Consider the following 57,671-nt stretch of genomic DNA (forward strand, 5'->3'; position numbering starts at 1 on the left):
TTATGAAGTACTATTTGTCAAAAGAAGATCCTGATTACGTATTAAACTACATAAAAGAACATAAAGGTGATGAAACATGTTCATTACTTATTAGAAAAAACGGTGAAGTAGTAACATCTGTAAATGAAAATAAAAAATTACCATTAGCAAGTACGGCAAAAATCGTAATAGCAGTTGAATTTGCTAAGCAAGTGTCAGAAGGAAAAATAAGTCGAGATGAACAAATTTCATTGCAGGATTTAGAAAAATATTATGTTAAAAACACTGATGGTGGAGCGCATCCTGGTTGGTTAGAAGATGCTAAAGCGAGAGAATTAGTGAAAAGTGGGCAGATCGCTTTAGAAGAAGTTGCAAAAGGGTAACTAACTGTTACGATTTATTTAACCAATTATAACGAAAGTTAAGTAAATATATCAGTAAGCCCTGCTAGTCAAGTGATTGGCTAGTAGTGAGGGTTAACTGCGGGCAATCCCTAAAGCTGATTGAACTACAACGTGGCTAGAAATAGCGAGCGTGAATGTCGCGAAAGCAGAAAAAATCAATCAGATCGTGCAAGGTTAAATCCTAAACACTAGAACAATGGGTCTTCCGCCTCGAATCATCTAAGTCAAAATGGATAAGATGAACGTTCAACGACTATCTCGTATAACTGACGAGAGTACATCACAAGCCTATGGTGGTGGAAAAATCCTCTATCTTTAAGTAGATAAACATATAGTCTGCGCTCATGTGAAAACATGAGAAGTTCATAAGAGAACTGGCTAAGGAATTGCGCCCTTAGTTGAACAAGATAAATTTTATTGAATCTATCAAACTTTATTGAAGTTATCGAACGTACGTGCTATGTTAGGTTCAATGAGGTGAGAATAATAATGAAATTTTCACGAGTTAGTCAAGTATCGGAATTAACAGGTTTGTATCCTAGTAGTCTTAGGAGAATGCTGGTGGAACACGCTACTATTCAGAAGAACCAATCTTTCATTAAAGGAGTTAAATTCTGATGATATTGGCGAAGAAAGTCAGGCTAATTCCAACGTCTGAACAAGAAAAAGTGCTTAGAAACCATGCTGGTGCTGCAAGATTCGCTTATAACTATTGTAAAAGAATGAGTGATAGATACTATAAGCTATTTGGAAAATCTGTTTCACAGTTAGCTTTACAGAAACGATTTACAAAGATCAAGAAGCGAAAGAGATATGCGTGGTTAAATAACATCAACGCACAAGTTCCCAAACAGGCTTCAAAAGATTTTGACAAGGCGAGGAAAAATTCGTTCGAAAAGTACAAAAATGGTTATCACACTTCTTATAAATCCAAAAAAGATTTAAACCAAGGATTTTATGCCAATTATGAAAGACTGATTATAGGAAAGAAAGTAGTTGATATTCAGTCTATTGGAAAAGTGAAAACAAGCCAACAACTACCAAGAAACAAAAAACCATCAAATCCAAGAGTTACCTTTGATGGTCGTCACTGGTGGATTAGTGTAGGGTTCCAAGAAGACTTTGAATCACAAGAACTAACCAATGAGTCGATTGGTGTGGATGTTGGTTTAAAAGAGCTGTTTGTGGCTTCTAATGGTACGAAAGAACGAAATATAAACAAAGATGCTAAGGTTAAAAAACTTTTGAAAAGGAAAAAGTCAGCGCAAAGAGATATGTCTAGGAGATTTAAAAAAGGTGTGAAAATTCAATCTGCCGGATATGAAAAAGCTAAAACTGAGCACCTGCGGTTATCTAGGAAAATTATGAATATCCGAAATAACCATATCCATCAAGCAACAGCTAAATTGGTGAAAACCAAACCAATGAGGATTGTTGTGGAAGACTTAAATATCTCAAACCTGTTAAAAAACAAAAAACTATCGAAAGCATTTTCATTTCAAAAATTAAACTTCTTCTTTCAATGTTTATCATACAAGTGTGAGAAGTACGGCATTGCATATGTAAAAGCTGATAAATGGTTCGCTTCAAGCAAGATTTGCTCATGTTGCGGAGTTAAATACGACCATTCAGTTCAACCAGAAGGACAGTGGAGTTTAAAAATACGTGAGTGGTGTTGTGTTGGGTGCAATAGCCATCACGATAGGGATGTAAATGCTGCGATAAATTTATCAAGATGGGTAAAATAAATGCTTGATAATAGGAGGTAACGATACTGCCTCGTGTGGAGTGTTATACCCCTCGTCCCTTCGGGGTTGCGAGAACACGATGAAGCACTAACTTGTGTGAATTTGATTGAATTGTATAGATTTAGTTAAGTTTATCGTATCGGATGATTCATTATAGTTCTAATGCAAATACAACATATTTGTTAGATAAGCTTGGAATAGAAAGAGTAAATGAAAGTATAAAAGAGTTACAGCTTACTAGTCATGACGAGTTCACTTCGTATACGGCTTCACTATATATGAGAGGGTATGTAGAAAAAGAGCTTCATGAGCCAGAAAATCAATCGTTAGAAACGATACGAAACATGCCAAAGGATGAGTATAATAAACATGTGTTACAAATTCATGAATGGATGAAAGATGAAGAAGAATGGAAAAAACGGGATATCCCATTAAAAGTAGATATGGAATTTCAGCGAATTTGGTCAGATCGATTAGTGGGTGCAAACGCTAAAGATTATATGAGTATAATGGAAAAGATAAATAGTAGAAATTATTTTCCAAAATCAATGCAAGAAGAAATCGAGAATATTTTCAAAGGAACGGTTAATAATAGTAAGTTAGAATACGCTGGTCAAAAAGGTGGCTCTACCGCATTCGTATTGACAAAAAGTTTGTATACTACAGATAAGAAAGGGAATAAGGTAGAAGTTGTAATTATGTTTAACGGTATAGAAGATCAAGTTGCATACCAAAAGCTGAGAAATAATATAGATTATTTTATTCAAGATGCTATAACAGATGAGGAATTCAGAAGAAAGTTATAATGAAATAATTTTATTATGTAAACAAAAAGATGCTTTGTATAAAGCATCTTTTTGTTGGTTTTATAAGAAGTGTACTCAAAGGAATTAACCGATATCTAACCGAATTAATTGAATAGATGCGTTAATGGCAGGAGCACCAGTAACTGTAATAGGGATAACAGGTAAAGCGTTTGTAGTAGCACCAACATTTCGTATTGTTACAGGAGTTCCACCAGGAATGTTGATGACGGCAGATCCGGATAATAATAAATTTCCAGTTGCATCTGTAGATTGTGAATAAGAAGTAGTAGCTTGAGCAACGCCCCCTACAGTGATAGCATAGGTTGCTGTATCTGGTGATGTAACTAGCACTTTGAAAATAACTAAATATGAACCCCCTACTGTAGGATCTACATTGGCGGATACTGTACCAGGTGTATAAAAAACACTTTTTAATGAGCCGTTAGAATCAAATTCAATATCAGCACCAGGTCCAATAGACTGAGCAGTTGTACTATAAATATGACCATATGCTTCGGTACTTGTATCAAATGTTCCGGTAGATCCAGTGTTCCCAGTAGACCCAGTGTTTCCCGTAGGTCCAGTGTCGCCAGCAGGTCCGGTGTCACCGGCAGTCCCAGTGTTTCCGGTAGCCCCAGTATCGCCAGCAGGTCCGGTGTCACCGGCAGTCCCAGTGTTTCCGGTAGCCCCAGTATCGCCAGCAGGTCCGGTGTCACCGGCAGTCCCAGTGTTCCCTGTAGGTCCAGTGTCGCCAGTAGGTCCAGTGTTTCCTATAGGTCCAGTGTCACCGGTAGTCCCAGTGTTCCCAGTGTTCCCAGTAATCCCAGTGTTCCCAGTGTTCCCTGTAGGTCCAGTGTTCCCAGTAATCCCAGTGTTCCCGATAGCCCCAGTGTTGCCAGCAGGTCCGGTGTTTCCAGTAGCCCCAGTGTTGCCAGCAGGTCCGGTGTCACCGGCAGTCCCAGTGTTCCAGTAGCCCCAGTGTTGCCAGCAGGTCCGGTGTTTCCAGTAGCCCCAGTGTTCCCGGTAATCCCAGTGTTCCCGGTAATCCCAGTGCTCCCGGTAGGCCCAGTGTCGCCAGTAGGTCCAGTGTTCCCGGTAATCCCAGTGTTCCCGGTAATCCCAGTGCTCCCGGTAGGCCCAGTGTCGCCAGTAGGTCCAGTGTTCCCGGTAATCCCAGTGTTCCCGGTAATCCCAGTGTTCCCGGTAATCCCAGTGCTCCCGGTAGGCCCAGTGTCGCCAGTAGGTCCAGTGTTCCCGGTAATCCCAGTGTTCCCGGTAATCCCAGTGCTCCCGGTAGGCCCAGTGTCGCCAGTAGGCCCAGTGTTCCCGGTAATCCCAGTGTTTCCGGTAATCCCAGTGTTCCCGGTAATCCCAGTGCTCCCGGTAGGCCCAGTGCTCCCGGTAGGCCCAGTGTTTCCAGTAGCCCCAGTGTCGCCAGTAATACCACCAGGTCCAGTAGATCCAGTGCTACCAGTAGGGCCAGTAGGAAAAGGGAATAAGGAAGGAGGTGGAAATGTAGGTCCAATGTGCTCGGGGTTAAATGAATTTGATAATGGAACTTTATTATTTTTTTTGTTGAAAGACACTGTATTCCCCCCTAATGAAAAGCATAGTACATTATAAACAAAAAGTATGAAAATAATGAGTAATAAAGTTAAGAAGGTTTTACATATAAGTAGGTTGCGATTTGAATGTAAATGATTTTCATGGGAAAGGGTTGAATGTTATGACTACAATATATTTCGTTCGCCACGCTCACTCTACATATACAAAGGAAGAAAGGGAACGCCCCTTATCTGACAAGGGACACATTGATGCAGATAATGTAATACATTTATTAAAAGAGGAACATATTGATGTTGTGATCTCTAGTCCGTATAAAAGGGCGATTCAAACCGTGCAAGGAATTGCGAATACATATAATTTATCAATACAACTGGAAGAAGATTTACGGGAAAGGTTATTAAGTAAAGAGCCAGTAACAGATTTTAACGATGCTATTCAGAAGGTATGGGAAGACTGGACTTTTGCATACGAAGGCGGAGAATCAAATGATGTAGCGCAGAGGCGTGCTGTATTATGTATGCAAAATATATTAGGAAAATATAAAGGGAAGAATATTGTAATAGGCACTCATGGGAATATTATGGTATTACTAATGAATTATTTTGATTCGAAATATGATTTTCAGTTTTGGAAAACACTTCATATGCCCGATGTGTACAAATTAACTTTTGATAATAATCGTTTCATTTCTGCTGAAAGAATAGAGAAAACAGGTCATCGGATAAACTTTTTGTAAAAGTTTATCAAAAAAAGAGGAAAGAGAGAAAGTATTGTAGAAGTATGACTTTGTAACATAAAAAATATTTGTTAAAGGAGGCTGTTTACATGTTTGAGAAAGAGAAAGAAGGGCTTATTGAAGTTCACAACGTATATGAAATCGCACCAGCAGATGGAGCAATTATAGGTATGGCAACGGAAGAAGAAATGGAGATTGCTGCTGAACTAGAGTTACAGTACTATGCCCATTCTCGTTTATTAGAAGCAAATATTCAGTTAGACGGTTCCTCCTATAAAGAGTTACTTCAGGAGTTCCAGGAGTACGAAAGAAAATCAATGAACTTTTGGAGAGCAATACATAAACGTTTAGCTGTGCCGTGGGCATGGGTACTACGTATTGATGTTGCGAACGGTCCTATATATGTAAGCAATGGGAGTTCGTATTATGAAGAAGTCGATGATGAAGAAGACTATGAATAGATAAGTAGGGAAGCAGCTTTAGTTGCTTCCTTTTTTTATTTACAATAAGTGAATGGCTTCAATGATAGCATCTGGACGATCGTTTTCTATCCCGTGACTAGCATGTTCAGCCAAAATGTATTGGCTGTTTATTGAGAGATTTAATTGTTCACGAATAAGTTCTTGCCACATATCTTCAAGTTGTGTAGCTTCTTCTTTTGGCATACCGCCCTCAATTAATTGAGCAATAGAATATTGAGGATCTCTACCGATAACAATTAATGGTATTTCTAATGTTTTATGTTGTTTTTTTATTGAGCGAGCACAATTTTTCCACTCGGACAGTTCAGAAGCTGTCGCTTTATATAATGAAGGAGAGGTCGAAAATTTGATATGCTGTTTTGTTGTATTGAGGAGCATAGATTTTAGTTCATTATAAAGTGCGTCTGCATCCATGTTGGAGTAAGTATGATATTTTTGTAGCCACATATCATCAGAATCAGTTTGATCAGAAACTGGTAAATGAAGCTCATCTAATCGGTGTAAGTTCATGGAAGTAGAATCAACTAAAAGAAGTGCTTGCAGCCTATCTTCATGTAACATTGCAAAATGTTGTGCACATAACCCTCCATAGGAATGGCCGATTAGAATGATTGGCTCGTGAATATGGAGTTTGTTTAGTAACATATGTAGTTCCTTTGTAACTTGCCTTGCTGTACGTGGAGTATTTCCTAGCTCACTTTTTCCGTAACCTGGGCGATGGTATGAAACAACTGTAAAGTGTTGTGAAAGCTCTTCTATAATAGGGAGCCAATCATAAAATGAGCAACTCATTCCTGTTTGAATGACTACAGTTTGTTTACTGTTACCTCTTATATATACTTCTACAGTTTGTCCAAATATCTCTACTGATCTATTAATAGTAATTCCTCCTAAGCTTGAAATATTTTTTGGCAAGTAAAGACGATACACCAGGCACATATGCCTAAGAGTATAGATGTACTAAGTGAAAAGGAGTTTTTTAAACCGATATAAACAATAAATAATAGTAGTGCAGATGCAGGAAATCCATATAATACGCCTAAAGCGAATTGACTTAATTCTTGTTTACTCCCACCTTCGAAAGAAATCCAAAATAAACTAAGTAAACTAATAAGAGGAAGGGCTGCGATAAAGCCACCAAGCGTACTAAAATATTTGGCAAATTCGGTTACACCCCCAATAATGAGGGCGGAGACGATGACCTTAACGAGGAAATGCATATTTTGCCTCCTTAGCTAATAACGAAAAGGCTTTTTCTATTAGTTGTTGCTCTTCTTTTGATAATTGTGATTCTAATATTTTTATCTTTTCTTTATCTAGTAAAGTATGCTTTTCTAATACTTCAATGCCTTCTTTCGTTAAAGTAAGGTTTACAACCCTTTCATCGTGTTTGTTTCTTTCTTTTATAATAAATCCTTTTTGAATAAGGCGCTTTACGTGTTCAGATGCTGTGTTATGAGAGAGACTAAGCTCAGTAGCAACTTTTCCAATTGTTATATCTTTCTCACGAGAAACGATTTGTAAAATACGAATAGCTTGGTGAGAAAGGTTGTCTTCATATTCATATCGTAAGTGATAATAAATACTTTCCCAATGTTGATTAATGTCTTTCATAATGATAAATCCTCCTATTTTTATATCGTATAATAAGATATATTCGTTGATTAAGAAGTAAAATCCTTTTATTTTCATTAAAAATGCTGAAAAAGTTTATTTTTATTGAAATATAAGGTAATCTATGTGTAAAGGTATACATTTAGCAAGAGAGAGGATGATAGCTGTGAATACATTTAAATGGATTAGTCATGAAAAGATGTATGTAGATCAAATACATGTTGAAAAATGTGGTCCTCTTTCAGTCGGCGTATATGGAGGAAATCAAGAGAGTGATGCATATGAAAGAGGAGATGCAGTGCTAGCTTGGTGGGATCCGAAATTAGAATTTGAATTTGTTATGATTTTTGATACACATCATAAAACGAAAAATATACATTATATAATAGAAGCGATTTCAGAAAGAGAAGAAAAACTAAAAGAGTTATTTTCATACCCAATCCATTTAGCTTTTCATCATACACATATGTATTTATTAGCGTTATTTACAGATGAGCTCTTTATCGAGAAATGTGACCAAGATGATGAGGAACTTGCATGTTTAATTTGTTTACGAAAAGGCGAGTTCTTATATTGGCTATCAGTTGGTGATTGCTTCGCGTATTTATTCCATTCAGAGCAAACGAAAAATGGAAAAGGTAGGCTAAATAAGCGTAAGAACTATGAGTATATAGGAAGAAAAAATGTTTTTGCAGCGAATACACCTTGTTTTACATCAGGGGTAAGGGGATTAGAAAAAGGTCAGAATCACATTGTAATGGCAACGGATGGTATTTTAGAGTGTGATAAACTAAAGTTTGATGATGATCAATCTTTAGTAGAAATATTACACGACGGATCTTGTTTACAGATTGAGCCTGTATTAACAAATGTACTTCAGTGGAAAGGTAGAGATTGTGCCACTATTATTGGATGGTCCATCGATACTGAAAATAGACAATGTGCCAATTAATAAATGAAAGAGAGTTCAAGGGTTTTTGTCCTTGAACTCTTTTTTGTTAAGCAATATGAATATGATACGTTTTTAACCATTCATTTACTTGTAGCATATACTCCATAGCACTTCTTGCTTCAAAATTGGTAATCTCTTTGTTACTTTGATCAGCAATTGCAAGTAATATGGAATGGTTAATGAGTGAGAAAACAGGATTGTTTTTATTACTGCACATATCAAGCGTTAAATTGCGGATTGTTTGTAAATAGTGTGGATCCTGTGAAGTAGGGTAAGCGCTTTTTCTTCTATTTCGCACATCATCAGGTAAAGCTGGTTTCAGCGCTCTACGTAAAATTCCCTTTTCGATATTATCAATACTTTTAATATTGAAAGGAACGTTCCATAAATATTCAACTAATCTATAATCGCAAAACGGTACACGAACTTCAAATCCTACAGCCATACTCATACGGTCTTTACGGTCGAGTAAGAACGGAAGGAATCGTGTTAAAAATAAATAAAACATTTGACGTTGTTTCGCTTCTTTTTTACTTTCACCTTCAAGAGTAGGTACTTCAAGAGCAGCTTCATGGAATCGTTTATTAATATACTGCTCAGGATTACATTGAGTTGTTACGTCGTTTAATAATAGAGAAGATGTGTTTTTCCAGTTTGTTAACCACGGAAACTTATCTACATATAATAGTTCTTCTTGATGAAACCAAGGATATCCCCCGAATACTTCATCAGCAGATTCTCCAGATAAAGCTACGGTTGCATCTTTTTTCATTTCGCAAAATAGTAAATAAAGTGAAGTTTCCATTTCGCCAGCACTGGGTAAATCTTTCGCGTGAAGGGGAACGAATAAGTGATTTGCTAACTCTTCAGCATTCACAATAATGTCATGATGCGATGTCCCTACATGTTCAGAAACACGTTTTACCCAAGGAGCATCTAGACCAGTTCGAGCAAATGTCAGTTCGAAATCTTTCGCGCTATTTAAAAAATCGATTGAATATGTGTGAAGTGTTTTGTGTTCCTCTCTAAATTCTTTACCCGCAAGTGCAGTAATACCGCTAGAGTCTAATCCGCCTGATAACATACAGACGAGAGGAACATCGGCAATTAATTGTCTTTTTACTGTATCTTGTAAAATAGATAAAATATGTGATGATGTATCATCAGTAGAATCTGTATGGATCTTACTTTCTAAATTCCAATACTTCTTAACTACTTTTTTATCACGTGTGAATGTTATAGAATGTCCAGCACGAACTTCTTGAATATGTTTAAAGACACCATATCCTGGAGTTCGAAATAAGCCTAATCCAAATATTTCATTTATGCCGTCCGCATCAATTTCAGCAGGAACAGATGGATGAGCTAATAATGCTTTGATTTCAGATCCGAAAATAATACTGTCATTTCTTTCTGTATAAAAGAGTGGCTTTACGCCTAAATGATCACGTGCTAAAAACAGTTGTTGATTCTGATCATCCCATAAGGCGAAAGCGAAAATTCCGTTTAAATGTTGTACGCAGTCTTCTTTCCATTCTAAATAAGCATGTAGTAATACTTCTGTATCTGAATGCGTTTCAAATGCATGACCACATTTTCGAAGCTGTTCTCTCAGCTCACGAAAATTATAAATTTCTCCATTATAAGTAAGAGCATACGTATAATCACCAGTACGAAATGTCTTCGGCTGCGTCCCGCCTTCTGGGTCAATAACAATTAAACGTCGGTGTGCAAAAGCCGCATGAGGTGAAAACCAAAATCCTTCAGCATCAGGACCGCGATGCTGAATACTATTCGCCATCTTTTCTAAAATAACATGTTCATTTGAAAGATCTTTCTTCCAATCTACCCAACCTGTAATTCCACACATACAAATCTCATCTCCTAATTTAAAATTATAAAAGTAGATTAATCAAATGAAATGTACACCAGGTTAAAGAGTGTCTACATAAATAGTGTACTACACTAATTGAATTACAGACTTGAGAAAATTTTCTTCAAGCTTATATTTATATGAGACAATGGCTAAGGAAAAGTATTTCATTACATACAAAAAATAAAAAAGATGAGAGAAAATATTTTTTTAGACGTTATATAGGGTGTAAAAGCTTTTACAAAAAAATAAGGGGAATCGCTACATGAAATCAAATGAGAAAAATTTTATAAAAAGATTACAACGGCAAAAAGAAGATGCGCTAGAATTTGTTGTTGATACATACTTACCACTCATAAAAGGAATCACGCACAAAGTTCTTCTTCCAGTTCAAAATGATGGACTCATAGAGGAATGTGTAAACGATATATTTCTTTCCATTTGGAATAACGCAAATAAGTTTCATGGAGAGCCGAATGATTTTAAAAAATGGATTGCAGCGATTGCAAAGTTTAAGGCGATTGATTATTACCGGAAAGCGACTAGAACAGTAGAAATTATTTCAGATGAGTTTCATATTAGTACAGAAAAATCGGCAGAAGATGAATTAATCGTTATGGAAGATAGGGAAGAGTTATTGAAGCTTATTAATCAATTAGAACCGTTAGATCAAAAAGTATTCATTATGAAATATCTTCTCGGTATGAAGACAGAGGAAATAGGTGACAAATTAGGATTAACTCGGGCAGCAATAGATAATCGTGTGTACCGGGGAAAAAAGAAACTACAACAAAATGCTACGAATATTAGTTTTGGAGGTAGTGCAATATGAAAGACATTTATGAACTATTAAATGATATTGATATAGATGAAAAAGAACTTGAGGAAATTGAGGCTTCTGAAATTGAAAAAGAAAAAGTAAAACGCAATGTAAAACAATCGATACGTACGAAGAAAAAGATGAAAAGTTGGAAAAAAGGTGTTGCTGCTGCATCTATTTTAGTAGGATTATCAGTTGCAACGCTTGGTATCGGGTTTCCTACATATGCTGGAGGATTACCAATTGTAGGTGACATATTCCGATTTTTAGATAATGGTAGAACAGGACTATATGAAAATTATAAAGAGTTTTCGACTGAATTGAATATGACGAGAGAGAGTAATGGGGTTAAGGTTACAATTAATGATGTAATTTCTGATGGCAGAACATTATCTATAACGTATTCACTGGAAAGTGAGCAAGACTTAGGGGATGATCCTATTATATTAGGTGGATTGGATATAATGGACGCTCATGGTAGTTCAGGAAGTGGGAAAATGACTAAAGTTACTGAAAAAAAGTATGTAGGTATGGTAACAACGACGCACCATGATATTAATAAAAAGGACAAAGTAAACTTTAGATGGAATATAGAGGGAATAGAGATGCCAGATAGGAAAAAATCAATACAAGGTAATTGGAATTTCGCATTAGCTGTAAAATCAATGGATAGTAAAGAGAGAACAATTGGTGGAAGTTCGGAAAAAGAAGGTATAAAAGCAAATATGGAAAAGGTCGCAATGTCGCCGGTTTCATTTATTCTTTATTACAATCAAGAAGTTTCTAAGGGTGCGAGGAAAGAATGGGATAGTGTAGATGTTGAATTGACGGTTAAGGATGATTTAGGGAATGATTATTCGGGTGAAGGAAATGGGGGAAGTGGCAACGATCCTTACAATATTCGATGGAGTGCTACATTCCAAAAGTTGAACGAAAATGCAACAAAGCTTATCGTTACACCTCGTGTACACTTGCGAGTTCATACACCTGAAAATCATGGTGGAGTGGAATATGTGAATGGAAAAGAGAAGAAAATTGAAGTGCCGAAAAAAGAAGCGAAGAGTAAAGATATTGTTCTAGATGATATCGTAATTGATTTAAAGAAATAAAAGAGAGGCTGCCTAAAAACATTAGGCAGTCTCTTTTTCGTTAAAAACTAGTTACGAGTAACGCATGCGGATGCTGCGTTTTATACTCATCTTTCCACGGAATATTTAGTTGTTCCCACGATTCGCCGCTATCAGTGGATTGAAAGATGCCATTGTTATTTAAAGTGTAAAACGTATGTGGTTCGGCTGGATTTGTAGCAAACATCGAAATGACTGTACCAATTGCAGATGGTAGACCTTGCTGTACTTGCTGGAACGGAGTATCTTTCGTTTTCCGATAAATATAAGATTCATAAGGAATACGGTGATGAGCAAGGTCGGCACTTGGTGCGGCAGAAACGAGAATTGTATCGCAATCAGCCGGATCGATAGCCATGCTGTATAAATAATGATGCTCAAGTCCGTCACTACATGAGATCCAGCTGTTTCCACTGTTATAACTTTCAAGATATGCGCGATCAGGTCCGCCCATAAATCCGTCACCGCATGATGCATAAAGGCGATTTGGGGCTTCAGGGTGCATGAGTAATTGATGAGCATCGATAGGAGCACCGAATTTTTTATCAATCCATGTATGCCCTTTATCATTACTTTGAATAACAGCACCAGCTTCGATTGAAACATGGAGTGTATTTGGATTGTTTGGATCAACTGTAATCCAGCGTACGTGATGGGTAAAAGGTCTAGGCGGAAAAGCCCACGTATAGGAAGATAATAATGATTTCATATTTTTAAGTTCAGTCCACGTTTCACCACCATTTTCTGAACGGAATAAAGCACTAGGTTCTGTACCTACATAAACGACGCCGTAGCCGTTAACTTGTTCATTTGAGCTTATCGTTATAGAAGTAATAGAAGAGTGTAAAATACCATCCTCTTTAGGGAAATCAAAGTAACGATATGAATCTCCAATTGGTCTCCACGAATCCCCGCCATCGTCACTTAGCCATAAACCTCGTCCAAATGTGCCGCAATAAACACGATTTGTTTGGAATGGATCAACCACAATACAGGTAGGTTGCATATTTTGTAAATGATATGTGGTTTCATAGTTACCATATTGTTCTTTTACTACAACAAGTTCACGCTCCATGCAGAGAAATAGTCGTTTCAATTTTGTAACCCCCTTAAAAATTCTTTCATTAGTAAACAATATGAAAATAAAAAAGAAGTAGTCTTGTTTTTAGTTGAGAAAAAGGACTTGTTTGAAAAGTAGCGAAGTTTGTATACAGAGGAAGCGGGATAAAGTGAAACTTTAATCAGTGGGATATTGTTCATCTTCTACGGATTAGTAGCATTCACTATCGGGCGTTAATGGGGGATAAAGATAGGGAATGTGTTTCATACTAACATACAGATATTGCACTTAAAGGAGCATTTGTATGGGACACTCACATGATCACGGTCATTCAAAAAATAAAAAAGCGTTATTAATTGCCTTCTTATTAACAACAAGCTTTATGATTGCTGAAGTTATTGGCGGATTTGTAACAAATAGCTTAGCACTATTGTCTGACGCAGGGCATATGTTAAGTGATGCAGTATCCTTAGCTTTAAGTTTACTTGCGTTCAAGCTTGGGGAAAAAACGGCAACGGCCGCGAAAACATATGGGTATAAGCGAGTCGAAATGTTAGCGGCATTATGTAATGGTGTCGTTCTTATTGTCATTTCAGTATATATTTTTATTGAAGCAATTCGTCGTTTTAAGGAACCAGTTGAAATCGCTAGTAATGGAATGCTCATTATTGCTGTGCTTGGTCTGCTTATTAATATTGTATCAGCTTGGATATTAATGAGAGGCGGAGATGTGAAAGGTAATTTAAATTTAAGAAGTGCGTTCTTACATGTACTAGGCGATTTATTAGGTTCAGTTGGAGCGATTATTGCTGCGTTACTTATTAAATTTTTTGGATGGACTGCTGCAGATGCGGTTGCTAGTATTCTTGTGTCTATTTTAGTCATTATAAGTGGATGGCGTGTAACACGTGATACAGTTCATATATTAATGGAAGGTGCACCGCAGCACATAGATGCTGAAGAGGTGAAAAATACATTATTAAATATTACTATTGTAAAAGAAGTTCATGATTTACATATATGGTCTGTAACATCAGATTTTCAAGTATTAACTTGCCATCTTATTATTGAAGGTAATGAAACGCAAAGCGTATTGAAAGAAGCAACGGATGTATTAAAGGGGAAATTTCATGTAGAACATGTCACCATTCAAGTTGAAATAGAGGGTGAATTTAACCATAATGAGACAACTTGCAAAGTATGAAAGAAAAAGGGTATGAAAAAGTGTCATAACATTTTTCGCGTGGCATACATATATATAATGTGGCCACAAATACTTTGTAAGGTAAATATTTCATAAGATTACTTTACTTATTAAGAATCATCTTTTATAATCAAAAGTGGTAATTGATAAAGATTATCATTTTCAATGATCGTAGAAAGGAGTTTTTTAAAAGATGAGTAGTCAACTCCGTTTTGCTGTTGAAAATCGTAAGAGACATTTAATTGATGAGTTAATTGGAGCAGGGGTGTTTAAGATTCGCGACCGACAATTATACGAGCTATCTTTAGAGGAATTGGAAAAAGAGTACGAGCATATTGAAGATTACGCAAATATTCAGGCATAGCATATAGATTATTAAAGAAGGAGCTGGTTACACTTTTGTGTAACCAGCTTTATTATTTCATAGAAATTATTTTTTGTATTTCTTTCATTGGACGGAGCCAGTTTTGAGACATCATTTGTTCCATTCGTTTTTCATCCTGTTTTTGTAGTGCTTGAATTATAGAGTGATGTTCTTTAATAGATTGACTTGCAGGCACGAAGTTTTGGAAAAATAAATATTCAAGGCGTAAAATGTGAAGTTGCATATTTTCTAGAAAAGGTTCAATATATCGGTTTTTAGCAATAGAAGTAATTGTATTGTGAAATCGTATATCTAGTTCTAAAGCTTTTTTTGAATCTTTTTCATGTATAGATTGTTGAAAAGCATCATTTATCTCGGAAAGTAGTTTAATATCAGCGTCTGTAACTTTTTGCAGTGCTTGCTTTCCTATAATTGAGTGAAGACCAGCTATCGTCTCATAAATGATAGATACGTCGTCTAACTTAATAGGCGCGATTTTCGTTTTTTGCCCAGGTACCATTTCAACTAATCCAGAAAGCTCTAAAATTTGTAAAGCTTCTCTAACAGGTGTTCTGCTTACTCCTAGTGCTTCTGCCAATTCCCCATCATTTATTTTTTCATCAGGTCGTAAAACACCTTCTATAATCCAATCTTGCAGTTGATTTAAAACGAGTGACTTTGCTGAAACTCTTCCTGGTTTTTTATAATTTTGAGGGACAGGCATAGTGAATTCAATCCTTTCATTGTATATGTTTCTTTTTCGTATTAACAAGCTTTAATTTTGGTTTTCCTTTATCCGGTTTTTGGCTTAATATGAGCACCATTACAATTACACAAAAAGCACCTAATAACTGAAAAGATTGAAACGGTACGTGCAAAATAAGCACAGAAGAAATAATAGCTGCGAGTGGTTCTGTACAGCCAAATAATGTTGTTTCTTTAGGCGTAAGGTATCTTATGCTATCTAAGTATAAATAAAATGCGATGAGTGTCCCGAAAATGACGACAAATGTAACGAGCGGGAGGGTACTTAGTTTTACATATTTCATAGTTGATAATAAAATGAATTCGTTTGTGGAAATAAAGTGTAAAATCGTTACGCCAATCCCCCCAATGATCATCCCCCATCCAACGATAACGGATGAAGACCACTTTTCTAACAATTCTTTTGAATACAAACTATAAAATGCAAGAGATAGTCCAGATAAAACGCCCCAAATGATAGCAGGTGTAGATACAGCTAAGTTATGAACAGAACCGTTTGTTAATAGGAGAAAAGTCCCTACTAATGAGAGGGTAATTGAAATATAATCAATTTTTGATGGACGAACGCTCCATTTGAAAAGTAAGTATACAGTGATAAATATAGGGGCTAAATATTGTAACAAAGTTGCAACAGCAGCGTTTCCTTCTTTAATAGAAGCGAAGTACGTGTACTGTACAGCAAGCATGCCTAAAAGACCGAACAAAATTATCTTATTTGCATCAGACTTTTGTTTCCAAATTCCAAATATTTCTTTTTTGTTCGCTCCGAATGATGACATAATGAGCAAAATAGCACCGGATATAAGCAAACGGATTGTAACTAACCATTCAGTAGAAACGTTTTCATATTGAAAAAGTTGTTGCGCAGCTGTTCCGGATAAGCCCCATAAACAAGCACCGATTACAACCATAATAATTCCTTTTAAACGATTTGAATCCATAAAATATATAAGTCCTCCTTTTTAAAAAAATATATTGAATACAATATGCAATATATCACAGAATGGAATATCAATAAACTGAAATTTCTAATTTGAAATAAAATTGTTTATCCCGCATTAACGGGCAGTAAGACTCCCACCTTGAAATTCGGCGAATGCGAGGAAGTTAGGTGGGAGTCGTGCTGCTCGTAAAAGTCCAATTGGTGAGGCTAATAATCAGTGGAGGATGGAAAAACCCCCACTGATTAAATTTTCATTTTATTAAGAACGATCATCTTTTTATGAAATATAATCATAATCGCGACGCCAAAAAAATAAAGATAAGAGTAATTTGGTTTGTTAAAAATATGTGTATAAGGAGATACGTGATGAACTGGGTTACTCATAAACCATCGTTTGAATTTGAAAATTTTAGTCCTATTATTCGGTCACAATCTGCGTGGAGTGGGCATTTAGATTTCGCATATGATTTAGTAAGATTTGAAGAACCAGCAACTTTAGTTGAGTTAGGTACGCATTTAGGTGCTTCATTTTTTAGTTTTTGCCAGGGGGTAAAAGATGGTGGGTTAGCCACAAAATGTTTTGCTGTAGATACTTGGGCTGGAGATGGGCATACAGGTCCATATGGAGAAGGGGTTTTTCAAATAGTAGAAAAAGTGGTGAGGGATAACTACCTGAATATAGGGAATTTAATTCGGTCTACTTTTGATGATGCTCTGGATGAGTTTCAAGATGAAACGATAAATCTTTTGCATATTGATGGCTATCATACGTATGAAGCTGTTTCTCATGATTATAAAACATGGTTACCTAAAGTTGCGAAAAACGGTATTGTATTATTTCATGATATTGAAGTTAAAAACGGTGATTTCGGTGTGTATAAGTTTTGGGATGAGGTCAAGGTGAAATACCCTCATTTTCAGTTTGGGCATTCATATGGACTCGGAGTTTTATTTCCGAAAGGTTGTAGCGATAAGTTTTCGGAAATACTTAAAAATAAAGAAGAGATACAAAATATGTATAAATAAAAGAGGGGCATGCATCGATTAAATGATGTATGCTCTTTTTTTATGTGGAAATATATTATTACATATGAGGTGAAAGCGGTAGTAAAAAGTTTTGTTGAGGCAAATATTAAAAAGGTTATTATGGGTTAATAATTAGTGGGGATGGATAAAACCCTCATTGATTAAAGTTTTATTTCATTAGGTGTTTTTATCTAAATAAATAAAAATACAACATTTTTTATATTTTTCATTGCGAAAAGCGCAATCTACTTTTACAATAGAAAGGGTTGTGAATATATTATACTGAAAAAATAAATCGAAATAATATGAAAATTTTGTTTTGTCTTCACTAATTGTATACTACATACACGTAAGACTACATACATCATGTTATCGACTTGTAAGGAGAGAAAAAAATGAAAAGTGTAAGATTACCATCGATGCTAGAAATTATTATTCTTTTATGCCTATTTCTTGCTGTCGTCTTTTCCTTCCAAACGATTTTTGATCTCCCAATTCAATTAGCGCTATTTATTTCATGGTTTTTAGTTATTGCGCTTGGATTAAGATTAGGATTTCGTTATCAAGAATTGCAAGATGCAATTACGAAAGGGATTTCTAATGGATTAGAAGCAATTCTTATTTTAGTTGCAGTTGGGGCTTTAATTGGAACGTGGATTGCTGGTGGGGTTGTACCTACATTAATTTATTATGGATTAGAATTCATTCACCCTAGCATATTCTTATTGGCAACTTTAATTATTTGTTCAATCACTTCTATCGCGACAGGAACATCATGGGGAACAGTTGGAACTGCAGGTATTGCTATGATGGCGATAGGTGAAGGGCTTGGATTACCACTTCCGCTTGTTGCGGGTGCAGTCCTTTCAGGAGCTTATTTCGGAGACAAATTATCACCACTTTCTGATAGCACAGTTCTTGCAGCTTCTATGGCGAAAGTAGATGTTATTGCTCACGTTCGAGCTATGCTCGTATTAGACGTTCCAGCTTATATTATTACCAGCATTATGTTTACTGTTGCTGGATGGATGTATGGCGGGGATAATGTAGATTTAAATAGAGTTGAGTTTTTAAAAGAATCTTTATTAAAGCACTTTGATATTAAAATATGGATGCTTGTTCCAGCGGTAATTGTTATTGTGCTATTGGCGATGAAGAAACCATCTATGCCAACAATTGCTATGGGAGCTTTAATTGGTGCAATTTGGGCAACACTTTTCCAAGGAATGAACTTTGGAGAGGCAATTGGAACAGCATATAACGGATTCTCAATTCAATCTGGTGTCGAGTTTGTCGATAAGTTATTAAACCGTGGTGGAATTAATGGTATGCTTGGTTCAGTAGCTGTTATTATTTTCGGCTTAGGTTTTGGTGGATTACTTGAAAAGTTAGGTGTTCTAAAGGTAATCGTATCGAAATTTGAGAAGAAATTAAATTCTGCAGGTAATGTAACATTGTCTACATTAATCGTTGCGTTTTTAGCTAATATATTTGGTTGTGCGATGTACGTATCACTTATTTTAACACCAAAAATTATGGAAGAAAGCTATGATAAATTAAAAATAGATCGCCGCGTATTAGCACGTAACTCAGAAGTAGGTGGAACTTTGACTTCTGGTATGGTTCCATGGTCTGATAATGGTATTTTTATGGCTGGTATTTTAGGTGTATCAACATTATCATACGTTCCATTTATGTGGCTAAGCTTCGTATCACTCATTTTAGCAGTTATTTATGGATATACAGGCAAGTTCATTTGGTATGTAGATGATGCGGATAAAGGAAAGCAAGCATCATAAAAAAATTACCTTCTGCGGTGGCGGAAGGTAATTTTTTTATATGTATCAATGAGAATTCTTATCATTTGATGGAAAGTCTGTTAAAATAAAAGATGTAGGTATTTTATTTTCAAGGGGATGAAAAAATGGAGTACAGAATTGAAAGAGATACATTAGGAGAAATGAAAGTTCCAGCTGATAAATTATGGGCAGCACAAACGCAGCGTAGTAAGGAAAATTTTCCGATTGGAACAGAGCATATGCCGCTTGAAATTGTAAAAGCATTTGCGATTTTAAAGAAGAGTGCAGCGCTTAGTAATCAAAAATTAGGAAAGCTATCAGAAGAGAAGACGCAAGCAATTGTGGAAGCTGCTGATGAAGTTATCGCAGAAAAATGGAATGAACATTTTCCACTTGTCGTATGGCAAACGGGTAGTGGTACACAATCGAATATGAATGTAAATGAAGTAATTGCAAACCGCGGTAATCAAATTTTGAAAGAAAAGGGATCTGACGTACATATTCATCCGAATGATGACGTGAACATGTCTCAAAGTTCCAATGATACGTTCCCAACAGCACTTCATGTAGCGTGTGTAATTGCGGTAGAAAATCATGTATTGCCAGCTATTACGAAATTAAAAGAAACATTAGCAGAAAAAGTAACTGCATTTGAACATATTATTAAAATCGGTCGTACGCATTTACAAGATGCAACACCTTTAACGTTAGGACAAGAAATTAGCGGATGGCACCGTATGCTTGAAAAAACAGAGCGTATGATTGCAGATAGCAATACATATATGAAAGAATTAGCAATTGGTGGTACTGCGGTTGGAACTGGAATTAATGCGCACCCTAAATTTGGTGAGATGGTAGCGGAAGAAATTAGTCTGTTTACAGGTAAACAATTTGTTTCTGCACCAAATAAATTCCATGCGTTAACGAGCCATGATGAAGTTGTATTTGCACATGGAGCATTAAAAGCATTAGCTGCTGATTTAATGAAGATAGCTAACGATGTGCGCTGGCTTGCAAGTGGTCCACGAAGTGGTCTTGGGGAAATTATTATCCCTGCAAATGAACCAGGAAGCTCTATTATGCCAGGTAAAGTAAATCCAACGCAAAGTGAAGCATTAACAATGGTTGTAGCACAAGTTATGGGGAATGACACAACAATCGGATTTGCTGCGAGCCAAGGTAATTTTGAGCTAAACGTATTCAAACCAGTTATTGCTTACAACTTCCTGCAATCTGCTCACTTATTAGCTGATGCAACCGTTTCGTTTAATGATAAATGTGCAGTTGGTATTGAAGCAGATGAAGAAGTAATTAATGAAAATGTAAATCGTTCATTAATGCTTGTAACAGCGCTAAACCCACATATCGGGTATGAAAATGCCGCGAAAATTGCGAAGCATGCCCATAAAGAAGGGTTAACTTTAAAAGAAGCAGCATTGCAATCTGGACTACTAACAGAAGAGCAATTTGATGAGATTGTAGATCCGAAAAAAATGATTGCTCCGAAAGAATAATAGAAGAGGCCAAGATTCTTAATTTAGAATCTTGGCTTTTTTTGATATTTATTTTATGTTTCCGCCACTTGTACTACTGCAAGCTCCAAAAGATATTATTTGTTAGAAGACGTATTCATTACTTTCATATGTGGGCAGTTCTCTTTTAAGAGTGAAATGAATTTTTCTTCTTCTTGTGGTACGAAAGTTGTCACAGAGTCAAATAAATTATAATCAATTTCTAATTGCTGCCTAGTCCATTTTTCTGAACGGAGTGTTTTGCCAGAGTATTTAATGTGACGAATATCTTCAAATGGAATTTCAGTACGTAATATGAAACCGTGTTTTACAATAAGAGAAGATTCCGTTATGTTGTAGTGAGAGAAATAGAATGAAGAGAGATTCACGATATTTAACAGCATCATAAGAGTGAAAAAAATAGAATTTTCGTTTTGGAAGAATAGCGAAATGAAAAAAATAATTATAAATAATGTAATAAAAATGACGTGAAATGGATTTTTTTTCGCTTTAAACTTCAAGTTAGTCACCTCGTTATACGTGTTATTTAACTAAATTAAATCACAACATCGTAATAAACCGAAAGAATATGCAGAATTGCATATTCTTTCGGTTTATTATTCGTGTAAAATTTTTTGATAGGATAAATTTAAATGAAGTTTTTAATAGTGGAGTGGCATAAAGTGACTAACAAGAATAGAAGTGTAGTGCTAGTCATAATTAGTTGTATGATGATTATGAATGGCTGCTCAAATAGATTCGCTGAGGATGGAAAGCGAAAACATGTATTTGTACAAGCGAGTAAAGTTTTAGTGGAAGTTGTTTATAAAATATATAAAGGGTAAAAAGGGTGTTTCTATATGTGGAAACACCTTTTTGTAGTTAAAATTGAATACTGAAGTTTTGGAATGAGTGAATGTTGGTTCCATGTTGAACGAGGTTGTTATCACTTAAATATTGAATAGCGTATTTTACTTCTTTCAATATAGTAGGAGAAAGACCAAGTGTATGATGTGAACCGTAAATTTGTTTAATAGGAGAGAAGTTTGTAATTTTGTTTAGAGACTGAACTAAGTCTACAGGATTTGTCGATGGATAAAACGCAAAAATCGTGCCTTCATAAAGTAAATCTCCTGTGAATAAAAACGCAGTTTCATAATCGTATATACAAATATATCCTGGTGAGTGACCTGGAGTATGTATAATTTGAATTTTCCTATTTCCGATATCAATAATGTCTCCATCCTGTAGTAATTTTGTTGGTGTTCCTTGAAATGGATTGAATGTTTCAGGTTGAAATGTTTTAGGTGTAGGTTTAGTAATGTCACGAGCGATGTCGTGCCTAATTTGAGTAATAGGAAGTCCTTTTATGCCGTTAATGAGCCAATCTTCTTCTAAAGCATGTACATAGATTTCTTCATATTGTGAGTGACTACCGATATGATCCCAATGAACGTGTGTTGTGACAACTGTAATTGGTAAGTTTGTTAGTTGGTCCGTTATACGTTTCATATTATCGATACCTAGTCCAGTATCGATAAGGAGTGCGGTGGTATCGCCTACAAGTAAGAAGGAATGTACTTTCTCCCAATGTCCATATTCACTAATCGCATATGTATTTCGAGCGATTTGTTTAACAGTAAACCAAGGGTCGTGCAGAATAGTCATGTTTTGTTTCACATCCTAAATTCATTTATTAAACACATTCGCTTTTCGTTGCTTTAAGTCCTTTTTTAATTTGTTTAATAGATTTTTTTATAAAAGTTTATAAAATGGGTAAACGGAACGTTGAAATGTTTGTTTGTGTTATGTTAAGATGGTGAAGTGGTAATAAACGTTATTGTGATTTGTTTAGTTTTTGAATAAACGTTTTGAAGGAGTGTTTAGTGTGAGTGATATTTCAGAGAAGTTTTGGGATGCATCGGTTGAGGAATTGAAGAAAGGGTATGTGTTTGAAGCGGAAGCAGAGGAATATATTTGTTTAGCTTGTGGAGAAACGTTTATTAAAGGGGTTATTTATCAAGAAAATCAAGTTTTGTATGAAGCAGAGAAGTTTGTACAGTTGCATATTCAAAATGAGCATACATCTATGTTTGAATATTTATTAAATCTTGATAAAAAGTTTACAGGCTTAACTGATTTGCAAAAGAAAATGGTTCAGTTTTTCCATATGGGACTTAACGATAAAGAGATTGTAAAAGAAATGGATGGCGGGAGCACATCGACGATTCGCAATCATCGATTTACATTGCGCGAGAAAATGAAGCAAGCGAAAGTATTTTTAGCGTTAATGGAATTGTCAGAAGAAAAATCAAAAGTTCAAACTAAATTTGTACCGATTCATAGAACAGCTACGATGGTGGATGATAGATACAATATTACAGAGGAAGAAAATGCTGAAGTTTTAACAGCGCATTTTACAGAAGGTTTGGATGGACCGCTTTCTAAATTTCCGAAAAAGCAAAAGCGGAAATTGATTATATTACGTCATTTAGTGAAGAAATTCGATAGTAATAAAAAGTATACTGAAAAAGAAGTAAATATAGTTTTAGAAAATATATATCCGGATTTTGTAACTTTGAGAAGATATTTAATCGAATATGGTTTTTTAGATAGAACAGCTGATGGAAGCCAATATTGGGTGAAGTTATAAGAATGAAGAGAAGAAAATGAATAGATGCACATAATAAAAACAACTATACAAAGAGATAGAGGATTACAGATACGAAAAATATGTTAAAGTTCTATGATGAATTTGAAAATAGTGAGTGGAAGAAGCAATTACTTTGACGAGCAAACAGTATAGAAATGGTTGGAGTAATTACAACTATTTGAGCACGGATTTAACCGTGCAGATTTTAAATAAAAGGAGAAATGAAATTTGAAACCACCTACAGATAACGATAAAGAAGGTGTAGAGTCACAGAAGTCAGAAACAGAACATAAGCCGATATGGAAATCGATGTCCATGTTTTTAGTGCCGTTACTTTTAAGTAATGTATTACAATCAGTTGGACAGTTATTTGGAATGGTAGTAGTAGGAAGATGGCTTGGCGTAAATGATCTAGCAGCTATATCGGCATTTTTCCCGTTATTTTTCCTACTCGTTTCATTTGTAATTGGAATTGGTTCTGGTAGTTCAATTTTAATTGGTCAGGCATTTGGTGCTAAAAATGAGGAGCGCTTAAAAGCTATCGTTGGTACGACGCTTACGTTTACTTTTATTATCGGAGTCGTGTTGGCGATAATAGGTAGTATTTTTGCGATGGATATTATGCGTCTTATGGGAACGCCAGAAAATATTATTGAAATAAGTGTGCATTACGCAAGAATTTTATTTATATCTATGCCAGTATTATTTTTATATTTTGCATATACAACATTTATGAGAGGTACAGGAGATTCAAAAACGCCATTTTACTTTTTAATCGTAAGTACAGCGCTAAATATGATTTTATTACCAATTCTTATTTTTGGCTGGTTAGGAGCTCCGAAATTAGATGTTTACGGAGCAGCCTATGCTTCAGTTATATCTACAGTTATTACGTTTATTGTCATGCTAGTGTATTTAAAGAAGAAAAATCATCCACTACAATTAGACGGGACAGTAAGAAAATATCTTCGTATGGACTGGGAGTTATTAAAATTATTGTTACGCCTCGGTATTCCAGCGAGTATTAATATGATATTAGTTTCATTATCAGAGATCGCGGTAATCGCATTTGTAAATCGGTACGGTTCAGATGCAACAGCGGCGTATGGTGTTGTGAACCAAGTTGCAAGTTATGTACAAATGCCAGCGGTCAGCCTCGGTATTACGGTATCAATTTTTGCAGCGCAATCAATTGGTGCGAACCAATTTGATCGATTACAGAAAGTTGTTAAGGCCGGAATTATTATGAATTATATCATTGGTGGTGTATTAATATCTCTTATTTACTTGTTCTCAAGAGATATTTTAGCACTATTTTTAACAAGTCAAAATACAATTGACATTGCTCATAGTCTAATCATGATTACATTATGGAGCTACTTAATTTTCGGTCATGCACAAATTATTAGTGCGACAATGCGAGCAAGTGGTACTGTACTATGGCCAACTGTAATCAGTGTTGTATCAATTTGGCTTGTTGAAGTACCTGTGGCGTATTATCTTTCTTACCATACGAGCCTTGGAATAGAAGGGATATGGATTGGGTATCCAGCTGCATTCATCGTCAGCTTAATATTACAGTATGCATATTATAAGCTTTCATGGCAGAAGAAACGAATTACACGATTAGTGAGTTAAAAGATGAAAATGTCCCTAAGTCATTATACTTAGGGACATTTTTTTATGAATGCTTATAAATAACTTTTTAAAGTTATGTCAAAATGTTGTCTAATGAGTTCTCCATTATTCATATAAAACTCCCAAGCTGTATCTGGCTCACCGATAATTTCAAATGAACCTTCTGTAATATATAAAGCGCAATTATCTTCTAATGCAATACCTTCTATATTACCTTGGTGAGTTTGTAAAAACGTATGGAAGGCATTCATTCTATTTAATTGATTGTAATGGGGGCAAAATCTTTTGTTAACAATACCCCAGCCACTACTTTCTATATAACCGGAACCTTCATAATCTGAACGAATGCTAGATGTGAACCAGCACATAGCACCGGCACTATATCCTGCAATAAGTGTTCCACGTTTTAAAGCAAATAGTAACTTTTCATCTAGTTTATGTTCTTTCCATTGTTCAAGCATGTGAACGTAATTTCCACCGCCAAGGTAAATTAAATCGGCAGAATGAATCATCTCATCTATTTCATATTTAGTAGGTGTTTCGGTTGAAATGCGTAAAATTTGAACCTCACAATGTAATTGCTTTTCAAATGTTGCTAAAAATAACTTTATATATCCTTCATCATCACGACTAGCTGTAGGAATGAATAATACTTTTGGGTATTGTTTATTCGTTAATTCTATAAGTCGTTCATTAATATGCAAGTGATTTGGATCTTGTAAATCACCGCCACCAATGACAGCTAATTTCATAGTAAAGCACCACCTAATAATATTTGTTATGTAAAAATTCGATAGTGGGGAGTTACATTCCTTCTGTGATTTAATGAATAAGGGGAAATAAAGTGAACAATATATTGAAATAGCATAAGGAGTCGATAGCTGTGGATAGAAAGGAATTAGAAGCAGTTTATCCCGCTATTTGCGGGCAGTAAACTCCCGCCTCAAAATTCGATTGGAGCAAAGCAGTTAGGTGGGAGCCCTGCTGCCCGTAAACGCCCGATTGGTGTGGGCTAATAATCAGTAGGGGATGAACAAAATCCCCATTGATTAAAGTTTCACTTTATTGATATATAATACTGGAAAATATTGTTTTAAAATATGGGGACAATATGTTTAAATGAATATAACGACGTACTAATGAATGTTGAAAGAGTATTTATATTTAAAAAGTACAGGGAATACCAAAAGTTTTACAAAAGTGTTTTTTACTTTTTATAGGAACTTATTTTATAATATAGTTAAATTATATTAATATATTTATTAGCGTAGACTAAAAAGAGGGAGCGTGAAAGAGTGGATTTTCGATTTGAGTTCGCAGCGAAGGTGAAAGAATATTTAGATGATGAAAAAGATGAAAAAATAATAAAAGATGGACACAGAGATATAATTTATAAATATTTATATCCGTTAGAGAGTGAAATTGGAATTTTTAAAAACCCTAACTTTACTTTTTTTGCATCAGGAAGACGCTCACATATAGTATTAGAAAATATTGAATTTAAAACAGAAGTAAACGTAGAAAGTAATATAATTGAAATTACAAAAATAGTGGATAATGTGGTGATTCCATTAGATACTATCGTAGCTAAAGATCGGGAATTATTTGCACTTGGGCGTAATGAGAAATTTAGTGTGCAAATATTAGAATATTATCTCTATGATACATTTGGAGAGAAGTTAGGTTTACAATGAATCGAACGTGGTACAGATAACTAATTAGTGGAGATTAGGATTCATTTAAGTATCAGTTAATATCATTTATGTTTGACCTTCTATATATTTTATACTACAATCTGTAGTGTGAAAGGGGCCATACGATGTTTACTCAAAACTACAAGTTAAATGAGCAAGGGTTAAATCACTTTTTCGGACCGCTTGAAGCGAAAATAATGGAAATTGTTTGGGCTACTGAGGGTATTACCATTAAAGATGTGCAACAGAGATTAAGTGAAGAATCCCCGGTGAATTTTAATACGGTAATGACAGTTATGAACAGATTAGTAGAGAAAGCACATTTAGAAAAGCATATTGTGAAAAGAAGTGGTATGTATCGTACTACACAAACGAAGGAAGAATTTTTATCTAATCAAACGAAGAAAATGACACAGGAATTAATGGGTGAATTTGGAGATCTTGTTGTGAACCATATGATAGATGAGTTAGAACAAGCTGATCCATCTTTAATAAAAAAATTAGAAGAGAAATTAAGTCGGCTAAAAAAAGAGGACCGATAAAATGAAGTGGCAAATGCGTAAAATCGTTTTGTTAGCAGTGACTATTAGTGTGCTTTTTTTAAGCATGTTAGTATACTACGTTACATACCCATTTCTTTTTCAAAATAAAGCATTTTTCCTTTCTCAATTTTGTTTATTTGAATTACAAAAACATATGAGGGAACTATCAATACTTCGTATAATGATAGCCGGATTACTGTTATTTACTGTAATCATTATGAGTAAAAGAATTTGGAAGCAATTTTTTTATAGTAAAAGATTGAAAAGAAATCTCGTGTCTATTACTAGAAAAGGAAAGCAAGTGTACGTATTATCAACGTTACAGATTACGGCATTTACAATTGGATTATTTCGACCGAAAATTGTCATTTCAGAAGGAATGTTTCAGGCATTTTCTGAGGAAGAAATTGATGCGATTGTATTACATGAGGAATATCATCAAAAAAATCGAGATCCATTAAAGTTATTTTTCTTTACATTGTTAGCTGAGGGAATGATGTATATTCCTATATTAAAAGGGATGTTGCAGCGTTATCATGTATATCAAGAGCTATCAGCAGATAAATATGCGATGCAAAAAATGAAATCTTCATTTGAGCTAGGTAGTGCATTATTAAAGTTAATTAAAATAAAGACGATGGAAAATCAATGTATTACAGCGTCGTTTGCGAAAACCGCAATTAATTTACGAATTGAGCAAGTGTTGAATGAGAAAGTTGTTAAGCTGAATATGCCAGTACATACAAATTCAGTATATGTAACGTTAGGGCTATTTTGTATGTCGATTGTACTTATTGTCGGAGAGTGCATATAGCCTCTTTTTTTAATAATTAACACTACGCATTGTAGTGTATTTAGGAGGGATAAAATGAATGCAGCGGATTTAACAATTTGGCTAGTAGTAGGGGCTGGGATACTTTCATTTATATCACCATGTTCTTTACCGCTATATCCATCTTATTTATCATATATTACAGGTGTGTCTATTCAAGATTTAAAAGAAAATCGTGGGATTATGCAAAAGTCAGCGATTATACATACAGTATTTTTTATGATCGGTTTCTCGGTTATATTTTATGCGTTAGGTTTATCGGTGAGTTGGATTGGGATTACTTTTTCATCTAATCAAAGATTGATTCAGCAAATTGGTGGGGTTTTTATTGTTTTGATGGGGTTATTTATGACTGGATTGTTTCAGCCTAAGTGGCTTATGGCAGAGAAAAAAGTGCAGTATAGAAGTAAATCGACAGGATATATTCGCTCAGTTTTGGTCGGCATGACATATGCAGCAGGATGGACACCGTGTGTTGGTCCGATATTTTCTGCAGTGCTTATGCTCGGGGCGACCAATCCTGAAAGTGCGCTTCTTTATATTACGGCATATACTCTTGGCTTTGCAGTTCCGTTTTTCGTGATGGCATTTTTTATTGGAAAGGTAAAATGGATTGTTACTTATGCCAATGTCATGATGAAAATCGGCGGTGGAATGATGATTTTAACAGGGGTTTTATTATATACAAATCAAATGACGAAAATTACAGCGTTCTTTATTCGTCTATTCGGCGGATTTACGGGATTTTAGAAATGAGGAGGAAAAAAAGTGAAGAAACTAATTGCTATTATACTAGCTGGGGCACTAATTTGGGCAGGAGTTAACTTTTATAATACTAAGAAAGAAGAAAAAGAAAGAAAAGCGAAACAAGCGGAGTTACAAGAGAAGGAAGTATTACCACAAGTGGGATTTAAAGCGCCGAACATAACATTAAAAGGATTAGATGGGAAGCTTTATTCGTTAAATGATGCAAAGGGAAAACCATATGTTATTAATTTTTGGGCATCATGGTGTGGTCCATGTGAAATGGAGGCTCCTGATCTAGTTCGTTTGTATGATAAATATAAGGAGGATGTTGAAATCTTTGCGGTAAATGCAACAATCGGGGATCCAGTACAAGAAGCGAGCGCATTTGCAGATCGTCACGGATTTAAATTTCCTGTTCTATTAGATATGGACGGAGTAGCTGGAATAGATTATAAAGTATTTTCTTTACCAACGACATTTTTTGTTAATAAAGATGGAATTATTGTAGATCATGCACGAGGGGTATTACCTCCAGATCAATTAGAAGAGAAGTTTAAGAAAATAATTGAGAATTAAGAGGGGATTTCATAGTGATGGAGTGGATGGTGAGGTTACAACCCGTTTCTCTTATAATAGGAAGTTTATTTGGATTTACTCTAATGAAACTAAGGATGAAAAAGCAAAATATTCAATATGAAAAAATGATGGATGCAGTAACGAATGGCTTTCTTATCATTGTATTAGTATGGAAATTCGCACCGGCAATTTTAAATCCGGTATGGGCCATTGGGGCGCCAATGCCAGCATTATTAGCTGTAGGAAGTATTCAGCATATTATAGTAGGGTGCGTAATTGCGAGTATATATATTGTTTGGAAAAGTAAAAAAGAGCAATTTTCTCTTCGGATTTTACTTGATACATTACCTTTTGGATTTTGCGTGAGTATAATCTTTTATTTTATATTCCATCAAGAAGTAGGTGCACAAACGACACTGCCGTGGGGGATGAAAATATATGAATCAAAATTTTTGTATCATCCTATTTTCATGTATGAGATTATACTCGCGCTCGGTATAATTGGCTCGTTATGGATTAAAAATGAAAGATTAGGAAATGGAAAGAATATAAGCTTTTTTCTAATTTGCGAGGGAATTGCTCATATCATTATTTCACTTATTAGTGAACAAAATTCAGTTCTATTTGGTCTTTCAATACAGCAAATACTCAGTTTTTTTATTATTAGTTTAGGGATTTTATTAGTACCAAAAAAATAAAAGTAGCCATGGACGGAGAGCATGGCTATTTTTGTATCATCATATGAATTAAAAAATCGGCGGAGTAACAGAAAATAAAACAATCGCATTTTTCTCGAATTGATTTACCCATTTATGTTTTAAATAAGCTGGTATTTTTACGCTATCACCAGTTTCTAATGTGTATTCTTCTTCATTTAAGTGCAATGTGATTTTTCCGTCTAATACTAATGCTAATTCTTCACCTTTATGTTCTAGAACATTTTCTGATGAAGCAGTATTTGGTGGGATAGTCATAATTGCTGTTGCTAAATTTCCTGTGAAATCAGGTGATAACAATTCATATGATAAATTATCGATAATCATTTTTTTTCTTTTATGAGAACGTACAATTAAATCGTCTGTATTATTTTCTTCAAGTAAAAAACTAAATGTTGGAACATCAAGAGCTTTTGCAAGTACCTTTAATGTTTGAATAGAAGGGTTAGCAGAACCACGTTCAATTTGACTAAGCATTGATGGTGTGATTTCGGCCATCTTTGCTAATTCTTTACTAGTTAATCCTTTTTCTTTTCTTTGTTTTTCAATCTTTTTACCAATATCTATATTTTCCATAATAAATGCTCCTTAATAATTATTAAATTATATTTAAATAAATTAAATTGAAATTAACTAAAATGAATTATTTATGTTAAACTATATTAAAATTAAATTAATTATAATTTATTATATGGCTATCTACAAGGAAATGAGGAGGAAGAGGAATGAAGGAGATAGAGGCATTAAAAGAGCAATATCCACTAGTAAATAACTTAATCGCAACAGAAGAAGTATTTTGGATAAACCCGAATATGGAAAAGTATGAAACAGCAATAAAAAATTCGCCACTTAATGAAGAACATGTAAAAGACGCGGAAGAGAGATTAAAGCGTTTTGCACCATATATTGCGAAAGTATTTCCTGAAACGAAAGAAACAGGCGGTATTATAGAATCACCTTTAGTGAAAATCTCTTCTATGAAACAATCTTTAGAGAAAAATTACGAGCAGCCTATTTTAGGAGAATTATTATTAAAGTGTGATAGTCATCTTCCGATATCAGGATCAATAAAGGCAAGAGGCGGCATTTATGAAGTGTTGAAACATGCAGAGCAATTAGCATTGCAGCATGGAATGTTAACAGAGAAAGATGATTATTCAATTTTAGATAGTGATAGATTTAGAGGTTTCTTTGCGAAGTATTCAATTGCAGTAGGTTCTACTGGGAATTTAGGGCTTAGCATCGGTATTATGAGTGCGAAACTAGGTTTTAACGTGACTGTTCATATGTCAGCAGACGCAAAAGAATGGAAAAAAGATTTATTAAGAAGTAAAGGTGTAAACGTTATTGAATATGAAGCTGATTATAGTAAAGCAGTAGAAGAAGGAAGACTGCAAGCAGATGCAGATCCTAGCTGTTATTTTGTTGATGATGAAAACTCGCATGATTTATTTTTAGGATACGCAGTAGCAGCGTCACGTTTACAAAAACAATTAGAAGAGTTAGAGATTGTAGTAGATGAAGAGCACCCTTTATTCGTTTATCTTCCGTGCGGAGTAGGGGGCGGACCTGGCGGAGTAGCATTCGGCTTAAAGTTATTGTATAAAGACAACGTACACTGTTTCTTTGCGGAGCCTACGCACTCTCCGTGTATGTTACTCGGTTTAATGACAGGGCTTCACGATAAAATCGCCGTTCAAGATATCGGGATTGATAATGTAACTGATGCGGATGGACTTGCGGTAGGAAGACCATCTGGATTTGTCGGTAAAACGATGGAACCATTTTTGAGTGGAAATTACACAGTAAGTGATGAGGAGTTATATAGATTATTAAAAGAACTGGCTGATACTGAAAATATTTATTTAGAGCCTTCTGCATTAGCGGGTATGATAGGGCCGTTGAATGTATGTAAAGCTGAAAATGAGTATTTACAAAAACAACAGTTAACAGAGAAGGTGAAGAAAGGTACTCATATTGTGTGGGGAACTGGTGGGAGTATGGTTCCGGAAGACGTGATGAATGGGTATTATAAGAAAGGTTTGGAATTAACGTTAAAATAAAAATGAGGCTATTTACAGCCTCATTTTTTTCATGTGCATAAAATTCTTTGTTATTTTCGCATTAGTTCATTATAGTATAGATATAAAGGATTGCTAATATCGAATAAATATAACAAAAAAGCTTTATTTTACATAATAAGAGGATGTGTATACGATGTCATTACAGACTAAATATATAGCGGGTATTTCGCTTGGGGTTATGGGCGTAGGTTTTGCGGCTTCCATCCCTTTTCAAGGAACGGTAGCTGGAGAAATTATACAAGGTGGATTTGAAGCTGGGTTAGTTGGTGGACTTGCGGATTGGTTTGCGGTTACAGCTTTATTCCGTCATCCGTTGGGAATCCCAATTCCACATACAGCATTATTACCGAAAAATCGTAAGCGGGTAACAAAGGGACTCGTTTCTACGTTAGAAAATGAATGGCTGACGAAAGACAGTATTACAAGTAAAGTAAAAGAAATGCAGCTAGCGCAAATGGTACTGCAAATTGCTGAGAAAGAGTTACAGTCTGACGCTGTGAAAAAAGGGATTGTAACAATTGCTGAGAAAGCGATTCTTCAAATAGATACGGAAAAATTAGCAGTTATTATTGAAAAAGAATTAAAAACGTATTTGCATACAATTAATACAAGTAACATATTACAAGTTCTCGTGGATCAATTAGTAGTGCAAGAATATGATGAAAAAACACTTGATTACATATTAGTAAAAGTGAAAGATTGGACAGCTCAAGATGAAGCACGTTATCAGCTCGGAAGCTTAGGCATGAAGGCGATGGAAAACATAAAAGTAGATGGATTCCTACAGTTTACTTTGAAATCGTTTATGAATATTGTTGATGAGGATAAAATCGGCGGCATTTTGCAGAAGTTTATCATTAGCAATATTAACAGCTTACAAGATGCAGATAATAGCACAAGGCAACTTATATTAGCGAAAATTCGTCAAGAGATTATAAATGTAAAAGAAAATGAATCTTTATTACAGGAATTAGAGAAGTGGAAAGAAAAATGGATTGCAAATTGGGATGCTACTGACAAAATAAAAGAGATGCTAGAGCAAGTACAGAGTAGGGCAGTTACTTTTGTGAAGAATGAAGAATTTGCTGATAAATATGTTGTTCCATTCTTACAAACACAAATGAATAAAATAAAAGAAGACGAATTGACTGTTCAAAAAATAGAAGATTGGTTACAAAAACAAGTTGTTACTATTGTTGAAAAGAATCATTCGAAAATTGGAAAGCTTGTGCAAGAAAACCTTGATAAGTTAGATGATAAAACATTAATCGAAATGATTGAAAATAATGTCGGTAAAGATTTGCAGTGGATTCGTGTGAACGGGGCTGTTTGTGGTTTTATGATTGGATTAATTTTAGAAGGAATAAAAGCGATTATATGAGAAAAACCTTCCACAATTGTGGAAGGTTTCTTATTTTTCGATAACGCTCATATTTAAATTATAAGCTTTCTCAATATTTAATTTATACGTTCCATTTCCTGTTTTTATCGAGTTTTTATACCAATGTTCTTGCCCATTTAATTCTGGATTTTCTTCTGAAGAATTATTTTCTTTTTTCGCTAAATCTTCTACTTGTTCCCAAGGTGTGTTTCCGTGAGTTTCTTTTTGATTTGTTACGGCTGTTAAAGAAACATCACTTTCTTTAGTTAAATGAACAGATACGTTTGAACTGTTTTGTACAAACCAATTATTTTGTAATTGACCTGGATAAAGAGATAGTTCGTTATTCGAAGCGCGGATCTCTACATTTTTATTTTGCGGAAGAACGAGTGTTTGTTTCACCTGTGGTGCGAAGTTAAAAAACGTATGCTGAACCGGTAATGGTTTTAACGTTATATACATCGTTTCTCCAGCCGTTTGAACTGAAAGGAAATCATCTCTTTTTAAATTAGGTTTTTCATTTGTTTTTGTCGTCATTTCATATGTTCCAAAAAGATGAATTTGATTTGTATTATCACCCTCTATCGTTAGAGGGTGATGCCCCGCATCCACTACGATTTTTTTGATAGATTCAGGTATATCAAGTTGTCCGTCTGGAATATTACTCGTTTGTCTAGTTGTGTTAATAGAATGACGAACTTCTTCTAGCAATCCAGTTGATAATAAGCAGTAAAAAGCAATTCCAACACTTCCTAAAACTCCGATAAAGAAAATACTAAAAATATCATATTTAATAAATGAATGTTCCTTCTTAGAAAATAGAAGGTATAGTAAAATTTCAGCGCCAAGTATGATAAGTAAAACAGGCCACCAGGCTGTTAATGTATCTAATGCTTGAACTCCTTTTACGACTGAAAATAGTAAAAAGCAACCTAATGTAATAATGGAGAGCCCCATTGAGAATGTTCCAACGCGCCATGTTCTCATTCGTTTGTACCACCTTTGTTTTCTTTATTTCCAAGTAACAATTTAAAGCCGCCACCAATTAAAAGGAGAGCAACGATAGATGTTTGGAAATAGCGATAATATAGTTCGCTAAGATGAATATTAAATATAGTTGCAAAATAGTCATTCAAAATAGGAAGGACTGTTTGATCTAATAAATAATAACCACCGAGTGTAATTAACCCAATACCGATCCATCTTTGATGATTGATAAAATAGTCAATGATAGGTTCGTCATTTACACGTTCTTTTCCGTATTTTGCAGTTTGCTGTAACGCATCAAAAAAGCTATAGAACCAAATGATTGGTACTAAAAATAAAAACGCAGAAAGTCTTAATAAGTCGAGCAAATAAATAGATAGTAAAAAGGCTGCCATAAGCTGAAGACCACGGCGCTGTAAGCCTAAATACATATGTCCTGCTCCAGGAAACATTGCTAAAATGGAAGCGAATGTTTTATTTTTCTTTCCTTGTTCTCGGTGCTCTTCAAATTCTTCAAAAATAGTACGATCCACTAATTGCTCGCCGCGTTCTTTTTTCTGTAGTTGTTGAACAACATCGAAGAAATTATAAATCCATAAAACAGGTAATGTAATAAGAAAGATAAGGAAACTTCCTTGAGATGTTAAGAGTGCAACGAATATAATCATACTTCCGATTCCTGTGCAAGCGACTAAAAATGTAAGTCCGCGTTGCATAAGTCCTAATTGAAAATGACCAAGCCCAGGAATGATTGATAGAAGAATGATATAAAATCGTTCGCTTTCTTTAGAGGACTCTGTAAATTCTCCGGCTGCTTGTTTTTTCGATTGATTAATAATAGTGATAACTAAATCTAATAAATTGATCGCCCATAACACGACTAGTAAAAATAGAGAAAGAAAAGCAATATCACGCGCTCCTAATGCTATTGTACAAAATGCTGCAAGGATAAATAGAAATAAAGCCCCGCCGCTATATAAAATAAATCGTCCAAATTTCTTTAAATATAAATGTCCAAGCCCAGGAATTAGCCCTAACACAAGTGCTAAAAAGGGATTTTTATTCATGCTTTGAACCTCCGTCCTTTTTTGATGTGTCTACCGATTTGTTTACAATTTGTTGTGAGATAGAAGACTCGTTATGTTTTGAAGATTTCTCGAAATTTGATGTCGCTGTGAAAATATACTGGAATAAACCACTTACCATAAAAATAATTGTAGCCGCAGTCGCAATTATGTAGTGAATAATTGTGCGCTTTAGTGAGTTTGTTTTTATATTTTCATTAGATTGTAGTGTTTCAAAATTAATTTGCGTCATAACTTCGTTCGTAAATGAATCATCATTTATCATTGGAAGGTTTTCATGTTGTTCATCAATACTTTCCATATAAAGTGCTAAACAATGATCACATTCATAAAGATGTTCTTCCATAGATTCACGTTCATTGTTTGATATAACATCTAATGTATAATTGCGCCAATCTTCTTTTGAATAATGCATCATAGAAACTCTTCCTCCTTCCAATGTTTTTTAATCCATTTTCTTGCCCGATACAGTTTCATTTCGACTGTTTTCACTTCAATATTTTCTTGCAAAGCAATTTCTTGATAACTTTTTTCTTCTAAGTAATGTGCGAGAACGACGTCACGGTAATTGTCGGGAAGTTCTCTCAGTTTTTGAGCAATGAGTAATTTTTGCTCTTTCGTCAATAATAAAGCCTCAATATTATGAGAGGATTTTATATTTTCCGCAGTTTCTTTACATAAGGAGAGTTCTTCGTTTTCTCTAGCTTTTTTTCTCTTATAATCAATAGCGTGATTGGTGGCAATACGTGCCATCCACGTTTTTAATCCGCGAAATTGATAATTTGGGAGAGAGGCGTGAATTTTTACGAATACTTCTTGTGTAACATCTTTAGCATCTTCTTCATGTCTTAAAATAGAAAAGATAACTTGAAAAATATAATGACGATATGTTTGTACAAGGATACGAAAAGCATGTTCGCTTCCTTGTTGTGCTTTTTCAACTAATTGTTTTTCCTCAATCGGTCTCTCCCTCCTTTTTGACGCATTCTATTATATAGACGTAAGAAATGATAAGTCACCCTACACATGTTATAAAAAAAGAATAATATATTTTTAGCAGGAGGGCTATATGAAAAAGGTGTGAAAAAATGGTAAAGAGAAGTATATAATGAGCAAGAAGGAAATGTTACACAGAGAAAGGATGTGAATGTTAGTAGGGGAAGGTCCATACTAACAAACATGAAAATTAAAATATTAATAGCGGACGATAATTCTTTTATTAGAGAAGGCATGAAAATTATTTTAAATACATACGAAGAGTTTGAAGTATTAGATACTGTAAATGATGGGAAAGAGGCTGTAGCGTATTGTAAAAAGTATGAAGTTGATATCGCGCTTTTAGATGTTCGTATGCCAAACATGAACGGGGTAGAGGCGACGAAGTTAATTTGTGAAGAGACAAAAACGAAGCCTCTCATTTTAACGACGTTTGATGATGATGAATATATTTTGGATGCAGTAAAAAACGGAGCGAAAGGTTATTTGTTAAAAAATAATGATCCGGAGCGTATTCGTGATGCGATAAAAGGAGTTTATAACGGTCAAACTGTTATGCAAGATGTAGTGCTTGATAAAATTAAGTCTAATTTAATGGAAAATAAAGAGGAAGAATCTAAAATTGATAAGAGTCTTTTTACAGAAAGAGAGCTTAGTATTATCGCATTAATTGCGAAAGGTTTCTCAAATAAAGAAATTTCGAAGCAACTTTTCATATCTGAAGGAACGATTGCAAATTATATTACATCAGTTTTAGGGAAAACTGGACTAGAACATCGCACACAAATTGCGATTTATTACTTAACAGGGAAAGTAGATTAATGTTATGGAATTTTGGTTAACTGTAAGTAAACTTATTGTCTTTTTATATATAGTGTTTAGCTACATTCATTTAAATGTTACGAACTTACCGTGGATTATACTTACTTTGCTTTTATATCTTTCTGTCAATGTGTTGATCTCTATATTTAAAAAAGATACGTACAAAAACATATTAACTTGTGTGTCAATTGGCGTAGTTATGTTATTTACATGGAAGGTTCATCCGTTTTTTATTTTGTTTTTACCTTTGAACTTATATGAAATTGCAAATTATTACATAAAAAAGAAATGGTTAATCTTTTTCATTATGATTCTTCCTATTATTTTTATAGGTGAAGGTATTCAAATGACGTATGGACTTATTAGTGCATTTTGTTTTTTTTCCTTAACGATAGCTCATCGCTATATAGCACGATTATTAAAACTAGAAATGCAAAATGATAAAATGAGAAAAGACATACAAAGACTTACGAAAAGTTTAAATGAAAATAAAGATTACATAAGGCAATCTGAATACACATTTAAATTAGAGGAAAGAAATCGACTATCTCAAGAAATTCATGATAAAATCGGTCACTCAATGACAGGTGCACTTATTCAAATGGAAGCAGCGAAGAGATTAATGGAAATAGATAAAGTGAAATCTGCTGAGTTATTACAAAATGCAATTCATATTTCAAAAGATGGAATTGAAAGCATTCGGATTACATTAAAAAATATGAAGCCACCAACTGAGCAAATTGGTATTCATCGTATGAAATTATTCATAGAGGAATTTGCCGGTAAGCATGATATAAATATTCCTTTCGTATATAAAGGGAATTTAGATATGATTTCACCGATTCAGTGGAAGATTATTGGTGAAAATGTTACGGAGGCACTAACAAACGCGATGAAATATGCTGATGCGACAGTCATTTCAATAGATATTCATGTACTGAACAAGATGGTGAAAGTACAAGTGAAGGATAATGGTAAAGGTGCAGCTCTTGTTAAGAAAGGCCTCGGTATTATGGGAATGGAGGAGCGAACAGCATCAGTAAACGGAAAAATTATTGTAGATGGAACAAGTGGTTTTTCAGTAACAATGTTATTGCCGATATAAGAGGATGAATCATCTCATATGAAAAAAGTGAATAATCTCATGTGAAAAGGGTGAACTTCTGCACTGAGCAGGTTCATTCTTTTTGTTTATAATAAAAGCAGAGAAACCGAAATAGGGGTGAAATGATGAACACATTGGAAATTAAAAATTTAACGAAAAAATTTGGTGACTTCATCGCAGTAGATAATATGTCTTTATCTATTAAAGAAGGAGAGATATTTGGCTTTTTAGGATCAAATGGTGCTGGTAAAAGTACAACGATTAATATGATTGCTGGTTTGTTAAGAAGTAATGAAGGTGAAATTAGCATACTAGGAAAAAATATAAAGAAACATAATCGATTTGCGAAAATGAATATCGGTATCGTTCCGCAAGATATTGCGATTTATGAAGAGTTAACTGCCTATGAAAATGTGAAATTCTTTGCTGGATTGTATGGATTACGAGGAGTCGAGCTAAAAGCGAGAGTAGAGGAAGCACTTCAATTTGTAGGCCTTAGTGATAAACATAAAAGTTATCCGAAAAACTTTTCTGGCGGGATGAAACGAAGACTGAATATCGCTTGTGCAATCGCTCATAGACCGAAGTTAATTATTATGGATGAACCGACAGTTGGAATTGATCCGCAGTCAAGGAACTACATTCTTCAGTCTGTCCGAAAATTAAATGAAATGGGAAGTACGATTATTTATACGAGTCACTACATGGAAGAAGTAGAAGAGATTTGTACGAAAATAGCAATTGTCGATCACGGTAAAGTAATTGCAGAAGGAACGAAAGAACAGTTAAAAGCAATTATTACAGATACGAAAGATATTTGGATTGAAGTAAAGTCAGTAGAAAATTTAGATGTAGAAAATTTAAAAGAGATAAATGGTGTGAAAGCTGTTCAAATTGAAGAGAACGTAATCAAGGTAAACTCGGATGCAGGATTAAATAATTTAAATAAAATTATTCAGCATTTCATTAATCATGACATTGAAATTCGTTCGTTAGAGGAGCAGGCTCCAAACTTAGAAACAGTATTTCTTACGTTAACTGGAAGAAACTTACGAGATAAATAAAGGTAAATGAAGAAAAGGTAAAGGGAGGTTCATCAATTGAACATCTTTAACATTGCAGTGATGCACATTAAAAGAGATTTCAGGGACGTAAGAACTTTAGTTTTTATGTTAGCATTTCCGATTGTACTTATGCTTGTGTTAGGAACAGCGTTAACGAATGCATTTAATAGCGATAGTCAATCGTTTAAGGATATACAAGTGCTATATAAAGATGAAGCAAGTAGCACGTTTTCTCAATCATTTGAAGCATTTACGAAAGAAGTCGATAAATCAGGTATTCATTTTAAAAAAGCTTCCGAAGGTATAGATGGGAAAGAAGAAGTGAAGCAAAATAAATATGCTGCTTATGTAGAGTTAAATAAAGATGGTGCAAAATTTTATGGAAGTGACAAAAGTAGTATTGAGGGAAGTATTGTGGAAGGCATGCTTACAACATTTGTTGATAAGTACAACGTAGTGGCCGAAGTTGCAAAAGTAGACCCGAGTAAGGTTAGCGCAGTTATTTCAAACGGAAATCATAATGATTATATTAAAGAAACATCTTTACAAGCTGCTAAAAAACCAGGTTCTATGGATTACTATGCGGTTGTAATGACGACGATGATTGCACTGTACGCTGCAATGGGGGCGAGTTTTTTAATTCGAGGAGAACGAATACGTAAAACAGGAGATCGTTTAATTGCAGCACCTATAAGTAAGGCTGAAATTTTCATTGGGAAAGTGCTCGGTAGTCTTGTAGCGAATGCACTTTGTCTATTACTTGTCGTTTTATTTAGTAAATTTGTTTTTCAAGCGAATTGGGGCGACCATATTGGAATCATATTTATTATTTTACTAACAGAAGTCTTTTTAGCAATTAGCTTCGGTTTAGGAATCGGATATATTACAAAAACAGGTGAGGCATCTAGAGCGATTATTATGGTTGTTGTGCAATTAGCGTCTATTTTTGGTGGTGCGTATTTCGTAGTGGAAGAAAATTTCGTTACGAATTTATCACCATTAACGTGGGCAAACACAGCTATTATGAAAATTATTTATGCAAATGATGTAGGAGCGGCACTGCCGGTAATATCTTTAAATCTTGGGATTTCAGCAATCTTCTTATTAATTGCGATTATTGCATTACGTAGACGGGAGGGGCTATAGTATGAAAGATATTTTATGGCTCATACAAAAAACGTTATCTGTGCTTCTGAAAAATAAAAAGGGGTTACTCATTATTATTAGCTTGCCGATAATAGGAACGCTCATTTCCTTTTCGATATATGGGAATGTAGGGCAAGGAACGTTAAATATTGGGGTTATAAATAAAGAAAATCAACCTATCGCAAATGATACAGTGAAATTTTTAGAAGGACTCAATCATGTAAATGTTAGTAAAATTAAGGAATCTGAAGTGGAAGATAAACTCACTTCAAAAAAACTTGATGGTGTTATTACATTACAGTCTGGTTTTTCTGAAAGTGTTCGAGAAGGGAAACCGAGTCATATTGAGATTTCATCGATTAAAGGCGATCAAGTAACAGGATTTATAAAATCGTATTTATATAACTATGTTGATAACATCGCTGCGATTAGTAAAGTGGCAGGGGCCGATCAAAGTACGTTTAATAGTATGTACGCGGGTTATCAAAAAAGTTCATTTAAAGTAAAGTCTGAGACACTTGAAGATACTTCAAAAAATAAAGATATGACAAATCAAACGATGGGTTATCTTATTATGTTTATGTTATTTTCAGCAGTGAATTTATCAGGATTTATTTTAAAAGAAAAAGAGAACAGAACGTATTTTAGATTATTATCAACGCCGATTGACGGAAAGAAATTTATATTATCTAATGTCGCAGTAAATATGATGATATTAACAGTACAAATTGTAATTGCAGTATTCTTTATGACGAATGTTTTTCACACAACTATAAATATGCCTTTCATAGTTATGATTGGTGTGCTTATGATATTCGCTTTAATTGCAATTGGTTTATCGTTAGTCATTGTGTCTTTTTCAAAAAGTTCAACTGCTTCAAATGCAATGCAAAATATAGTAATAGTACCAACATGTTTACTTGCTGGATGTTATTTCCCGTACGACATTATGCCGAAAGCAGTACAAAAAGTAGCTGATTTCCTTCCGCAGCGTTGGTTACTAGATACGATTTCAAAACTACAGCAAGGCATTCCATTTTCTGAGTTGTATTTAAATATTTTAATTTTATTCGCTTTCGCGATAGCATTCTTCTTAATTGCTATTTATAAGTTTGGAAGAAATAATGATGCGAGGAACTTTGTTTAATGAAAAAAGGTGTGGCGTAAATGCCACGCCTTTTTTGTTCGTAATTAAAAGTAAGGAATACATTTCGTATGAAAAAGTAATTTAATGAAACACTACGAAATAGTAAGTAATATGATCGGAAGGAAATCCAAATGATTAAAAAGATATTGCGAGTTACTTCTATTATTATTGCTATTTTCGTTGTTATTTTAATTTGGATGCATATTGACGTTACGCTCGGAAGGAAAATGGAAGCCGGGAAAAACATGCCGACAGAGTATGCACCTCATTATAGTGACTTTCAATTATATGTGGAAGGGAAGTCGTTTTATAAACAGTTATTTACTGATATAAGTGAAGCGAAGCGATCTATTTACACTTATTTTTATATTTTATCGGATGATAAAAGTAGCCATACTTTTTTAAACTTATTAAAGGAGAAGGCGAAAGAAGGAGTAAACGTATATTTATCGGTTGATCGCATTAATGATTTATCATTTGAAAGAAAGATGAAAAATGAATTGCGGGAAAGTGGTGTACATTTTACATATAGTAGAAAACCTGAATTGCCATTCGGATTTTATTCACTTCATCATCGTAATCATCGTCGTATTACGACGATTGATGGGGAGATTGGCTATACGGGTGGCTTTAATATGGGGGATGAGTACTTAGGGAAAGATAAGCGATTTGGATATTGGCGTGACTATCATGTACGGATAAGAGGGGAAGGAGCGAAAGATTTAGAAGAACAGTTTGCTTTAGATTGGAAACGAGATGCGAAAGAAGATATAAAGAGGAGTAAGAATAAGGCTAGTAAAGGGAACACGTTACATACTATGGCTAGTTACAATGGACATTATGTCGCTGAAAAATATATAGAGTTAATAAAACAAGCGAAGCATTCGATTGTAATTACAACGCCTTATTTTATAGCGAAAAATAAAGAATTAATGAATGCTTTAATTGGGGCGCAAAAGCGTGGTGTTACAGTGAAAATACTATGGTCATATAAACCAGATATTCCTCTCATTAAAGAGGCGGCGTATCCTTACATACGTCAAGCTGTTAAAAATGGGATTACTGTATATGGCTATAAAAAAGGGATGTTTCATGGGAAGTTAATGCTGATTGATAATGAATTAACCGTTATTGGTACAACAAACTTTACTGCGCGTAGCTTCTATATAAATGATGAGATGAATTTGTATATTCATGGTGGATCTATCGTATCAGAAGTGAATGCGGCGTTAACACAAGATTTTCATGATTCGAAAGAAATGACGAAAGAGTTTTTTGATAACTTATCTTTTTGGGAGCGTTGTAAGGAGAAGTTGGCGGGATTAGTTGATTTTTATTTGTGATGATTTAACTGGAATAATGGAAATGTAGAATATAGTAAATAGAAAGCTGTATTGTTTATTCAAAAAGTTGAGAAGTAAGAAAGAACCTTCAAAAACAGAAGGTTCTTTCTTATTTTATAATTTATTATTGGTAGTTAAAAAATAGTCTGGTCTGGCGGGTGCCCCTCCGTCTTCATTTGCGCTTCGGTAAAAAATTCAATATGTAGTTAAAGTAAAGTTAAGCTAATGTCTCTATTTTGATTAAGGGTTCTAAGTGAGTTCTAGTTGAATGCTTAAAAAACTGTAGTTTTATAACTGAAAATTTTTATAAATCAAAATAATCATCTATCTGAATTAAACTATACGTCCAGTAATAACTACAGCACAGCTCTTCAACTAGTGGCTAGCATTACTGCCGGCCTCGCTGAAGTCCAAAGCGGGAAAGGATTTAGTCCTGTAAGTGGTACGTTTAGTACACAAGGATTAAATATGGATTGGACCGTTTCGATTCAAGAAATTGTTGATGAAAGAAAACGTCAAGTTGATAATCTTTTAAAGGAAGGATCAATGGAAGAAGGGAGCGGTGTGCAAGAAACCTCCTGAAAAATCTACATCTGAAAAAATTATAGATGGTATTTTAGAAGGTACGGGTCAAGCTGTTGAAGATACAATAGATGGTGTTGTGGCACTTGGTAAATGGGAAACATGGGAGAACATGGGCTACGCTGTTACTCATTTAGATGAAACCTTACCTGCTATGTGGAACACATTGTCAGATTCGTTTGTTAATGATGTAATAAATGGAGACGCTGAAAGTCGTGCTAAGTGGGGAAGTTATGCTTTTACACAAATTGGACTTGGGCTCATTGGTGAGAAGGGGATAAGTAAAGTCACTACATTAGCAAAAGGTGCAAAATTCTCTACAGGAATGTCTTCTTTCGCAAATAAATTGCCACTGACGGATCGGTTGGCATTTGCAGGTGCAAGTGGATTTGGAAGCAATCAAATAAAAATATTTGAAGTTTTACAAAAAGCTCGTGAAACATTTATGTTTTCTACGACTGGTAGAAAAAGTAGAGTTAAGGATGTACAAGAGGTAATTAAGGATTATGCAGATAAAGTACTTGATAGGGTAACTGTAGAAAAGGAATATCCTGATTCTTATACGGCATCCCGAGTGTTACGTGAAGAACTAAAAGACGCTGGGATTGATCCGCCTCCATACCATAATGCAGCACATCATATTGTACCGTGGAACGATGGTAGGGCTGTGGAAATACAAAAATTAATGAAAGAGTTTGAAATAGACCCTAACTCTGCTGTTAACGGAGTATTTTTACCTGGATATCGAGCAATAGATAGTAAATATGTAACTACGGAGGCAATGCATATAGGTAATCATGGACCAGAGTATATAGAATTAGTATATGATACACTGACAGAGATTAAAGAGTTTGGTGGTACTCAAGCTGATGCTGTTGCAGCACTCCAGACAATCAGAGAAGGATTATTAGATGGCAGTATAAAACTAAATCAACCAAAGTAATGAAACTTGAGTAAGTAACAGAGCATGTAGGAGGGAAAATATGAAGATTTGGCAATTAAAAAGTAAGTTTAATAACTATGAGTCTTTCCAGTTATTAAATTTTGAAGAAGACCACAAAAAATATATTGATGGAAAAATAAATTCAATAACTCATTTAGCAAATTCATGGGGCAATATATATATAGAGTGTATTGAAGGAGATAATTATAGTGATTTCCCTAAATTTTGGGGAGGAACTGGTGCACCAATGATTAGTGAAAAAGCCAAGCAAGTGCTTGAACCTTTAATAGGCGATAATGTTGAATTCTTACCACTTTTACGCAATTCAACTAGTGAGGTATATTACTTGGTCCATGTGTTGAATGTACTAGATGCAATTGATGGAGATAAAGCAATCTTGAAAAAACTGATTACAGGCCTTATAGTAGGTTGTGAAAAGTTCGCATTTGATTTTAATATAGTTCAAAATGAAATGATTTTTAAGGTTTACATAAATGGAAAAATTCATCCTACGGCTGTTTTTATTTCGGATGAATTGAAGGTTTTAATTGAACAAAGTGATTTAAAAGGTTTTGAATTTATTGAAGTGTGGGATTCAGAAGAGCTCTCATAAAGAAATTCTAAACTTATAAAGGGCCTTGATAAGTTTACGATAAAAACTTAAGTCCCCTTGTTATACAAAGTAGGGGACTATTTATCCTACATTAACGAGCGGTAAGATTCCCACCTCAAAATTCGGCTAAAGCAAAGAAGTTAGGTGGGAGATCAAATGCTCGTAAAAGCCCGATTGGAGAAGGCTAATAATCAGTGGGGATGGACAAAACCTCCACTGATTAAAGTTTCACTTTATTTAAGTTTGTTCTATCAACATTATGGTCACTTAAAGCACTTCACTAAAGAAGATGATCTGTAAAAGCTCCCTTTGTTAATGGAAAATACTATTTTTCATGCACAAGCATCGAAACATCATCATTAATCAACGTCCCAACATGTTCACCTAAACAAATTCTTTTCATAACACCAGGCTCATCAAAGTTAAAGACGTGTGCCGGTAAATTATAATCTCGAGCAAGCAATAAAGCTGCTTGATCCATTACTTGTATGTTTTGCCTAACAATATCGTTATAGTTCAGTTTACTGTACATTTTCGCTGATTTGTTATGTTTCGGATCACTTGTAAAGACACCGTCTACTCCTTGTTTTGCGACTAAAATGGCGTCGCTATTCATTTCAATGGCTCTTTGTACACTTGGGTAATCTGTTGTAACGAATGGTTGCCCGTTACCACCACCGAATATGACAACATAACCGTTATCTAAATGATGTACTGCACGTAGGCGAATATATGGTTCAGCTACTGCATTAAAAGGGATGGAAGTCATAACGCGTACTTCTCTATCTGTTTTACTTGTTAAAACGCCGCGAAGCATTAAGCTGTTAATAATCGTACCTAGCGTACCGATATTATCAGCTTCTACACGATCAATTCCCCATTCTTCAGCTAGATGACCTCTGAAAATGTTACCGCCGCCGATGACAATGGATACTTCGATATCTAAGTCAATAATGGATATTATTTCGTTTGCGATATGTTCTAATCGTTTGGAGTTAAAGCTATTTCCAGATTGATCAGCAAGTGCGCCGCCACTTAGTTTAATTAGGACGCGTTTATATGGTTTCATAACAATTCCCCCTATATAGATTGCAATAAAAAAGGAACAAAGGCGAATGCCTTTGTTCCTTCGTAAGAAAATGAAATAGAAAAGAAATAGATATGATGAACTTCTTCACGTGATTTTTCATAACATCCACTCCTTTTCATCCCCATTTATTTAGAATACGTATATCTTTTAGATTATACGAAATAATCTGATGTTTTATCAAGGTTATTTTATTTCTTTTTTATAAAAAAGTGTCAATGAATATTATAAGAAATAAATTTGAATTTTTTGTGACGAACTTGTAGGTTTTTGTATGATTTTGTAGGTTCGCCTATATGATGTGTGAGTAAGCTTTTATAAATACGAAATGAAAGCGTTCGCATAAAAGGGGATGAACATAAATGAAAAAATTCGGATTGGCAACACAAATTTTTGTCGCACTTGTTTTAGGGATTGTAGTAGGGGCAATCTTTTATGGCAATAAAACGGCGATTTCTTATATCACACCAGTTGGGGATATATTTATTCATTTAATTAAAATGATTGTAGTACCGATTGTTATTTCAGCATTAATTGTTGCGGTAGCTGGTGTAGGTGATATGAAAAAGCTTGGGAAACTGGGCGGTAAGACAATTCTTTATTTCGAAATTATTACGACGATTGCTATTTTAATGGGATTACTTGCAGCAAATATATTCCAACCAGGTACTGGCGTTGATATGAGTAATTTACAGCAAAGTGATATTTCTTCTTATAAACAAACAGCAGATGCAACAGAGAAGAAAGGCTTTGCAGAAACGATTGTTCATATTGTACCGAAAAATATATTTGAGTCTATTACACAAGGTGACTTATTACCGATTATATTCTTCTCAGTACTATTCGGTTTAGGAGTTGCAGCAATCGGAGAAAAAGGAAAGCCTGTTTTTAACTTTTTTGAAGGTGTGCTCGAAGCGATGTTCTGGGTTACAAATCAAGTGATGAAATTCGCACCATTTGGTGTATTCGCATTAATTGCTGTTACGGTTGCAAAATTTGGTGTAGCAACACTACTTCCTTTAGGAAAACTAGTGCTAGCTGTATACGTAACTGTTATACTATTCGTTGTGATTGTATTAGGTATTAATGCGCGAATGGTTGGAGTAAATATTTTTACATTAATGAAAATTTTAAAAGAAGAACTTATTCTTTCATTTACGACAGCAAGTTCAGAAGCTGTTTTACCTAATATAATGAGAAAAATGGAAGAGTTCGGTTGTCCAAAGGCAGTTGCCTCTTTCGTAATTCCGACAGGTTATACATTTAACTTGACTGGATCAGCTATTTATCAAGCGTTAGCGGCATTGTTTGTTGCACAAATGTACGGTGTACACATGTCACTGACGGAGCAAATAACGCTATTATTCGTTCTCATGTTAACATCCAAAGGTATGGCGGGAGTTCCGGGTGCATCATTCGTTGTTGTATTAGCGACGTTAGGATCAATGGGCTTACCGCTAGAAGGCATCGCATTAATTGCGGGAATTGACCGCATTTTAGATATGATTCGCTCAGCTGTCAATGTATTAGGAAATGCATTAGCTGCCATTGTTATGTCGAAGTGGGAAGGCGAATTCGATGATGAGAAAGCAAAACAATATGTAGAAACGGTCAAACAAACAAAAGCAGCGTAAGATTGTTAAGGAGTGAGTAATCATGGCAACATTAACTGAAGTTAAAAATGGAGTACGAATTGAAAAAGATTTTTTAGGTGAAAAAGAAGTACCAAATTATGCGTACTACGGTGTACAAACAATGCGTGCAGTGGAGAATTTCCCGATTACAGGATACAAAGTCCATGAAGGTTTAATTAAAGCGTTAGCAATTGTTAAAAAAGCGGCAGCACTTGCTAATGCAGATGTAGGAAGATTGGAATTGAAAAAGGGTGGTGCTATCGCAGAAGCATCACAAGAAATCCTTGAGGGGAAATGGCATGATCATTTCATCGTTGATCCAATTCAAGGTGGTGCAGGAACTTCAATGAATATGAACGCAAATGAAGTCATTGCCAATCGTGCCCTTGAATTATTAGGAATGGAAAAGGGAGACTATGATTATATTAGTCCGAACAGTCATGTAAATATGGCGCAATCAACAAACGATGCATTCCCAACAGCAATTCATATTGCAACATTAAATGCATTAGAAGGCTTATTACAAACGATGGGTTATATGCATGATGTATTTGAATTAAAAGCAGAACAGTTCGATCATGTTATTAAAATGGGTCGTACACATTTACAAGATGCTGTGCCAATTCGTCTTGGACAAGAATTTAAAGCGTATTCTCGCGTACTTGAACGTGATATGAAACGTATCAAGCAATCACGTCAACATCTATATGAAGTAAATATGGGAGCAACTGCAGTTGGTACAGGCTTAAATGCGGATCCAGAATATATTGAAGCAGTTGTAAAACATTTAGCTACAATTAGTGAATTACCACTTGTTGGTGCAGAAGATTTAGTAGATGCAACTCAAAATACGGATGCGTACACTGAAGTATCTGCAGCACTTAAAGTATGTATGATGAACATGTCTAAAATTGCGAACGACCTTCGTCTAATGGCATCAGGTCCACGCGTTGGATTAGCGGAAATTATGCTACCAGCTCGTCAACCAGGTTCATCTATTATGCCAGGGAAAGTAAACCCTGTTATGCCAGAAGTAATTAATCAAATTGCGTTCCAAGTAATTGGTAACGACCATACAATTTGCCTTGCTTCAGAAGCAGGACAATTAGAATTAAATGTTATGGAACCAGTACTTGTTTTCAACTTACTTCAATCTATTAGCATTATGAATAACGGTTTCCGTGCCTTTACAGATAATTGCTTAAAAGGAATTGAAGCGAATGAAGATCGCTTAAAAGAGTACGTTGAGAAGAGTGTAGGAATTATTACAGCCGTGAACCCTCATATCGGCTATGAAGCAGCAGCTCGCGTTGCGAAAGAAGCAATTGCGACAGGGCAATCCGTTCGAGAACTATGTGTGAAAAATGGTGTATTGTCACAAGAAGAATTAGAGTTAATTCTAGATCCATTCGAAATGACACACCCAGGGATTGCAGGAGCAACTCTTTTAAAGAAAAATTAAAAGAAGAGGGGGACAATCCCCTCTTTTTTGTTTACAATATAGAAATGCTATATATGAATAGAGGTAGGGATGTTATGAGTAAGTTTACAGTGGCTTCTAATGGTGCATTAGAAACAACATTAAGGGGAGCAGAAGTATTATCAACACCACTTTTAAATAAAGGGGTAGCTTTCACACAAGAGGAAAGAGAAGAGTTAGGTTTAAAAGGGTTATTACCGCCAGCGGTTTTAACGTTAGAAGAACAAGCACGCCGAGCATATGAACAATTTAGTTCTCAGCCGGATGATTTATTAAAGAATGTATACTTAACAGCGTTACATGATCGAAATGAAGTGTTATTTTATCGTATTTTAACAGAGCATTTACGTGAAATGTTACCGATTGTATATACACCAACTGTAGGTGTAGCAATTCAAAGATATAGTCATGAATACCGTAAACCACGTGGCATTTATTTATCAATTAACGATCCATCAGGTATTGAAGATGCATTTGCAAATATCGGTGCAACAGCTGAAAACATTGATTTAGTCGTTGTAACGGATGGAGAAGGTATATTAGGAATTGGTGATTGGGGTGTTGGTGGAATTAACATCGCAATCGGGAAATTGGCTGTATATACGGCCGCAGTTGGAATCGATCCTAGCCGTGTATTACCGGTAATTTTAGATGTAGGTACAAATCGTGAGGAATTATTAAACAATCCATTTTATATTGGAAATCGTCACCCTCGTATAACAGGTGAAGCTTACGATGAATTTATTGATACGTTTGTTCAAGCGGTAAATAAACAATTCCCGAAAGCACTTCTACATTGGGAAGACTTCAGTTCTCGTAATGCACGAAAAATTTTAGATAAATATCGTCATGACGTTTGTACGTTTAATGATGATATTCAAGGTACAGGGGCAGTTTCACTTGCTGCTGTATTATCGGCAGTAAAAGCTTCTGGTGTACCGTTAAGTGAACACCGTGTAGTTGTGTTTGGTGCTGGTACGGCTGGAATCGGTATCGCAGATCAAGTAAGAGATGCAATGGTTCGTGTCGGCTTATCAGACGAAGAATCACATAATCGTTTCTGGTGTATTGACCGTAATGGGTTGGTTACAGATAATATGGAAGATCTTCTTGATTTCCAAATTCCATATGCAAGAAAAGAAGCTGAAGTAAGTGATTGGAAACAAAATGATGCTATCGGACTTGCTGAAGTTGTGAAACATGTAAAACCGACAATTTTAATTGGTACATCTACTGTTGCGGGCGCATTTAAAGAGGAAATTATTAAAGAAATGGCTTCTCATGTAGAAAGACCAATCATTTTACCAATGTCGAATCCAACGCCACTTGCTGAAGCGAAACCAGCAGATTTAATCGAGTGGACAGAAGGAAAAGCATTAGTTGCAACAGGAAGTCCGTTTGAACCGGTTACATATAACGGTGTAACGTATGTGATTGGACAGTCAAATAACGCACTTATTTTCCCAGGACTAGGTCTTGGTACAATTGTTGTTCGTGCAAGCGTCATGACGGATGGAATGTTCGCAGCAGCAGCAGAAGCAGTTGCAAGTATGGTAGATACAAGTCAGCCAGGAGCGCCTATTTTGCCAGAAGTTGAAGAGTTACGTAATATCTCTGAACTGGTTGCGATTGAAGTAGCAAAAGTTGCAGTTGCAGAAGGTGTTGCTAGAGAGAACTTAAGTGATGACGATATTAAGATTGCAGTAAAAGAAGCAATATGGGAACCGGAGTATCGCCAAATAAAAGCGGTAGAAAAGGTTAGAATATAGAAATAAAGCCCGTTTATAATTATAAGCGGGCTTTCACTTTTACAATTGAAAAAAAGCATAGGAAGTGGCACCTTTGAATTGGAATCAATTATGGAAGAAAGATATGTATCTTTTAATTATATTAATGGTTGTTGTTCCGATTGCTGGAGAGCTGAATTTTCATCCTTTTAATGATATGTTTCGTGTTAGTTTCGGGACACCGCTTTTCTTCTTTTTATTACTATTTTTAAGAAGAGTGCCAGCAGCAGCTGCAGGTATTCTTGTAGGTATATCTGTAGTCTTATTTCGTGTATGTCTTGACTGGGTATTGCAAGGTTCATTCCATATGACAGAATCATTTTATTTGCGTTATCCTGTGTTCTTTTATTATTTTATTTATGGAAGTCTTTTTTCGCTTTGTAGGGTGAATAAGTTTCATCAGAAGCCAATTGTGATAGGATGTCTTGGAATTACAATTGAAATTATCGCAAGTATGTCTGAACTTGCGTTTTATCATATGTTAGTGCTGGGGACAACGATAACAGTTTCTGAAGTGAATAAACTAATTATTATTGCTATTTTTCGTAGTTTCTTTGCGCTTGGTTTTTTAAATATGATGAACTTGTATGAAACAAAATTAAAAGAATCACAAGTGCGAAAAGAAAATGAAAAAATGTTGCTGCATCTTTCTAACTTATATGTGGAATCTGTTCATTTGAAAAAAACGTTACAAAATGCGGAGTTAATTACACAAACAGCGTATCAATTATATCGGAATTTACAAGCGAACGATGATTCGAGTAGTAAAACAGCATTGAAAATAGCGGGAGAAGTACATGAAATAAAAAAGGATAATCAAAGAATTTTTGCAGGGTTATCTAAACTGTTATTAGATAAAAGTGTGGCTGAGTATGTAGAAGGACATGAGCTTGCGGAAATGATTGTGAGAATAAATGAGAAGTACGCTGAAATGTTGGGAAAAGATATACGTTTTTCTAAACATATAGAAGGTGAGCATGCAGAATATCATGTGTATACGGTCTTATCAATTTTTAATAATTTAGTTGCAAATGCAGTTGAAGCAATTGCGGATAATGGCGTTATTATTATTAAGTTATATAAACTTGATAACCATATATTCTTTGAAGTAATTGATGATGGACCTGGTATTGCACAAAAATATAAGAAATTAGTATTTAAGCCTGGATTTACTTCAAAGTATGATCAAACGGGAACACCATCAACAGGAATTGGACTTTCTTACATAAACGAAATGGTAACAGAGCTCGGAGGAGAAGTGAGATTAGAAGACCGAGAAACTGGCGGAGGGTGTAAGTTTGTCGTTTGTTTACCGGAGTGCAGTTTAAAGCGGGAAGGAGAATGAAGTTGTTTTATTATATCGTAGATGATGATGAAGTTTTCCGCTCCATGCTTTCACAAATTATTGAAGATGGCGATCTTGGGGAAGTAATTGGAGAGTCGGAAGATGGAGCTTTTATTGAAGCAAATCAACTAAATTTTAAAAAAGTAGATATTTTATTTATTGATTTATTAATGCCAATGCGAGATGGGATTGAAACAGTTCGCCATATTGCATCCTCTTTTTCAGGGAAAATCATCATGATTTCTCAAGTTGAATCGAAACAGCTTATTGGTGAGGCGTATACACTTGGTGTTGAATATTATATTACAAAACCATTAAATAAAATTGAGGTTATATCTGTTGTACGTAAAGTAATGGAACGTATTCGTTTAGAGCGCTCTATACATGATATTCAAAAATCATTGAATAACGTTTTTAAGTGGGAACAGCCGCAAGTTCGAAATGAGCCAATGCAGGAAGGAAAAAGAATAGCAGATTCAGGGCGCTATTTATTATCAGAACTCGGTATTGCGGGAGAGAATGGAAGTAAAGATTTACTTAGTATGTTGGAATATTTATATGGACAAGAAAAAGAGCAAACGTTTGAATTTGGATTTCCTGCGCTAAAAGATATCTTTCACCATATAACTATAAGAAAATTAGAGAATATAGCTTCAGATGCAGATATAGATAAGGAGAGAAAAGCATCTGAACAAAGGGTACGTAGAGCGATTTATCAATCGTTAAATCACTTAGCTTCCCTTGGATTAACAGACTTTTCAAATCCGAAATTTGAAAGCTATGCTCCGAAATTTTTTGATTTCACTGTAGTTAGAAAACGAATGACAGAAATGACAAAGGATGAAGTAGCAACTTCTGGCCATATACGAATTAATACGAAGAAATTTATTCAAGTGTTGTATTTTGAGGCGAAAAGGTTGATGGAGATAGAGTGAAAAAAGGTGCTTATATACAAGCATCTTTTTTTATTAAATCTACATTTTATATTTTCTCTTGGAGCATGTAAAATGTTAGTTAAGAGAAACTGGTTTTAAAGTAAGGAAGTGTCAAAACAATGGGTTTTACATTAAATAAATCGATTATTAAAGAAGTATGCGGAGAAACCTCATATAAAAGAGGCGAAGCTTATTATAAATCAAATAAAGTAATAATAAATCATTATGATGAAAATAAAGAAATTTGCGAAGCGACGGTAAAAGGGAACGAAGATTTTCATGTTACAGTAGAAAAAGCTAAAAAAGGTGATGTTGTTGCGAAATGTAGTTGTCCTTCGTTAGCGTCTTTTCAAACATACTGTCAACATGTTGCGGCAGTATTGATACAAATAAATTATAATCAGCAAACCGGTGGAATGGTGCCTATTAGTAGCGGAAATATGAGTGGAAATGATCAATTAACAAGCGGGATGTTTCATTTATTTGCAGAAAAACCATTAAGACCAAAAAGTAAACAACACCGTTTTGATACACGTGAAATACTTCATGTTGAATTTATATGTACGCCAGTAGTTACGAAAAATGGTGGGGCACTGCTAGGTATTCAGTTTAAACTCGCCAAGATGTATTTTGTAAATCATATTAGAGAATTTCTTTCCAATGTGGAGAAAAGAGAGTCCTATAATTGTTCGAATAAATTTACATATACACCGGATGTACATAGCTTTAAGCAAGAAACGGATGCGATTATTCAGCAGCTCATTAAAATTTATCATAATGAAAAAATGTATGAGGATACACTGGAAGTACATGCAAAACAAGATGATAGTATGATTTTAATACCGCCAGCTTCATGGAAGGATATGCTTTCTTTACTTTCTAAAGTTGAGTTTGTGGGACTTAATCAAGATGGAAAATCTTTTCACGGTTTACAAATTTCAAAAGGGCTACTTCCTTTACATTTTGAGTTTAATAAAGGAAGTAACGGTGGGTTTACACTTTATATTGACGGCTTACAACAAGTAGAAGTAATGGATACGTATAGTTATGCTCTATTTGGAGGGAAACTGTATCAGTTGAACGCTGAGGATTGTAAGCGGCTTATCGAATTACAAAAAATGATGAATCGTTCTAGTAGTAACCAATTGTATATTCCAGCAGATAAGATGGAGCACTTTGTAGCAAAAGTTGTACCAGGGTTAATGAAGCTAGGAACTGTGCGAATAGATGAGGTAGTATCAGATTGTGTGGAAACGCCTTCGCTAAAAGCAAAATTGTATTTAGATCGAGTGAAAAATCGTTTGTTAGCAGGTCTCGAATTTCATTATGGAAACGTCGTGATTAATCCGTTAGAAGAGGATGGGCAGCCATCTGTTTTTAATCGTGATGAGAAAAAGGAAAAAGAGATTTTAGAAATTATGAGTGAAAGTGCCTTCGCGAAAACGGAAGGCGGTTATTTTATGCATAATGAAGAAGCTGAGTATAACTTTTTATATCATGCTGTTCCAACGTTAAAAGGTTTAGTTGATATTTATGCGACGTCAGCCATCAAATTACGAATTCATAAGGGAGACACAGCTCCTCTTATAAGAGTTAGAAGGAAAGAGAGAATTGATTGGTTATCATTCCGCTTTGATATAAAAGGTATTCCAGAGGCAGAAATTAAAGGGGTATTAGTCGCTCTTGAGGAGAAACGAAAATATTATCGTTTAGCAAGTGGTGCTCTACTATCACTTGAGAGTAAAGAGTTTAATGATATTAATCAGTTTATAAAAGAATCTAGTATTCGAAAAGAATTTTTAAAGGGCGAAGAAATAGATGTCCCTCTTATTCGTAGTGTGAAATGGATGAATTCACTGCAAGAAGGAAACGTATTAAGTTTAGATGAGTCCGTTCAAGAATTGGTAGAGAACATTCAAAACCCTAAAAAGCTGAAGTTTGCGGTGCCAAGTGGCTTAGATGCGATAATGAGAGAGTATCAAACATACGGATTCCAGTGGATGAAAACACTTGCCTATTATCGTTTTGGCGGCATTTTAGCTGATGATATGGGACTGGGGAAAACGTTGCAAAGTATTGCTTTTATAGACTCTGTTTTGCCGGAAATTCGAGAGAAGAAACTGCCTATATTAGTTGTTTCTCCGTCGTCCCTCGTTTACAACTGGCTTAGCGAGTTGAAAAAATTCGCTCCACATATTAGAGCAGTTATTGCCGATGGAAATCAAGCAGAGCGCCGAAAAATTTTAAAAGATATAACGAAATTTGATGTTGTCATTACGTCATATCCTTTACTGAGAAGAGATATAAGGTTATATGCGCAGCCATTTCATACGCTATTTCTTGATGAAGCACAAGCATTTAAAAATCATACGACGCAAACTGCAAGAGCGGTAAAAACAGTGCAGGCGGAGTACCGTTTTGGATTAACAGGAACACCTGTAGAAAATTCATTAGAAGAGCTATGGTCTATCTTCCACGTCGTCTTCCCAGAATTATTACCGGGAAGAAAAGAGTTCGGCGATTTAAGACGTGAAGATATTGCGAAGCGGGTAAAACCTTTCGTGTTAAGAAGGTTAAAGGGAGATGTATTACACGAACTCCCAGAAAAAATAGAGCACTTACAATCATCAGAACTTTTACCAGATCAAAAGAGGCTTTACGCAGCTTATTTAGCAAAGTTAAGAGAAGAAACGTTAAAACATTTGGATAAAGATACGTTACGTAAAAATAAAATTCGGGTTTTAGCTGGTTTAACGAGACTACGGCAAATTTGTTGTCATCCTGCTTTGTTTGTTGATGACTATAAAGGTAGTTCAGCTAAATTTGATCAGCTGCTAGAAATTTTGGAGGAATGCAGAAGTACAGGGAAGAGAATTCTTATCTTTTCCCAATTTACGAAGATGCTTTCGATAATCGGACGTGAATTAAATCGTCAAGCAGTTCCATACTTTTATTTAGACGGGAGTACACCAGCGCAAGAACGTGTAGAGCTATGCAATCGGTTTAACGAAGGAGAAGGGGATTTATTTCTTATTTCGTTAAAAGCTGGTGGCACAGGATTAAATTTAACAGGTGCAGATACAGTTATATTGTACGACTTGTGGTGGAATCCAGCTGTTGAACAACAAGCTGCGGATAGAGCGTATCGAATGGGACAAAAAAATACAGTGCAAGTGATTAAGTTAGTAGCACATGGAACAATTGAAGAAAAAATGCACGAGTTACAAGAGAGTAAGAAAAATTTAATCGCTGAAATTATCGAGCCGGGAGAGGAGAAGTTATCTTCTATTACGGAGGAAGAAATCCGCGATATTCTTATGATTTAATATGGAAAAAGCTATGCTTTCATAGAGATGAAAGCATAGCTTTTTTGTTGTAATAATTATATTTTGTTTTGTACAAAGTAAAGAGATAAAGTGAAACTTTAAATAGTGGGAGTTGTTCATCTCCCACTATTTATTTTATTTCTTTGTACCTTTACTTTTGTATGGTTTTGCAGCTTTCTTTTTCGCACTTGATTGCCAACGGTTCCATCCTTTACTTCCTGTACCTTGTCCTACACCTTTTTTCGGTTTTGCTTTCGTTTTACTCATATGATCACTCCGTTATATAAAAAATCTGATTTGATAATAGCCAATGTTTTAGAAAAATACTATCGATAAATGACTATGCTTGCTTTAAATAAAAACAAACTGCTTGAATGCTATAGTATATCATGAAATTGCGAGTAAACTGAAAGGAATTATAAAGAAAATGAAAATAATAAGAAATACTGCGGATTCTATATTTCGAACAATCACACTAGTTGTTGTATATATGTTAGTTTCAATTAGTGAAATGTTTTTTGGATTGAAGAGACAAAGGAAATAAAAATGTTATATTAAGAACAATCGGTAAAGGCATAAAATAAAGAATTGAAAAATTTTTT

The 57,671-nt window shown here is 34.9% G+C and carries 53 protein-coding genes and 4 pseudogenes (1 of these 57 cut by a window edge); 38 read left to right on the top strand and 19 right to left on the bottom strand.

The window, feature by feature from the left end; all coding sequences use genetic code 11:
- The 3 genes and pseudogenes from QCI77_RS08775 to QCI77_RS08785 form a co-directional block, all read left to right on the top strand.
- Nucleotides 1–359 (top strand): annotated as a pseudogene (locus QCI77_RS08775) (serine hydrolase) (its annotated part extends 70 nt beyond the left edge of the window); the annotation flags it as partial.
- A gap of 641 nt (nt 360–1,000) precedes the next feature.
- The gene (locus QCI77_RS08780) at nt 1,001–2,131 is read left to right on the top strand and encodes an RNA-guided endonuclease InsQ/TnpB family protein (RefSeq protein WP_353824777.1); all 1,131 of its coding nucleotides are present in this window, start codon (nt 1,001–1,003) and stop codon (nt 2,129–2,131) included.
- 143 nt (nt 2,132–2,274) lie between these two features.
- A pseudogene (locus QCI77_RS08785) lies at nt 2,275–2,937 on the top strand (serine hydrolase); the annotation flags it as partial.
- Between the two features lie 84 nt (nt 2,938–3,021).
- Here the strand turns inward: QCI77_RS08785 and QCI77_RS30910 are convergent.
- Both QCI77_RS30910 and QCI77_RS08790 read right to left on the bottom strand, forming a co-directional pair.
- Nucleotides 3,022–3,288: a hypothetical protein gene (locus QCI77_RS30910; protein ID WP_060751579.1), complete on the bottom strand. Its 267-nt coding sequence runs from the start codon at nt 3,286–3,288 to the stop codon at nt 3,022–3,024.
- Nucleotides 3,289–3,471: 183 nt separating this feature from the next.
- Nucleotides 3,472–4,463: pseudogene (locus tag QCI77_RS08790) on the bottom strand (hypothetical protein); the annotation flags it as partial.
- Nucleotides 4,464–4,663: 200 nt separating this feature from the next.
- On the opposite strand from QCI77_RS08790, the gene QCI77_RS08795 reads away from it, so the two are divergent.
- Both QCI77_RS08795 and QCI77_RS08800 read left to right on the top strand, forming a co-directional pair.
- Nucleotides 4,664–5,239 carry a histidine phosphatase family protein gene (locus tag QCI77_RS08795; protein WP_113770023.1) on the top strand — a complete coding sequence of 192 codons (576 nt, stop codon included), beginning with the start codon at nt 4,664–4,666 and terminating at the stop codon, nt 5,237–5,239.
- Nucleotides 5,240–5,328: 89 nt separating this feature from the next.
- Entirely contained in the window at nt 5,329–5,700 is a 372-nt protein-coding gene (locus tag QCI77_RS08800; RefSeq protein WP_000461762.1) for a hypothetical protein, read from the top strand.
- Nucleotides 5,701–5,739: 39 nt separating this feature from the next.
- Here QCI77_RS08800 and QCI77_RS08805 read toward each other — a convergent pair whose 3' ends face one another.
- Genes QCI77_RS08805 through QCI77_RS08815 form a run of 3 tightly spaced genes read right to left on the bottom strand, consistent with a single transcriptional unit; the run spans nt 5,740 to nt 7,335 of the window.
- Entirely contained in the window at nt 5,740–6,660 is a 921-nt protein-coding gene (locus QCI77_RS08805; RefSeq protein WP_193652673.1) for an alpha/beta fold hydrolase, read from the bottom strand.
- Nucleotides 6,612–6,941, bottom strand: coding sequence for a DUF3147 family protein (locus QCI77_RS08810; RefSeq protein ID WP_113770021.1), 330 nt, complete (start codon nt 6,939–6,941; stop codon nt 6,612–6,614). The genes QCI77_RS08805 and QCI77_RS08810 overlap by 49 nt, the downstream gene beginning before the upstream one ends.
- Complete coding sequence (locus tag QCI77_RS08815) at nt 6,925–7,335, bottom strand: MarR family winged helix-turn-helix transcriptional regulator (RefSeq protein WP_002030991.1); 411 nt, start codon at nt 7,333–7,335, stop codon at nt 6,925–6,927. The genes QCI77_RS08810 and QCI77_RS08815 overlap by 17 nt, the downstream gene beginning before the upstream one ends.
- Nucleotides 7,336–7,459: 124 nt before the next feature.
- Between QCI77_RS08815 and QCI77_RS08820 the strand changes: the two genes are divergently transcribed.
- Nucleotides 7,460–8,287, top strand: a complete 828-nt coding sequence (locus QCI77_RS08820; RefSeq protein ID WP_002012083.1) for a PP2C family serine/threonine-protein phosphatase — start codon at nt 7,460–7,462, stop codon at nt 8,285–8,287.
- Between the two features lie 46 nt (nt 8,288–8,333).
- Here QCI77_RS08820 and asnB read toward each other — a convergent pair whose 3' ends face one another.
- Nucleotides 8,334–10,157, bottom strand: a complete 1,824-nt coding sequence (gene asnB / locus QCI77_RS08825; protein WP_353824778.1) for an asparagine synthase (glutamine-hydrolyzing) — start codon at nt 10,155–10,157, stop codon at nt 8,334–8,336.
- Nucleotides 10,158–10,425: 268 nt separating this feature from the next.
- Between asnB and QCI77_RS08830 the strand changes: the two genes are divergently transcribed.
- Complete coding sequence (locus tag QCI77_RS08830; RefSeq protein WP_002012086.1) at nt 10,426–10,992, top strand: sigma-70 family RNA polymerase sigma factor; 567 nt, start codon at nt 10,426–10,428, stop codon at nt 10,990–10,992.
- Entirely contained in the window at nt 10,989–12,089 is a 1,101-nt protein-coding gene (locus QCI77_RS08835) for a DUF4179 domain-containing protein (RefSeq protein WP_353824779.1), read from the top strand. The genes QCI77_RS08830 and QCI77_RS08835 overlap by 4 nt, the downstream gene beginning before the upstream one ends.
- A 40-nt stretch (nt 12,090–12,129) precedes the next feature.
- Here the strand turns inward: QCI77_RS08835 and QCI77_RS08840 are convergent, their stop codons facing one another.
- A complete protein-coding gene (locus QCI77_RS08840) occupies nt 12,130–13,203 on the bottom strand; it encodes a beta propeller repeat protein (protein ID WP_353824780.1) in 1,074 nt (357 codons plus the stop codon).
- A gap of 268 nt (nt 13,204–13,471) precedes the next feature.
- On the opposite strand from QCI77_RS08840, the gene QCI77_RS08845 reads away from it, so the two are divergent.
- Together QCI77_RS08845 and fbpA are read left to right on the top strand one after the other, a co-directional pair.
- Nucleotides 13,472–14,371, top strand: a complete 900-nt coding sequence (locus tag QCI77_RS08845; protein WP_002012090.1) for a cation diffusion facilitator family transporter — start codon at nt 13,472–13,474, stop codon at nt 14,369–14,371.
- A 193-nt stretch (nt 14,372–14,564) separates the two neighbouring features.
- Complete coding sequence (fbpA, locus tag QCI77_RS08850; RefSeq protein WP_002012091.1) at nt 14,565–14,735, top strand: Fur-regulated basic protein FbpA; 171 nt, start codon at nt 14,565–14,567, stop codon at nt 14,733–14,735.
- Between the two features lie 52 nt (nt 14,736–14,787).
- Here fbpA and QCI77_RS08855 read toward each other — a convergent pair whose 3' ends face one another.
- The gene (locus QCI77_RS08855) at nt 14,788–15,459 is read right to left on the bottom strand and encodes a GntR family transcriptional regulator (protein ID WP_002030983.1); all 672 of its coding nucleotides are present in this window, start codon (nt 15,457–15,459) and stop codon (nt 14,788–14,790) included.
- A 16-nt stretch (nt 15,460–15,475) separates the two neighbouring features.
- A complete protein-coding gene (locus tag QCI77_RS08860; RefSeq protein ID WP_353824781.1) occupies nt 15,476–16,441 on the bottom strand; it encodes a DMT family transporter in 966 nt (321 codons plus the stop codon).
- 368 nt (nt 16,442–16,809) lie between these two features.
- Between QCI77_RS08860 and QCI77_RS08865 the strand changes: the two genes are divergently transcribed.
- The 3 genes from QCI77_RS08865 to fumC all read left to right on the top strand — a co-directional run bounded on the left by QCI77_RS08865 (nt 16,810) and on the right by fumC (nt 20,782).
- A complete protein-coding gene (locus QCI77_RS08865; RefSeq protein ID WP_002030981.1) occupies nt 16,810–17,469 on the top strand; it encodes a class I SAM-dependent methyltransferase in 660 nt (219 codons plus the stop codon).
- 395 nt (nt 17,470–17,864) lie between these two features.
- Nucleotides 17,865–19,268, top strand: a complete 1,404-nt coding sequence (gene nhaC, locus QCI77_RS08870) for a Na+/H+ antiporter NhaC (protein WP_002135474.1) — start codon at nt 17,865–17,867, stop codon at nt 19,266–19,268.
- A 125-nt stretch (nt 19,269–19,393) separates the two neighbouring features.
- Entirely contained in the window at nt 19,394–20,782 is a 1,389-nt protein-coding gene (gene fumC / locus QCI77_RS08875) for a class II fumarate hydratase (RefSeq protein WP_002035171.1), read from the top strand.
- 95 nt (nt 20,783–20,877) lie between these two features.
- Here the strand turns inward: fumC and QCI77_RS08880 are convergent, their stop codons facing one another.
- Nucleotides 20,878–21,300, bottom strand: a complete 423-nt coding sequence (locus tag QCI77_RS08880) for a PH domain-containing protein (protein ID WP_044441536.1) — start codon at nt 21,298–21,300, stop codon at nt 20,878–20,880.
- 132 nt (nt 21,301–21,432) lie between these two features.
- Here QCI77_RS08880 and QCI77_RS08885 point away from each other — a divergent pair, with 132 nt between their 5' ends.
- The gene (locus QCI77_RS08885) at nt 21,433–21,624 is read left to right on the top strand and encodes a hypothetical protein (protein ID WP_002141208.1); all 192 of its coding nucleotides are present in this window, start codon (nt 21,433–21,435) and stop codon (nt 21,622–21,624) included.
- A gap of 37 nt (nt 21,625–21,661) precedes the next feature.
- On the opposite strand, the gene QCI77_RS08890 is transcribed toward QCI77_RS08885, so the two are convergent.
- Nucleotides 21,662–22,447, bottom strand: coding sequence for an MBL fold metallo-hydrolase (locus QCI77_RS08890; protein WP_353824782.1), 786 nt, complete (start codon nt 22,445–22,447; stop codon nt 21,662–21,664).
- Nucleotides 22,448–22,667: 220 nt separating this feature from the next.
- On the opposite strand from QCI77_RS08890, the gene QCI77_RS08895 reads away from it, so the two are divergent.
- Entirely contained in the window at nt 22,668–23,432 is a 765-nt protein-coding gene (locus QCI77_RS08895) for a DUF2087 domain-containing protein (RefSeq protein WP_353824783.1), read from the top strand.
- Between the two features lie 228 nt (nt 23,433–23,660).
- Nucleotides 23,661–25,070 (top strand): MATE family efflux transporter, encoded by a 1,410-nt coding sequence (locus QCI77_RS08900; protein ID WP_061688931.1) that lies wholly within the window; start codon nt 23,661–23,663, stop codon nt 25,068–25,070.
- Nucleotides 25,071–25,123: 53 nt separating this feature from the next.
- Here the strand turns inward: QCI77_RS08900 and QCI77_RS08905 are convergent, their stop codons facing one another.
- A complete protein-coding gene (locus QCI77_RS08905) occupies nt 25,124–25,822 on the bottom strand; it encodes a peptidase E (RefSeq protein WP_002031081.1) in 699 nt (232 codons plus the stop codon).
- Between the two features lie 543 nt (nt 25,823–26,365).
- On the opposite strand from QCI77_RS08905, the gene QCI77_RS08910 reads away from it, so the two are divergent.
- From QCI77_RS08910 to QCI77_RS08935, 6 genes are all read left to right on the top strand, one after another.
- Nucleotides 26,366–26,764 (top strand): DUF3942 family protein, encoded by a 399-nt coding sequence (locus QCI77_RS08910; protein ID WP_002031084.1) that lies wholly within the window; start codon nt 26,366–26,368, stop codon nt 26,762–26,764.
- A 125-nt stretch (nt 26,765–26,889) separates the two neighbouring features.
- Complete coding sequence (locus QCI77_RS08915; RefSeq protein WP_002031086.1) at nt 26,890–27,306, top strand: BlaI/MecI/CopY family transcriptional regulator; 417 nt, start codon at nt 26,890–26,892, stop codon at nt 27,304–27,306.
- 1 nt (nt 27,307) lies between these two features.
- Nucleotides 27,308–28,120: a M56 family metallopeptidase gene (locus QCI77_RS08920; RefSeq protein WP_113769396.1), complete on the top strand. Its 813-nt coding sequence runs from the start codon at nt 27,308–27,310 to the stop codon at nt 28,118–28,120.
- A gap of 54 nt (nt 28,121–28,174) precedes the next feature.
- A complete protein-coding gene (gene ccdA / locus QCI77_RS08925; RefSeq protein ID WP_002031088.1) occupies nt 28,175–28,888 on the top strand; it encodes a cytochrome c-type biogenesis protein CcdA in 714 nt (237 codons plus the stop codon).
- Nucleotides 28,889–28,906: 18 nt separating this feature from the next.
- Entirely contained in the window at nt 28,907–29,461 is a 555-nt protein-coding gene (locus QCI77_RS08930) for a TlpA family protein disulfide reductase (RefSeq protein ID WP_002031090.1), read from the top strand.
- Nucleotides 29,462–29,475: 14 nt separating this feature from the next.
- Complete coding sequence (locus tag QCI77_RS08935; RefSeq protein WP_242246597.1) at nt 29,476–30,159, top strand: prolipoprotein diacylglyceryl transferase family protein; 684 nt, start codon at nt 29,476–29,478, stop codon at nt 30,157–30,159.
- A gap of 48 nt (nt 30,160–30,207) precedes the next feature.
- Here QCI77_RS08935 and QCI77_RS08940 read toward each other — a convergent pair whose 3' ends face one another.
- The gene (locus QCI77_RS08940) at nt 30,208–30,753 is read right to left on the bottom strand and encodes a helix-turn-helix domain-containing protein (RefSeq protein WP_002141215.1); all 546 of its coding nucleotides are present in this window, start codon (nt 30,751–30,753) and stop codon (nt 30,208–30,210) included.
- A gap of 149 nt (nt 30,754–30,902) precedes the next feature.
- On the opposite strand from QCI77_RS08940, the gene QCI77_RS08945 reads away from it, so the two are divergent.
- Together QCI77_RS08945 and QCI77_RS08950 are read left to right on the top strand one after the other, a co-directional pair.
- The gene (locus QCI77_RS08945; protein ID WP_113769394.1) at nt 30,903–32,240 is read left to right on the top strand and encodes a D-serine ammonia-lyase; all 1,338 of its coding nucleotides are present in this window, start codon (nt 30,903–30,905) and stop codon (nt 32,238–32,240) included.
- Nucleotides 32,241–32,394: 154 nt separating this feature from the next.
- Nucleotides 32,395–33,642 carry a DUF445 domain-containing protein gene (locus QCI77_RS08950; protein ID WP_088031589.1) on the top strand — a complete coding sequence of 416 codons (1,248 nt, stop codon included), beginning with the start codon at nt 32,395–32,397 and terminating at the stop codon, nt 33,640–33,642.
- A gap of 30 nt (nt 33,643–33,672) precedes the next feature.
- Here the strand turns inward: QCI77_RS08950 and exsE are convergent, their stop codons facing one another.
- Genes exsE through QCI77_RS08970 form a run of 4 tightly spaced genes read right to left on the bottom strand, consistent with a single transcriptional unit; the run spans nt 33,673 to nt 36,674 of the window.
- Nucleotides 33,673–34,629, bottom strand: a complete 957-nt coding sequence (gene exsE, locus QCI77_RS08955; protein ID WP_002141220.1) for an exosporium protein ExsE — start codon at nt 34,627–34,629, stop codon at nt 33,673–33,675.
- Nucleotides 34,626–35,696: a hypothetical protein gene (locus QCI77_RS08960; protein ID WP_002086382.1), complete on the bottom strand. Its 1,071-nt coding sequence runs from the start codon at nt 35,694–35,696 to the stop codon at nt 34,626–34,628. The genes exsE and QCI77_RS08960 overlap by 4 nt, the downstream gene beginning before the upstream one ends.
- Nucleotides 35,689–36,132 carry a hypothetical protein gene (locus tag QCI77_RS08965; protein WP_002086380.1) on the bottom strand — a complete coding sequence of 148 codons (444 nt, stop codon included), beginning with the start codon at nt 36,130–36,132 and terminating at the stop codon, nt 35,689–35,691. Before QCI77_RS08965 ends, QCI77_RS08960 begins: the two co-directional genes overlap by 8 nt.
- Nucleotides 36,129–36,674 carry an RNA polymerase sigma factor gene (locus QCI77_RS08970; protein WP_307838321.1) on the bottom strand — a complete coding sequence of 182 codons (546 nt, stop codon included), beginning with the start codon at nt 36,672–36,674 and terminating at the stop codon, nt 36,129–36,131. The genes QCI77_RS08965 and QCI77_RS08970 overlap by 4 nt, the downstream gene beginning before the upstream one ends.
- A gap of 219 nt (nt 36,675–36,893) precedes the next feature.
- Between QCI77_RS08970 and QCI77_RS08975 the strand changes: the two genes are divergently transcribed.
- The 8 genes and pseudogenes from QCI77_RS08975 to QCI77_RS09010 all read left to right on the top strand — a co-directional run bounded on the left by QCI77_RS08975 (nt 36,894) and on the right by QCI77_RS09010 (nt 45,475).
- Nucleotides 36,894–37,532 carry a response regulator transcription factor gene (locus tag QCI77_RS08975; RefSeq protein WP_050551663.1) on the top strand — a complete coding sequence of 213 codons (639 nt, stop codon included), beginning with the start codon at nt 36,894–36,896 and terminating at the stop codon, nt 37,530–37,532.
- Between the two features lie 4 nt (nt 37,533–37,536).
- Nucleotides 37,537–38,637 (top strand): sensor histidine kinase, encoded by a 1,101-nt coding sequence (locus QCI77_RS08980; RefSeq protein WP_002031110.1) that lies wholly within the window; start codon nt 37,537–37,539, stop codon nt 38,635–38,637.
- Between the two features lie 125 nt (nt 38,638–38,762).
- Nucleotides 38,763–39,701 (top strand): ABC transporter ATP-binding protein, encoded by a 939-nt coding sequence (locus QCI77_RS08985; RefSeq protein ID WP_113735562.1) that lies wholly within the window; start codon nt 38,763–38,765, stop codon nt 39,699–39,701.
- Between the two features lie 36 nt (nt 39,702–39,737).
- Nucleotides 39,738–40,847: an ABC transporter permease gene (locus QCI77_RS08990; RefSeq protein WP_002141223.1), complete on the top strand. Its 1,110-nt coding sequence runs from the start codon at nt 39,738–39,740 to the stop codon at nt 40,845–40,847.
- 1 nt (nt 40,848) lies between these two features.
- The gene (locus tag QCI77_RS08995; protein ID WP_002031112.1) at nt 40,849–41,994 is read left to right on the top strand and encodes an ABC transporter permease; all 1,146 of its coding nucleotides are present in this window, start codon (nt 40,849–40,851) and stop codon (nt 41,992–41,994) included.
- A gap of 131 nt (nt 41,995–42,125) precedes the next feature.
- Entirely contained in the window at nt 42,126–43,337 is a 1,212-nt protein-coding gene (cls, locus tag QCI77_RS09000; protein WP_353824786.1) for a cardiolipin synthase, read from the top strand.
- A gap of 321 nt (nt 43,338–43,658) precedes the next feature.
- Nucleotides 43,659–44,862, top strand: a pseudogene (locus tag QCI77_RS09005) (AHH domain-containing protein); the annotation flags it as partial.
- Between the two features lie 40 nt (nt 44,863–44,902).
- Nucleotides 44,903–45,475, top strand: coding sequence for an imm11 family protein (locus tag QCI77_RS09010; RefSeq protein WP_353824787.1), 573 nt, complete (start codon nt 44,903–44,905; stop codon nt 45,473–45,475).
- Nucleotides 45,476–45,800: 325 nt separating this feature from the next.
- Here QCI77_RS09010 and pyrH read toward each other — a convergent pair whose 3' ends face one another.
- Nucleotides 45,801–46,544: a UMP kinase gene (pyrH, locus tag QCI77_RS09015; protein ID WP_002012233.1), complete on the bottom strand. Its 744-nt coding sequence runs from the start codon at nt 46,542–46,544 to the stop codon at nt 45,801–45,803.
- Between the two features lie 380 nt (nt 46,545–46,924).
- Between pyrH and QCI77_RS09020 the strand changes: the two genes are divergently transcribed.
- The 6 genes from QCI77_RS09020 to QCI77_RS09045 all read left to right on the top strand — a co-directional run bounded on the left by QCI77_RS09020 (nt 46,925) and on the right by QCI77_RS09045 (nt 57,069).
- Complete coding sequence (locus tag QCI77_RS09020; protein WP_002012230.1) at nt 46,925–48,196, top strand: cation:dicarboxylate symporter family transporter; 1,272 nt, start codon at nt 46,925–46,927, stop codon at nt 48,194–48,196.
- A 22-nt stretch (nt 48,197–48,218) separates the two neighbouring features.
- Nucleotides 48,219–49,658 (top strand): aspartate ammonia-lyase, encoded by a 1,440-nt coding sequence (gene aspA / locus QCI77_RS09025; protein WP_002012229.1) that lies wholly within the window; start codon nt 48,219–48,221, stop codon nt 49,656–49,658.
- A gap of 74 nt (nt 49,659–49,732) precedes the next feature.
- Nucleotides 49,733–51,445 carry an oxaloacetate-decarboxylating malate dehydrogenase gene (gene malS, locus QCI77_RS09030; RefSeq protein WP_002012227.1) on the top strand — a complete coding sequence of 571 codons (1,713 nt, stop codon included), beginning with the start codon at nt 49,733–49,735 and terminating at the stop codon, nt 51,443–51,445.
- Nucleotides 51,446–51,509: 64 nt separating this feature from the next.
- Nucleotides 51,510–52,808 (top strand): ATP-binding protein, encoded by a 1,299-nt coding sequence (locus QCI77_RS09035; protein WP_353824788.1) that lies wholly within the window; start codon nt 51,510–51,512, stop codon nt 52,806–52,808.
- A 2-nt stretch (nt 52,809–52,810) separates the two neighbouring features.
- Nucleotides 52,811–53,743 (top strand): response regulator, encoded by a 933-nt coding sequence (locus QCI77_RS09040; protein ID WP_340780062.1) that lies wholly within the window; start codon nt 52,811–52,813, stop codon nt 53,741–53,743.
- A gap of 119 nt (nt 53,744–53,862) precedes the next feature.
- The gene (locus QCI77_RS09045; RefSeq protein WP_113769389.1) at nt 53,863–57,069 is read left to right on the top strand and encodes a DEAD/DEAH box helicase; all 3,207 of its coding nucleotides are present in this window, start codon (nt 53,863–53,865) and stop codon (nt 57,067–57,069) included.
- A 135-nt stretch (nt 57,070–57,204) separates the two neighbouring features.
- Here QCI77_RS09045 and QCI77_RS09050 read toward each other — a convergent pair whose 3' ends face one another.
- On the bottom strand, nt 57,205–57,336 hold the full coding sequence (locus QCI77_RS09050; RefSeq protein ID WP_000047589.1) for a DUF3934 family protein: 132 nt from the start codon (nt 57,334–57,336) through the stop codon (nt 57,205–57,207).
- Between the last annotated feature and the right edge of the window lie 335 nt (nt 57,337–57,671).

It is taken from the genome of Bacillus cereus group sp. MG9 (assembly GCF_040459995.1).
GTDB classification, from domain to species: domain Bacteria; phylum Bacillota; class Bacilli; order Bacillales; family Bacillaceae_G; genus Bacillus_A; species Bacillus_A mycoides.

Coding starts and splice junctions, on each gene's coding strand:
- QCI77_RS08810 (WP_113770021.1), bottom strand. CDS start 6,941: ATGCATTTCCTCGTTAAGGTCATCGTCTCCGCCCTCATTATTGGGGGT.
- QCI77_RS08960 (WP_002086382.1), bottom strand. CDS start 35,696: ATGAATAAAAATCCCTTTTTAGCACTTGTGTTAGGGCTAATTCCTGGG.
- fbpA (WP_002012091.1), top strand. CDS start 14,565: ATGAGTAGTCAACTCCGTTTTGCTGTTGAAAATCGTAAGAGACATTTA.
- QCI77_RS09020 (WP_002012230.1), top strand. CDS start 46,925: ATGAAAAAATTCGGATTGGCAACACAAATTTTTGTCGCACTTGTTTTA.
- QCI77_RS08890 (WP_353824782.1), bottom strand. CDS start 22,447: ATGACTATTCTGCACGACCCTTGGTTTACTGTTAAACAAATCGCTCGA.
- QCI77_RS08965 (WP_002086380.1), bottom strand. CDS start 36,132: ATGATGCATTATTCAAAAGAAGATTGGCGCAATTATACATTAGATGTT.
- QCI77_RS08995 (WP_002031112.1), top strand. CDS start 40,849: ATGAAAGATATTTTATGGCTCATACAAAAAACGTTATCTGTGCTTCTG.
- QCI77_RS08830 (WP_002012086.1), top strand. CDS start 10,426: ATGAAATCAAATGAGAAAAATTTTATAAAAAGATTACAACGGCAAAAA.
- QCI77_RS09045 (WP_113769389.1), top strand. CDS start 53,863: ATGGGTTTTACATTAAATAAATCGATTATTAAAGAAGTATGCGGAGAA.
- QCI77_RS08885 (WP_002141208.1), top strand. CDS start 21,433: ATGAAGTTTTTAATAGTGGAGTGGCATAAAGTGACTAACAAGAATAGA.
- exsE (WP_002141220.1), bottom strand. CDS start 34,629: ATGAGAACATGGCGCGTTGGAACATTCTCAATGGGGCTCTCCATTATT.
- QCI77_RS08975 (WP_050551663.1), top strand. CDS start 36,894: ATGAAAATTAAAATATTAATAGCGGACGATAATTCTTTTATTAGAGAA.
- QCI77_RS09010 (WP_353824787.1), top strand. CDS start 44,903: ATGAAGATTTGGCAATTAAAAAGTAAGTTTAATAACTATGAGTCTTTC.
- QCI77_RS08985 (WP_113735562.1), top strand. CDS start 38,763: ATGAACACATTGGAAATTAAAAATTTAACGAAAAAATTTGGTGACTTC.
- QCI77_RS08920 (WP_113769396.1), top strand. CDS start 27,308: ATGAAGTGGCAAATGCGTAAAATCGTTTTGTTAGCAGTGACTATTAGT.
- QCI77_RS08835 (WP_353824779.1), top strand. CDS start 10,989: ATGAAAGACATTTATGAACTATTAAATGATATTGATATAGATGAAAAA.
- QCI77_RS08855 (WP_002030983.1), bottom strand. CDS start 15,459: ATGCCTGTCCCTCAAAATTATAAAAAACCAGGAAGAGTTTCAGCAAAG.
- QCI77_RS08815 (WP_002030991.1), bottom strand. CDS start 7,335: ATGAAAGACATTAATCAACATTGGGAAAGTATTTATTATCACTTACGA.
- nhaC (WP_002135474.1), top strand. CDS start 17,865: ATGAAAAGTGTAAGATTACCATCGATGCTAGAAATTATTATTCTTTTA.
- QCI77_RS08940 (WP_002141215.1), bottom strand. CDS start 30,753: ATGGAAAATATAGATATTGGTAAAAAGATTGAAAAACAAAGAAAAGAA.
- QCI77_RS08945 (WP_113769394.1), top strand. CDS start 30,903: ATGAAGGAGATAGAGGCATTAAAAGAGCAATATCCACTAGTAAATAAC.
- QCI77_RS08820 (WP_002012083.1), top strand. CDS start 7,460: ATGTGTAAAGGTATACATTTAGCAAGAGAGAGGATGATAGCTGTGAAT.
- QCI77_RS08980 (WP_002031110.1), top strand. CDS start 37,537: ATGGAATTTTGGTTAACTGTAAGTAAACTTATTGTCTTTTTATATATA.
- QCI77_RS09050 (WP_000047589.1), bottom strand. CDS start 57,336: ATGAGTAAAACGAAAGCAAAACCGAAAAAAGGTGTAGGACAAGGTACA.
- QCI77_RS08795 (WP_113770023.1), top strand. CDS start 4,664: ATGACTACAATATATTTCGTTCGCCACGCTCACTCTACATATACAAAG.
- QCI77_RS08800 (WP_000461762.1), top strand. CDS start 5,329: ATGTTTGAGAAAGAGAAAGAAGGGCTTATTGAAGTTCACAACGTATAT.
- QCI77_RS08845 (WP_002012090.1), top strand. CDS start 13,472: ATGGGACACTCACATGATCACGGTCATTCAAAAAATAAAAAAGCGTTA.
- QCI77_RS08805 (WP_193652673.1), bottom strand. CDS start 6,660: ATGTGCCTGGTGTATCGTCTTTACTTGCCAAAAAATATTTCAAGCTTA.
- QCI77_RS08915 (WP_002031086.1), top strand. CDS start 26,890: ATGTTTACTCAAAACTACAAGTTAAATGAGCAAGGGTTAAATCACTTT.
- QCI77_RS08780 (WP_353824777.1), top strand. CDS start 1,001: ATGATATTGGCGAAGAAAGTCAGGCTAATTCCAACGTCTGAACAAGAA.
- QCI77_RS08950 (WP_088031589.1), top strand. CDS start 32,395: ATGTCATTACAGACTAAATATATAGCGGGTATTTCGCTTGGGGTTATG.
- asnB (WP_353824778.1), bottom strand. CDS start 10,157: ATGTGTGGAATTACAGGTTGGGTAGATTGGAAGAAAGATCTTTCAAAT.
- pyrH (WP_002012233.1), bottom strand. CDS start 46,544: ATGAAACCATATAAACGCGTCCTAATTAAACTAAGTGGCGGCGCACTT.
- aspA (WP_002012229.1), top strand. CDS start 48,219: ATGGCAACATTAACTGAAGTTAAAAATGGAGTACGAATTGAAAAAGAT.
- QCI77_RS08905 (WP_002031081.1), bottom strand. CDS start 25,822: ATGAAATTAGCTGTCATTGGTGGCGGTGATTTACAAGATCCAAATCAC.
- QCI77_RS08865 (WP_002030981.1), top strand. CDS start 16,810: ATGAACTGGGTTACTCATAAACCATCGTTTGAATTTGAAAATTTTAGT.
- fumC (WP_002035171.1), top strand. CDS start 19,394: ATGGAGTACAGAATTGAAAGAGATACATTAGGAGAAATGAAAGTTCCA.
- cls (WP_353824786.1), top strand. CDS start 42,126: ATGATTAAAAAGATATTGCGAGTTACTTCTATTATTATTGCTATTTTC.
- malS (WP_002012227.1), top strand. CDS start 49,733: ATGAGTAAGTTTACAGTGGCTTCTAATGGTGCATTAGAAACAACATTA.
- ccdA (WP_002031088.1), top strand. CDS start 28,175: ATGAATGCAGCGGATTTAACAATTTGGCTAGTAGTAGGGGCTGGGATA.
- QCI77_RS08860 (WP_353824781.1), bottom strand. CDS start 16,441: ATGGATTCAAATCGTTTAAAAGGAATTATTATGGTTGTAATCGGTGCT.